Source organism: Cellulosimicrobium sp. NPDC030954 (assembly GCF_055571305.1).
Map to the genome: position 1 here is coordinate 54944 of NZ_JBVIFN010000012.1, position 49078 is coordinate 104021.

The following is a 49078-nucleotide window of genomic DNA, read 5'->3' on the forward strand; positions in this document are numbered from 1 at the left end:
CCGACGTCGAGCGCGGAGCCGCGGAAGTAGGCGTCCCGCGGCGGCTCGTCCGTCGCGACGCTCGCCATGTCGACCTCGACCGTCGCCGCGGTGAGCGCGCCGTCCGCGACGGTGAACGACCCTGTGACCTGGTCCGTCCGGCCGGTCACGGTGACGTCCTCGCCCTGCAGCACCTCGTGGACGCGGTACCCCGCGAACGAGCCGTCCGCGACGGTCCAGCCGCCCGCGAGGCTCGCCGGGTCCAGGGCGCCCGCGTCGCCCGACGGCGCGTCGAGCGTGGGCTCCTCGGCCGCGGCGCGGTTGGACCAGTCCGCGTACAGGCCGGGGCCGACCACGACCGCGGCACCGCCCAGCACCGCGACACCGACCCCGACACCCACGAGCACCTTCGTCCTCCTGCGCACGTCCGTTCCTCCGATCATCCTCCGTCGACCCCGTCACCCAGGAAGACGAGGCGGTCGGCCGATCGGTTCACCCCGACCTGTCCGGACGTCCGTGCCGGCCGCTCGACGGGACGCGCGGCGGCCGGGTGAACCTCGCGGGGCGCCGCGCCGTCGTGGGAGTAGGGGCCGTGCTCGCGACCCCGACCGCCCTCTCGAGGAGTCGACATGCGTCGCACCCTGACCACCACAGCCCCGGCACGGACCGTCCGCGCCGCCCCCACCGTCGTGCTCGTCGCCGGGCTGGTCGGCGTGCTGACCGGCGTGCTCGGCGGATGCTCCGGCGGGGGAGGCGGCCTCTACGGCGGAGGCGGGAGCAGCCGGTCCACGGACTCCGGCACGACGAGCGACGGCGCGACCGGCGACGGCGCGGGCTCCGGGCCGGCCCTGGGCACGGCCGACTCCTCGCTCGGCACCGTCGTCGTCGACGGCCAGGGCATGACGGTCTACTACTTCGACAAGGACACGCCGGGCTCGGGCGAGAGCGCGTGCGAGGGCGAGTGCGCCGCCGCGTGGCCCGCGGTCCACGCGGCGAGCGTCGACCCCGAGGTCGACGGCGTCACGGCCGAGGTCGGGACCATCACCGGGGTCGACGGCGAGCTGCAGATCACGCTCGACGGCCGTCCGCTCTACACGTACGCCGCCGACCAGGGCCCGGGCGACGTGTCGGGTCAGGGCGTCAACGGCGTCTGGTACGTCGTCGCGCCGGACGGCACCGAGATCATGGACGCCGCACCCGCGACGGGGTCGGGCTACTGACCGGGCTACGGACCGCGTGCGGCGACGGCTGCCGCGCCCGGCCCGCGTCCCGCCCGCGTCCGGTCACGCGTGGTCGAGCGGCGGCGAGCTCAGGCAGAACGGGTGGCCCTCGGGGTCCGCGTAGACGCGGAAGAGGTCGTCAGGGTGGCCCTCCTCCTCCGGCGTCCCCGTGAGCGGGCGCGCGCCGCACGCGAGCGCGTGCTCGTGCGCGGTCCCGAGGTCAGGCACGTCGAGGTCGACGTGCACCCGGGCGCCGCCGGGCCACGGCGGGACGTCGGCGTCGGACCGCTGGAACGCGAGGCGCGACGCGCCGCCCGGGACCTGGAGCGAGAGCCAGTCGTCGCCGGCCGGGTCCGCGACCTCGTGGCCGGGGGTGTACTCCCAGCCGGTGAGGCGACGGTAGAACTCCGCGAGCGCGCGGGGGTCGCGTGCGTCGACGGTGACGTTGCGGAGCCGCAGCGGGCGCGGGTCTCCCACGGCTCAGCCGAGCTGCTGCTCGCGCAGCCACGCGACGTCGGTGGGCACGTCCGCGTGCGTCTCGCACACGACCGACGTCCCGGCGGCGCGCACGACCCCGAGCAGGAGCTCCGGGTCGATCGTCCCGGCGGTGAGGCCCGCGTGGCGGTCGGCGCCGGAGCCCGCGGTGTCGCGGCTGTTGTTGAGGTGCACGAGGTCGACGCGGCCCGTGATCGCGCGGACCTGGTCGACCGCCGTCGTGAGGTCGATGCCGCCCGCCCACGCGTGGCACGTGTCGAGGCAGAACCCGACGTTCTCGGCGCCGTCGGCCTGCTGGACGGCCGCCCAGAGGCCTTCTATCCGGTCGAGGCGGCGGGCCATCGAGAAGTCGCCCCCGGCGGTGTTCTCGATGTACACGGTGACGTCCGTCTGGAGCGCGTCGATCGCCTTGCGCCAGTTGTCGAACCCCTTCTCCGGGTCCTCCTTCGCGGTGACGTGCCCGCCGTGGACCACGACGCCCGTCGCGCCGACCGCCGCCGCACCGTCGACGATCTGCTGGAGCAGCTTGCGGCTCGGGATGCGGATGCGGTTGTTGGGGCTCGCGACGTTGATGACGTACGGCGCGTGCACCACGAGCTCGAGGTCCGCCGCCGCGGCGGCGTCCTTCAGGGCCTCCGCGCCGCCCGGGAACGTGAACTCCGGTCCCTTCCAGGACTGGGGGTCACCGAGGAAGATCTGGGCGACGTCCGCGCCGATGCTCGCTGCCTGCGCGACGACGTCCGACTGGTCGAGGTGGGCTCCGATCCGCATGGGGACCAACCTACGCGTCGCCTCCCACGTCGTGCCGCTCCGACGCCCGGGGGCTCACCACCCGGTGGCGCTGCTGCGGCGGACGACGTCGCGGCGCAGGTCGAGCAGCGCGGCGCGGGCGCGGCGACGGCGGTCGGCGGGGTCCACGGTGAGCTCGTCGCCGGGGTTGGCCCGACGCCGCGTCGCGTCGCGGGAGTCGGGGTCCAGGGTGATGCCGTGGTCGCCGGGTCGGAGTCCGTCCGCCGTCGTGGGAGCGGTCGTCGTCGACGGGGCGGAGAAGAGCGGGCGGTTGTCCGGCACGGTGGCCTCCTCGGTCCGCGGTCGCGCAGGGCGGCCGCGAGGTCGGGACGGATGCTGGTGCGCCGGGCTCGTGGCCCGGCGCACCCCCATCGTGCGCCGGCGACGTTTCATCCGGCCGTCCGAGGCGTTTCGGCAGTGTTGCAGCCGTCCTGTTGCTCCGTGATGCGGCCCGCCCCGGCGTCGAGCACGACATGGGTGTCGTTATACGGCGGATAACGACACCCACGTCGTGCTCGACGGCGGGTGGGGTCGTGCTCGTCCGGGGGCTTCGGGGGGTCTCGTCCTGGAGGCGGGTGGTCAGGACGGGCCGCGAGCCCCGCACGTCGCTACGGTCTCGCCCTCGACGACGACCGAGGCCTCCCAGCTCCACGCCGTCGGGAGCGCGGCGACCGTCGCCGCCGGGACGTGGACCCGGTCGAGCCCGGAGCCGTCCGGCGTGGGTGCGACGACCTCCCACTCGCCGCTGCCGTCGGCGCGCTGCTCGACCCGGAACGGCGACTCGAACGTGCCGAGGTCGTCGCCCTGCCAGGTCTCGAGGCGCAGGACGAGCGCGGCGTCGAGAGGCTGGTCGGGCGTGGCGTCCAGGTCGAGGTCGACCGCGAACGACGCGTCGAGGCCGGACTCGTCGCCGGCTCCTTCCGGCGCGGGCGTCGTCCGCGTCACGCCCCATCGCGACTCCGTCCCCGGCGTCGACCAGGCGACGACCTGCACGTCCCCGACCGCCAGCGGGGAGGTGTCCTCCACGGCCGGCGTGCAGGTCGACGTCCACACGTCCCCCGCGGTGGACGTGGAGGGACCCAGGATGAACACCGCGCTCCCGACGGACAGGACCGTCGCCACGGCCGTGACGGTGCGCGACGGCGTCGGGCCCCCGAGCCCGGTGCCAGGGCCGAGGAACGGCACGGGCGGGCGGACCTGCCGCAGCACGACCGTGCTGCACAGCGAGTCGGCGAACGTCCGACGTTGCGCGTGCCACAGCGGGCGGAGGAAGCCGATGTACAGGATCGCGTCGAGGACGTGGGCCAGCTGTCGCAGGACGGTGCGGATCACGCCGGCGGGCCGTCCGGTGGCGTCGTGCACGACGACGATCCCCACCGTCCGCTTGCCGGGCGTCGCCCCGGTCCAGCCCTGGAGGGCGAAGAGCGCGGCCGCGGTGCCGAGAGCCCACCAGGTCCCGCCGGGGACCACGGTGCTCGCGGTCACGCCGAAGCTGATCCCGGGGAGCCAGGCCACCTCGTAGGCGGGCCCGACCGCGAGGAACAGCACCGTCGCGACGATCGCCGTGTCGAGCAGCGACGCGACGACGCGGCGGGACCAGCTCGCGTACTCCTCGCGCGTCGGCTCCGGGCCGAACCCGGGCAGCGCCGGATCGAGGTCTCCGGCTCCGACGTCGTGCGTCGGCCCCCTGCCGGTCGGAGCGTCGATGGCCACCGGCCGATCCTGTCAGAGACCCCGCCCCCCGGGAAGCGGCCCGCCCCTTGCCCGCCCCGGGCCCGCCGGCCCGCCCGGCTCTCCCGCCGAACACGACATCGGTGTCGTTATCGGGGCGATAACGACATCGATGTCGTGTTCGACGGGGAGCAGGGTCGTGCTCGACGGCGGGTGTCCGAGCGGGCCTACGCTGGCGCGCATGGACCTCGCGCGCTCGATCCCGCTGTTCGTGCTCGCCGCGCTGCTGGAGATCGGCGGGGCGTGGCTCGTGTGGCAGGGCCTGCGCGAGCACCGGGGCTGGCTGTGGATCGGGGCGGGCGTCGTCGCGCTCGGGCTCTACGGCGTCGTCGCGACGCTCCAGCCGGACGCGAACTTCGGCCGCATCCTCGCCGCGTACGGCGGGGTGTTCGTCGCCGGCTCGCTCGCGTGGGGCATGGTCGTGGACGGCTTCCGCCCGGACCGGTGGGACGTCGTCGGCGCGCTGCTCTGCCTCGCCGGCGTCGCGGTCATCATGTACGCGCCGCGCCCGGAGTAGCCACAGCCTGGCGGGCGCCGCTCCTTCGCGACCCACCCGACGCCGTCGACCACGACCCTGCTCCCGGTCGAGCACGACGTTGCTGTCGTTATCGGCCCGATAACGACAGCAACGTCGTGCTCGGCGCGGGGTGGGGTGGTCAGCGCAGGGGGTCGAAGGGGCGGATCTCGTCCGGGGTCTCGCCCGTCGTGATGAGGTGGGCGAGCGCGCGGCCGGTGGCCGGGCCGAGGACGATGCCCCACATGCCGTGGCCGCCCGCGACGTAGACGCCGGGGGTGCGTGTCGCGCCGACGAGCGGGAGACCGTCGGGCGTGACGGGGCGCGACCCGACCCACTCGTCGTGGCGGTCGTCGAGGTCGACGCCCTGGAACAGGTGCCGTACGGACGCGAGGATCGCCTCGATGCGGCGCGGCTGGAGCGGCTCGTCCGGGCCGCGGAACTCCATGGTCCCCGCGATGCGGAACCGCCCCTGGTACGGGGTGCACGCGACGCGGCGCGCGGGCAGGTAGATCGGCGTCTCGACGGGCTCGTCCGTCTTCACGGTGAACGAGTAGCCGCGCCCGGCCTGGACGCGCGTGCGCACGCCGAGCGGCGCGGCGAGCGTCGGGAGCCACGCACCCGTCGCGAGCACGACGGCGTCGCCGCGCAGCACGACCCCTTCCTCGCGCTCGGTGGGGGACCCGGCGCGGCGGGGCTCCGCGGCCTCCGGCCCGACGGCGTCGCTCCGCCCGGTCGTCGCGCCCGCCGCCCGGGCGGCTCCGGACCCGCGCGTCGCGCCGACGAGCGCGGGGTGCGCGGCGGCGTCGGGGTGCACCGCGCGTGCGTAGACGCACGCGCCGAGGCGGCCGGGCTCGACGTCGAGGACCTCGAGCCCGGTGAGGATCCGCCCGCCGCGGGCGCGCACGGAGTCGGCCAGGGCGTGGACGAACGGTCCGGGCTCGAGGAACCGCTGGCCCTCGAGGGCGTAGACGGTGGAGACGCTGTCGGTGAGCTGGTGCGCACGCTCCCCGGCCTCGACGCGCCGGACGGGCACGGTCTGGCCGGCGGCGGCGACGTGCTCGAGCTCGCGGAGGAACGGCCGCGCCTCGCGCACGTGCTCGAACGCGACGGTGAACGGCCCGGGCGTGGTCGCGGCCTCGACGCCGTGCCCGAAGCTCCCGCCCGCGGCGAGCTCGTCGAACGCGTCGAGCGCGACGCGGTCGATCGGGGTGAGGGCCGCCATCGCGTGGTCCCAGCGGCGCTGCGTCGCGTGCGCCATGAAACGCGCGAAGAACGACCACAGGCGCGGGTCGAACCGCAGCGGGACGTGCAGGGGCGCGGCGGGGTCGAGGAGGGCGCGCGGGCCGTACGTCCACAGGGACGGGTCGGCGAGCGGCATCGCCATGCCGGGGGTCAGCCACCCGGCGTTGCCCCACGACGACCCGGCGGCGACGCCCTCGCGGTCGACGACGGTGACCTCGACGCCCTGCTCCTGCAGGTGCCAGGCGGTGGCGAGGCCGACCATGCCGGCGCCGACGACGATCGCCGTGCGGGGCGCTCGGCCCGGCGCCGCGGGCCGGGCGTCACGGGTACGGGGACGGGGACGAGAGGTCGTGCTCACGCCGGGCTCCTTCGACCGACGCCCGCCTCGCGGGTGGCGAGGCGGGCGCGTGGCTGGCGTGCGGCGGGATGGTGCCGCACGACTCCAGGGTGGTGGATCCTTCGGCGTGCGGCAAGATGTGCCGAAGGATCGTCGTGACGATAGGAATCGACCGTCGCGACCTTCGTAGAACTGCCAGAGGAGGCTCCCCGTGCCGAAGGATCTTCGACCCGCCGTCCTGGACGACGTCGACCGCCGCATCCTCGACGTCCTCGCGACCGACGCACGCGCGACGAACGCGGCGATCGCGGCCCGCGTCGGCATCGCCGCGTCGACCTGTCACGCGCGCGTCCGCGCGCTCGTGGAGCGCGGCGTGATCCGCGGCTTCCGGGCCGACGTCGACCCGGCCGCGCTGGGCCGCGGGCTCGAGGCGCTCATCGCGATCCGGCTCCAGGCCGGGGCACGCAAGGGCCTCGAGGCGTTCCGCGACTACCTGCTCGCGCTGCCCGACGTCGAGGGCGTCTTCTTCGTCACCGGCGACCGCGACTTCCTCCTGCACGTCGCGGTCGCCGACTCCGACGCCCTGCGCGACCTGGTGTCCCGGACGCTCAGCGTGCGGCCCGAGGTCGCCGGGACGAGCACGACCGTGATCTTCGAGCACGCGCGTCCCTGACGTCCCGTCGCGCCCCGGCACCGGCTCAGCCGGCGGTCGCCTCCTCGCGCACGCGCGACCGCAGCACGTGCTTGGTGAGCTTGCCGGAGGGGTTGCGCGGGAGCTCGGTGACGAGCACGACGTCGCGCGGCACCTTGTAGCGCGCGAGCCGGTCGGCGAGGAACGCGCGCAGCGAGTCGAGGGACGGCTCGGTCCCGGGGGCGGGGACGACGAACGCGACGACGGTCTCGCCCCAGTCGGCGTGCGGGCGGCCGACGACGGCGACGTCCGCGACCTCCGGCGACCCGCGCAGCGCCTCCTCGACCTCCTGCGAGTACACGTTCTCGCCGCCGGTGATGATGACGTCCTTGAGCCGGTCGACGATGAAGAGGTACCCGTCCTCGTCGACGCGCACGACGTCGCCCGTCCGGTACCAGTCGCCGACGAACACGGCCTCGGTCGCCTCGGGGTCGTCGAGGTAGCCGACCATCCGGGTGTCCGACCGCAGCCAGATCTCCCCGGTCCCGCCGGGGCCGACGTCGTCCCCGTCGAGGTCCACGACCCGCACGTCGACGCCGGGCATCCCGGCGTGGCCGATCGAGCCCGCCTTGCGCTCCTGGTCGGCCGGGCCGAGCGCGGTGCCGACCGGCCCCATCTCGCTCATGCCGTAGACCTGGTGCAGCTCGCCCGGGTAGGCGGCCCGGATCGCCCGGACCGTGTCCGCGCCGACGGGCGCGCCGCCGGCGAGCCACAGCCGCGCGCTCGACAGGTCGAACGTCGACAGGTCGATGCCCTGCGCGGCGGCGATCTGGAGCGGCGCGACGTACGCGATGGGCGCGCCGAAGAACGCGGTCGTGCGCTCGGCCTCGACCGTCCGCAGCATCTCGATCGGGTGGTACTCGCGCAGCAGCACGGTCGTCCCGCCGAGGAACACCATCGACAGGAACCAGTTGTTGAGCGGTGACGCGTGCCAGATCGGCATCGCGAGGAGGAACCGGTCGTCCGCGCGCAGCCCGACGGCGGCCGTCGTGTACGCCGCGACCGAGCTCAGCCCGCGGTGGGTGTGCTCGCAGCCCTTGGGGGCCGCCGTCGTGCCGGACGTGTAGAGCACCTGCGCGATGGTGTCCTGGTCGGGCGGGACGCCGTCCCACGCCTCGGCGGCCGCGACCAGCGCGTCGAAGTCGTCGGGCCCCGGCGTCCCCTCGGCGCCTGCCGCCCCGTGCCCGACGGCGTCCGTCTCCGTCCACAGCCAGCGCACCGCGGGCGCGGCGGCGCTCACGACGGGAGCCAGGCTCGCGTCCGCGACGCCCAGGACGGCGCCGCTGTGGGCGACGAGCCGCGCGACCTCGGGCGCCTGGAGCTTGTGGTTGACGGGGACGAGCACGGCGCCCGCGCGCCACAGGCCGAACGCCGCGACGACGAAGCCGGGGGTGTTGAACGTCATGACGGTGACGCGGTCGCCCGGGCGGACCCCGGCGTCGCGGAACACGGCGGCCGCGCGACGCGCGGCGTCGTCCAGCTCGGCGTAGGTGAGCCGGCGCTCGCCCAGCACGAGCGCCTCCTTGGCGGGGACCTTGCGTGCCGTGCTCTCCAGCATGCTGCCCAGGTGCATGTCGTCCTCCTCGACGTCCTGCCCGGCGTCGTCGTCGACGCCGTCTCGGCGGCCCGGACGGGGCCGGTGCCGCGATGAATTGAATCATGGTTCAATTCTTGGTGGGAAGCCGCGACGACGCGGCGCACCCTCGACGACGACGGAGGAACCGTGCCCTACCGCGAGACGCCCGCCACGCGTGCCGCCCGCGAGCGCAAGCGCGAGGCGCTGCTCGCCGCGGCGCGCACGATCGTCGCCGAGCACGGGTTCGCCGGGGCGAGCGTGCAGGCGCTGGCCACGCGCGCGGGGGTGAGCACCGGCGGCGTCTACTCGTACTTCCCGACCAAGGCCGACCTGCTCGTGGCCGTGTTCCGGCAGGCGGCGGACGTCGAGCTGGACGCCGTGCGCTCCGCCGCCGCGGCCCGCCCCGACGACCTCCCGGGCGGGCGGACCGTCGCGCGCCTCGCCCGCGCCGTGGAGACGTTCGCGCGGCGCGCCCTGCGCGGTCCGACGCTCGCGTGGGCGCTGCTGCTCGAGCCCGTCCACCCGGCCGTCGACGCCGCACGCCTGGAGTACCGGCGCGCGTACGCCGAGACGTTCGCGGACGTCGTGCGCGCCGGCGTCGACGCCGGGGAGATCCCCGACCAGGACGTCGCGGTCGTCGCGACCGCCCTCGTCGGCGCGATCGGCGAGTCGCTCACCGGTCCGCTCTCCCCGCTCGCGGGTGGCGGCCCGACCGCCTCCGACCGCACGGTCCCGCTCGCGGGTGGCGGCCCGACCGCCTCCGACGGCACGGTCCCGCCCGCGGTGCGGGACGCCGTCGTCGCGACGATCCTGCGCTTCTGCCTGGGCGCCGTCGGCGCCCGGGCGGCGGCCGCCGCCCCTGCATCGGCCCCCGCCTGACGTCTGCCCGACCAGCCCCGAACCCTCCGGGCGCCGCCCGGCGGCGTCCCGACCCCGAGCCACCCGCAGAGCCGCAGGAGGACACACCATGACCCCGACCGACACCACCCCCGCCACGCGTCCCGCCGTCGACCCGGCCGACGGCGCGCACCCCGCGCCGCACGTCACGCACCGTGTGACCAACCAGCCGCCGGAGCGCGAGGGGGTCAACGAGTACCTCGACCACCCCGTGCTGCGCGAGGCGGTGCACGCGTACGGCGGGGCGTGGGGCGAGGGCCAGCTCGTCGCGGTCGGCGCGCTCGTCGGGACGGGCGACTTCCAGCGCGCGGCCGAGCTCGCGAACGTCCACGAGCCCGTGCTGCGCACGCACGACCGCCGCGGGAACCGCGTCGACGAGGTCGAGTACCACCCCGCGTACCACGAGGTGATCGGGGCGGCCGTCGCGCACGGCGCGCACACGAGCGCGTGGGCGGAGCCCGGGCCGGGGGCGAACGTCGTGCGGGGCGCGGTGTTCTCGCTGTTCGCGCAGGTCGAGCCGGGCCACGCGTGCCCGGTCTCCATGACGCACGCGGCGGTGCCGTCGCTGCGGCACGCGCCGTCGCTCGCCGCGGTGTGGGAGCCGCGGCTGCTCGCGCGCGGGTACGACGGCGCCCTCGCGGCCCCGGGCAGCAAGCCCGGCGCGCTCGTCGGCATGGCGATGACGGAGAAGCAGGGCGGCTCGGACGTGCGCGCGAACGCGACGACGGCCGTGCCCGCCGAGGCGGACGGCGCCTACCTGCTGACCGGGCACAAGTGGTTCTGCTCGGCGCCGATGTCGGACGCGTTCCTCGTGCTCGCCCAGGTCCCGGGCGGGCCGGGCGGGGTCGCGCGCGGCGGCGACGACGCCCCGTCGTGCTTCCTCGTGCCGCGCGTGCTGGAGGACGGGACGCGCAACGTGTTCCGCATCCAGCGCCTCAAGGAGAAGCTGGGCAACCGGTCGAACGCGTCGTCGGAGATCGAGCTCGACGGCACGGTCGGGTTCCTCGTCGGCGAACCCGGGCGCGGGGTGCGCACGATCATCGAGATGGTGTCGCGCACGCGCCTCGACTGCGTCCACGGCTCGGCTGCGGGCATGCGCCAGGCGGTCACCGAGGCGCTGTGGCACGCACGGCACCGCAGCGCGTTCGGCGCGGCGCTCGTCGACCAGCCCGCCATGACCGCGGTGCTCGCGGACCTCGCGCTCGAGTCCGAGGCCGCGACGCTCACGTCGGTGCGCCTCGCCGCCGCGCACGACGGCGAGACCGAGCACGACCGCGCGTTCCGCCGCCTCGCGACGGCCGTGAGCAAGTACTGGGTGTGCAAGCGCGGGCCGCACCACGCGTACGAGGCGATGGAGTGCCTGGGGGGCAACGGCTACACCGAGGCGTTCCCGCTCGCGCGCCGCTACCGCGAGCAGCCGGTCATGGCGATCTGGGAGGGGTCGGGCAACGTCATCGCGCTCGACGTGCTGCGCGCCATGGGTCGCGAGCCGGAGTCGGTCGCGGCGTTCCAGGCCGAGCTGGGCACGACGGCGGGGGCGCACCCTCTCCTCGACGCGCACGTCGCGAGTACGCGCCGGCTGCTCGCGGAGGTCGCGGGGGCCGACGCCGGGGCGCAGCAGGCGCAGGCCCGTCGCGTGGTGGAGTCGCTCGCGCTCGCGCTCCAGGCGTCGCTCGTGGTGCGGCACGCGCCGTCGGGCACGGCCGACGCGTTCGTCGCGGCGCGCCTCGGGGAGGACCGCGGCCACGGCTACGGCGTCCTGCCCGGCGGCACCGACGCGCACGCGATCCTCGCCCGGCACGCGGGCGCGTGAGCCGGGGTCGGCGTCAGCCCTGGAGGTAGTGCAGGACGGCGAGGACACGGCGGCTGTACCCGCCGGCGGCGTCGAGGTCGAGCTTGGTGAAGATCGCGTTGCCGTGCTTCTCCACCGCCGAGAGCGACAGGTGCAGCGCAGCCGCGATCCCGGCGTTCGTCCGGCCCTCGGCCATGAGGCGCAGGACGTCGTGCTCGCGCTCCGTCAGCCGCGAGAGCGGGTCGGCGCGGGGGGTGTCCGCGAAGAGCTGGCGGACGACCTCCGGGTCCACGACGAAGTCGCCGGACTCGACCCGACGCAGCGCGTCCAGGAGCTCCGAGACCCGCATCACGCGGTCCTTGAGCAGGTAGCCGACCCCCGCGCCGTCGCTCGTGACGAGGTCCCGCGTCGGCTCGGCCTCGACGTACTGCGAGAGGACGAGCACGCCGACCCCGGGGAAGCGGCGGCGCACCTCGATCGCGGCCCGGATGCCCTCGTCCGTGTGCGTCGGCGGCATGCGCACGTCGAGCAGCACGACGTCCGGCGCGGGACGACGCCCGAGCAGGGCGAGGAGCTCGTCGGCGTCGCCGACGGCGGCGTCGACCGTGACGCCCTCGTCCACGAGCAGGGCCCGGAGACCCTCGCGCAGGAGGGCGGAGTCCTCGGCGATCATCACGCGCACGGCAGCACCGCCGTCACCGTGGTCGGCCCGCCGGCAGGGCTGGCGACGTCGAGCGAGCCGCCGAGCGCCGCCGCCCGGGCCGCGAGGCCCGCGAGCCCGCGACCGCCGCGGGGCGACGCGCCACCCCGGCCGTCGTCCGTGACCGTGGCCCGCACGACGCCGTCGGCCGAGGTCACCGTCACCGTCGTGCGGGTCGCGCCGGCGTGCTTGGCGACGTTCGCCAGGGCCTCGGCGACCACGTAGTAGACGCACGCCTCCACGGCGGGCCCCGCTCGCCCCTCGAGGCGGTAGTCGAGCTCCGCGGACGGGGTCGCCCGCGCCGCCAGGCGTGCGAGGACCGGGCGCAGTCCCCGGGTGTCCAGCGCCGCGGGGTGCACGCGCCAGGCGACGTCGCGGACGCCCGCGAGCACCCGGGACGCCTCGTCGGCGGCGTCGGCGAGGAGCCGGTCGCGGACCACGGGGTCGGTGGCCCGTCGGCCGCGGTCAAGCAGCATCCCGAGCGCCACGACCTGCTGCTGGACGCCGTCGTGCAGGTCGCGCTCGACCCGACGCCGTTCCGCCTCGACGGCTGCGACGATGTCCGAGCGCGAGGCGGCGAGCGCCTCGACCTGGGCGAGGAGCTGCGTCCGGTCCTCCTCGCCCAGCAACCGGCTCGCCGCCGCCCGCTCGAGCGCCGCGGAGCCGACCAGGCCCATGAAGGCGAGGTAGAGCAGGATCCCGCCCGGGAGGACGGCCGAGAGGACGGTGAGCCCGGTCGTCGGGTCGCTGTCGTCGTCCGCCAGCGCCGGTACCCGCAGGTCCAACGCCCACGACGCCGTCATGAGCACCGCCGCGAACGCCCCGTAGGCGAGCAGGAGGAGGACCCCCGCGCTGAGCAGGCCCACGGCGAGGCGGGCGGCGAGGTAGCGCAGGGGTCGACCGGTGCCGTCCGGAGCGTCGGCGTGCCAGGCGAACCACCGCTCCAGGCGCCGCGCGTGCACGCGCACGGCGGCCCGGACCCGCCCGTCCCGCCAGGCCGCCGTCCGGGCGGACGCGCGGGCGAACGGGGCGGCCACCGCGGCGGCGAGCAGCGTCGCCGCGTCCATCGGGACGAGGCAGACCCCCACCACGACGCCGCACGAGGCACGGACGACGGACGGCGCTCGGCTGGGCACGCGACTCACCCTAGCGACGCGACCTGCGACGCGGACTGCGGAAAACCGCACCCCGAGCCGCGGGGAACCGTCGCAGTCCCTGCGCGACACCGCGTTCCGGCGCGGCTCGTGCCTTCCTAGCGTCGTCGGCATGAGCCTCTCCTCGACGTCTGCCCTCGCAGCCACCGCCTCCGACCCCGGACCGATCACCCGCCTCACGGACTGGGCCGTGAGCCTGATGGAGTCCCTCGGCGCACCGGGAGCCGGTGTGGCGGTGGCCCTGGAGAACCTCTTCCCGCCGATCCCGAGCGAGGTGATCCTGCCGCTCGCCGGGTTCACGGCCGCCCAGGGGCGTCTCGGTCTGCTCGAGGCGATCCTGTGGACGACGGCCGGCTCCGTCGTCGGAGCGCTCCTCCTCTACGGGCTCGGCGCCGCGCTCGGCGCCGAGCGGCTCCGCGCCGTCGCGGCACGCCTGCCGCTCGTCCGGGTCGAGGACGTCGACACCGCCGAGGCGTGGTTCGCCCGGTACGGGACGACAGCGGTCCTCGTCGGGCGCGTCGTCCCGATCGTGCGCAGCCTGATCTCGATCCCGGCCGGCGTCGAGCGCATGCCGCTGGGCAGGTTCCTCGTCCTGACCGCGGTCGGCAGCGGCGTCTGGAACACCACGCTCGTCCTGCTCGGCTACGGTCTCGGAGAGCGGTGGCCCGAGATCGAGGCCGCGATCGGGACGTACCAGAAGGGGGTCCTCGCCGTCGTCGCCGTGCTGGCGGTGGCGTACGTCGTCCACCTGCTGGTCCGCCGTGCGCGTGCCGACGCGGTGCCGCGGCCCGGTGGACCCGCGCCGCAGCGGCACGCGCGTCGGTGAGCACCCGCGTCGACGAGGAGGAGCGCATGGGTTCGTGGGGACGGGGCGTCGGCGTCGTGGAGCTGCCGGACGGGCGCCGGGTGCGGGGCCGCGGGCTCCGGTCCGGGCCGCCCGGGCCGGGCGACGTACCGGAGCTCGGTGTCTACCTCACCGGGACGCCGCCGCCGGCCGCGGCGTGGGAGTCGCGCTGGGTCCGGTGGCCGGACTTCGCGCTGCCGCGGTCCACGCCGGACGCCGTCGAGACGCTCCGCGAGGCCTACGAGCGGGCGGCGGACGCGCGCGTGGAGGTCGCGTGCGGGGGCGGGACCGGCCGGACCGGCACGGCGCTCGCGCTCCTCGCCGTCTGGGGCGGCGTCCGTCCCGACGACGCCGTGGCCTGGGTCCGCGCGCGCTACCGGCCCCGCGCCGTCGAGACGCCGTGGCAGCGACGCTGGGTCCGCCGCGCCGGGGCCCGGGCGGTCCCGTAGACCCAGGGCCGGACCGCTGACACCGCCGGGCGACCCGCGTCTGTGGGTGACCGGCCGTACCGTCCGGGCCATGGACCGAGAGACCTTCTGGGAGATCGTCGACGCCGCGCGTGACCGGGCGGGCGCGGGTGCCGACGACCGCGGCGCGGAGGACGACCCGCTGCCCGACGCCCTGACCGAGATGCTCGTCGAGCGGCTCACCGCGGACGAGATGCTCGCGTTCGTCGACGTGGCGGGTGGTCTGGCGCACGACGCGTACGCGTGGCCGCTGTGGGGTGCCGCGTACCTCGTCGAGGGCGGGTGCAGCGACGACGGCTTCATGGACTTCCGCGACGGGCTCGTCCTCGCGGGCCGGGCGACGTTCGAGCGCGCGCTGTCGGACCCGGACTCCCTCGCCGACCACCCCGTGGTCGCTGCCATGGCCGACGACGGGTCCGCCTGGTTCGGGTACGAGTCGCTGGACTCGCTCGTCGGCGACGCGTGGTCGCGCGCGACGGGCGAGGACGACGACGCGTACTACGCGGCACGCGAGCGGACGGCGACCGGGCACGCGCGCAGCGAGCCCACCGGCGAGCAGTGGGACTTCGACGACGACGCTGAGAACGCGCGTCGTCTCCCGCGGCTCACGGCCCTGTTCGGGGCGTGAGCCTCGCGGGAGGGCGGGACACCGGTCGGCGCACGGTGCTTGGTACGGTCCGCGCATGGCGACCCGACACCTGCACGTCCTGCGCCACGGCGCGGCAGATCCCTCCGGCGAGCTGAGCACGGAGGGCGAGCGTCAGGCCGAGCTGGCCGGCCGCCGTCTGGCCGCGCTCCCGATCGACGCGGTCTGGCACTCGCCGCTGCCCCGCGCGGCGCGGTCGGCGGCGATCGTCGGGGCGCAGCTCCCCGGCGTCCCCGTGCGAGAAGCGGCCGAGCTCGTCGACCACGTGCCGTACCTGCCCGACCCGGTGCCTCCCGCGTGGGCCGGGTTCTTCGACGACGAGGACCGCGCGGAGGCGCCCGAGGGTGCGCGTCTCGCGGCCGCGCTGACGCGCAGGTTCGCCCGCCCCGCGGAGCAGGAGACCCACGAGGTGCTCGTCACGCACGCCTTCCAGGTCGCCTGGCTGGTGCGGCACGCGCTCGACGCGCCGCCGGGGAGCTGGCTCCGGCTCCCCTACGGCAACGCCGCCCTCACGACGATCGAGTACCGCGACGACCGCGGTCCCGCGCTCGTCCTCTACAACGACATGGGTCACCTGCCCCGCGAGCTGCGCTGGACGGGCTACGGGACCGTCGCACGGCCCTGACGGGCGACCTGTCGTCCAGGACGCCCGTCAGGGCCCGCGCGGTCAGAGCCGCCAGGCGAACAGCCCGGCCGGGTCGTAGGCCGACCGCACGGACGCGAGCCGCGCCGCCGTCTCCGGCGACCACGCCCGCGCGAGCGCCTCGTCCGTCCACGGGCCGGGCAGGAAGTTGATGTTGGTCTCCGTCGCGGCCCACGGCTGCGACCACTGCGCGAACGACGCCGCTGCCTCGACCATGTCCGGCACCCGCGGCGGGTTCACGCCGACCAGGCTGAACAGGAACCCGGCCGTCCGCCCGCCCGCGGCGGACCCGCCGTCGACGTCGCGCGCGCCGGCCGCGCCGACGTGCCGCAGCTCCGCCGCCACGAACGGCGAGCCGCTGCCGGGCCCGAGGTCCGCGAGGAACCGGTCGAGGAACGCCGCGTCCACGTCGCGCAGCCCGGCACCGAAGACCCACGACGGGCCCGCGTCCTCCGGGTCGGAGTGGATCGTCGCGACGGCGGTCGTCGGGATCTCGCCGACCGTGTCCGCGAGCACCGGTGCCAGCGCCCGCAGCGGCGCGGCCAGACGTTCGCCCTCCGCGGCGTCGCCGGGGAAGGCGAAACGGAGGGTGAGCACCGTGCGGCCGCGCAGGTGCTCGGGGACGAACGGCAGGTCCGGGAGGGCGAGGACCGCGACGGAGGTCGTGACGTCGTCGGGCGCGGTCGCGGTCCAGTCGACCCAGCCGCGCAGCACGGCCTCGACGTGCGGGGCGTCGAACGTGAGCGCCCCCGCGTACAGGGTGCGCATGGGCGCGAGCTCGACGTCGACGCGCGTCACCACACCGAGGCCGCCCTTGCCGCCGCGCAGCGCCCAGAACAGGTCCGGCTCGGAGTCCGCGCTCGCCTCGACGACCGAGCCGTCGGCCAGCACGACCCGGAACCCGCGCACCCAGTCCGTCGTGAGCCCGTGGCTGCGCGTCAGCGGGCCGAACCCGCCGCCCAGCGTGTAGCCGACCGCCCCCACGCCCGTCGAGGACCCGGTGACCGGGAGCAGGCCGTGCTCCGCGCCCGCCTCGACGACGGCTTTCCAGCGCGTGCCCGCGGCGATGCGCGCGACCCGGGTCGCCGGGTCGACCTCGACCCCGGCGAGGTCGCCCGTGCCGAGGACCAGGCCGTCCGTGATCGGGGCGGCCGCGCCGTGGCCCGTCGCGTGGGCGCGCACGCGCAGCCCGTGGTGGGTCGCGAACCGGACCGCCTCCACGACGTCGGCCTCCGTCGCGGCGAGCACCGCGAGGTCCGGGTCGTGCGTGACGAGCGTGCTGTGCGAGGCGACGGCCTCCGCGGCGGTCGGGCCGCCGTCGGGCAGGTCGCCGCGGGCGAGGACGCGGCCCGTGACGCGGTCGCGCAGCGCGGCGACGTCGGTGGGCGGGAGCGTGGTGGCAGAGGTGGTCATGGTGGTGGTCCCCTTCGTCGCGGTGTGCGCGTGTCGACGCCAGGTGCGCCTCACCCGGACGACGACGCAGGGGCACGGTGTGTGACACGTGCCCCGAGGGGTAGGGAGGGTGCCGCGTCAGGTTCGTGGCGTCCCGGCCAGCGGCAGCCAGTCGAGCGCGTCCTGGATCGTGCGGTCCCAGAACCCCCACTCGTGCGTCCCGGGCGAGAACTCCGACCGCAGCGCCACGCCGGACTCATCGGCCACGCGCTCGAACGCCCTGTTGCCGTCGACGAGGAAGTCCTCCGTCCCGCACGCGAGGAAAAGGTCCGGCAGGTCCGCCGTCCGGCCCTCGGCGGCGGCCCGGCGCAGCAGCGCGAGCAGGTCGTCGTCGGAGCCCGCGATCTCCCGGTCGCCGAACACGCGCTCGATGTCCGGCAGGCGGCGCTCCCGGTACGACTCGTCGGCGAGGTCGAGCACGCCGGACAGGCTCGCCGCCGCCGCGAACCGCTCGGGGTGCCGCAGCGCCCAGCGGAACGCCCCGTACCCGCCCATCGACAGGCCCGCGACGAACGTGTCCTCGCGGCGCGACGACACCCGGAAGAACTGGTCGACCAGGCTCGGCAGCTCCTCCGACAGGAAGGTCCAGTACCGGTGCCCGTGCACCTCGTCGGCGTAGAAGCTGCGCTCCACGCGCGGCATGACGACGGCCAGCCCGCGGTCGGCGACGTACCGCTCGATCGACGTCCGGCGCGTCCAGATCGTCTCGTCGTCGCTCATGCCGTGCAGCAGGTACAGCACCGGCGCGCCCTCGGCGCAGGCGCTCGCGGAACCGGCCATGCCGATCTGGGTCGACGTGGCCTGCGGGAGCACGACGGTCATCGTCGTGCTCACCTCGAGCACGTCGGAGTAGAAGGAGCAGCGGACGAGGGCCACGGGTCGCCTCCTGGCAGGTCGGTGCGCCGCGGGGTGCCCGACGGCGTCCTCAGTCTGCCCGCTGTGAGCCGTCCCGAGGCCCCGCCGTATCCCTCGTGTCGGGATGAGGCGAGCCTCGCGGCTCAGCCGCCGAGCGCGTCCAGCAGGCGCCGCACGGACGTCCCGAGGCCCCACCGCTCGGTGAGGTCGTCGAGCGCGTCGGGGTCCGCGGGGGCGGTCGGGAGCGCGTCGTGGACCTCCCCGACGGGGGCGTCCGGCGCCACGCGCACGACGAGCGGCGCGACCTCCAGGTAGGGGGCCGCCTCGGTGAGCCGACGGCGCTGGGTCGCCGTCAGGCCGGGGTCGCCCGCCTCGCGCGCGGCGAGCACGCCCGCGAGGTCGCCGAACCTCGCGAGCAGCGCGACCGCCGTCTTCTCCCCGATGCCGGGGACGCCGGGCAGGCCGTCGCTCGGGTCGCCGCGGAGCACCGCCATGTCGGCGTAGGCCGCGCCCGTCGGGATGCAGTACCGCTCCGCGAGGCGCGCCTGGTCGACGATGTCGAGGTTCTTCACGCCCTTGGTCGGGTAGAGGACGCGGACGCCCGCGGCGTCGTCGACGAGCTGGAACAGGTCGCGGTCGCCGGTGACGACCTCGACGGCGGCCCGTCCGGACGGGTCCGGTGCCACGCCCTCGGCCGCGCGCCGCGCGACCTCGCGCGCGGTGAGCGTGCCGATGACGTCGTCGGCCTCGTAGCCCGCCGCGCCGACGCGAGCGATCCCCAGCGCCGCGAGCACGTCGACGATGACCGGGACCTGCGCGACCAGCTTCTCCGGGACCTCCTCGACGCCCGTGGTCCCTGGGACCTTCTCCGCGACCCGGTGCGCCTTGTACGACGGGATGGCCTCGACGCGGAACGCCGGCCGCCAGTCCACGTCCCAGCACGCGACGAGGCGCGACGGTCGGCGGTCCGTCACGAGCGTCGCGATCATGTCCAGCAGGCCGCGCACGGCGTTGACCGGCGTGCCGTCCGGGGCCTTGATCGAGTCGGGTACCCCGAAGAACGCGCGGAAGTACAGGCTCGCGGTGTCGAGCAGCATGAGCTCGCCGCCCGCCGTCGCGGGGGTGGTCGAGGGGGCGCCGTCGTCCGTGCTCTGCGTCATGCCGCCATCCTGCCGCACGGCCCCGACACGGGGCCCGCCGTGGCGCCGCGCGCCCCTGCCCTCGCCGTCGGGCGACGCGCGCGGTTCACTGGTGCCGTCGACTGGTACAGGGAGGTGAGCGTCATGTCCACGACGGCACGACGAGGAGCCGGCGCGGCTCTCGCTGTCGCGGTGGTCCTGCTCCTGGGAGCCTGCGCGGCCGGGCCGAACGTCGCCGCGAGCCCCGGCGGGTACGGGTTCTGGTGGGGCCTGTGGCAGGGGATGATCCTGCCGATCACGTTCATCGTGTCCCTCTTCACCGACACGGTGAGCATCTACGAGGTCGACAACAACGGGAACTGGTACGACGTCGGGTTCATGCTCGGCATCGCGCTCTTCTCGGGACCGGTGATCGCCCTGCGCGGGCGTCGGTAGGGGGCCCGGAGCCTCAGTCCTGCGTCGGTGCCGCCATCTTCCCGGCGCGGCCCGAGACGAGGGACGACTGCGACCCACATCCACGGCCGCCGCACGACCGGCTGCGGGCCGAACCGCCCGTCAGCCGCCGGTGGTGGCGGTGAGCGCGGATGAGAGCCGGGCGAGCGCGCCCGGGACGAGCGAGTAGTACGCCCAGCGGCCGCGCTGCTCGCGGGTGAGCAGACCCGCGTCGACCAGGATCTTCAGGTGGTGGCTCACGGTCGGCTGGGAGAGGCCGACCGGCTCCGTGAGGTCGCACACGCACGCCTCGCTGCCGTCCTGCGCGGCGACGATCGCGAGGAGCTGGACCCGGGTGGGGTCCGCGAGGGCCTTGAAGGTGCGGGCGAGCTCGCGCGCGGTCTCGGGGTCGACGGCCTGCGTGACGGGTCCGCAGCAGCCGGCGCCGTCGCCGACCGGCGCGAGGGTCGGTTCGGTCGTCGTCATGCCCACCATCGTCGCACAGATTGACAACCTTCGATACGTCCTCCACGATGCTCATATCGACAACCTTCAATGCGAGGAGTGGTGATGGTCGAGGTGGTGCGGGACGAGCTCCCGGTCGTGGTGATCGGCGCGGGTCCGGTGGGTCTGGCAGCGGCGGCGCACCTGCTGGAGCGGGGGCTCGAGCCCGTGGTGCTCGAGGCGGGCAATGGGCCTGGAACGGCCGTGGCGTCGTGGGGACACGTGCGGCTGTTCTCCCCGTGGCGGTACGACGTCGACCCGGCAGCTCGCCGGCTCCTCGAGCCGACGGGATGGGCCGAGCCGGAGCCTGACGCCCTGCCGACGGGCGCAGAGCTCGTCCAGCGGTACCTGGCGCCGCTGGCCGCGACGCCCGAGATCGCGGCGCGCCTGCGCACCGGGACGCGGGTGCTGGCGGTGGCCCGCGACGGGGCGGACAAGACACGCTCGCTCGGACGGGACCGCCGCGCCTACCGCGTGCGGACGGTCGGCGCCGACGGCGCGGTGCGCGACGTGCTGGGCCGCGCCGTGGTCGACGCGTCGGGCACGTTCTCGACGTCGAACCCGCTGGGGGCCTCGGGCCTGCCCGCCGTGGGCGAGGCGGAGTCGGCGGTGTTCGTGACCGGTCCGCTGCCGGACGTGCTCGGCGCCCAGCGCGACCGGTTCGCCGGTCGCGACACGCTCGTCGTCGGGATGGGTCACTCCGCGGCGAACACGCTCCTGAGCCTCGTCGAGCTCTCCGAGTCCGAGCCGGGCACCACGATCACCTGGGCGATCCGCGGCGGGTCCGCGCGACGCCTGTTCGGTGGCGGCTCCGACGACGAGCTCCCGGCACGCGGGCTGCTGGGCACGCGCCTGCGCGCCGCCGTGGAGGCGGGGCGCCTGACGCTGCTCACGCGCGTCTCGATCGAACGGCTCGTGCCCGGCGCCGGGACCGTCCAGGTGCTGGGGATCGCGCGGGACGGTGCCCTGAACCTCGAGGTGCACCAGATCGTCGACGCGACCGGGTTCCGTCCCGACCTGGACATGCTGCGCGAGGTGCGCCTCGACCTGGACCCGGTCGTGGAGGCGCCCCGGGCGCTGGCCCCGCTCATCGACCCGAACCAGCACTCCTGCGGCACCGTGCCCCCGCACGGGGAGCAGGTGCTCGCCCACCCGGACGACGGGTTCTACCTCGCCGGCATGAAGTCCTACGGGCGCGCGCCGACCTTCCTGCTCGCCACGGGCTACGAGCAGGTCCGTTCGATCGCCGCGGCACTGGCCGGGGACAGGGCCGCGGCGGACGCGGTCGAGCTGAACCTGCCCGCGACCGGGGTCTGCTCGACCGACTTGGCCCTGGAGGCCGACGGCGCGAGCGCGGCCGGGTCGTGCTGCGGCACCGCCCCGGCCGAGCCGCAGCTGGTCACTCTCGGGGTCGGGGCGCCGCCCGGGGTCGGGTTCGCGACCGGCGTCCTGCACGGCCGCTCGGGCGACGCGGACCACGCCTGAGCGCCCGGCCGCGCGTCGGTCCCGGGTGGGACCGCCGCGCGGCCGGTCCCTCAGCCGCGCGGGAGGGCGACCGGGGCGACGTCGAGCTCGTCCAGGAGGGTGAGCACGCGGGCGCGGATCTCGTCGCGGATGGGGCGCACGGCATCGATGCCCTGGCCGGCCGGGTCCTCCAGCGCCCAGTCCTCGTACCGCTTGCCGGGGAAGATCGGGCAGGCGTCGCCGCAGCCCATGGTGATGACGACGTCGGACGCCTGGACCGCCTCGGTCGTGAGGACCTTGGGCTGCTCGGCGCGGAGGTCGATGCCCTCCTCGAGCATGGCCTCGACGGCGACGGGGTTGATCTGGTCCGCCGGGGCCGAGCCGGCGGAGCGGACCTCGACGGCCCCGCCGGACAGGGCGCGCAGGTAGCCGGCGGCCATCTGCGACCGGCCGGCGTTGTGGACGCAGACGAACAGGGCGGACGGCTTCGTGGTGGCGTTCTCGGTCACGGTGGTCTCCAGGGCGGTGGGGTCAGGCGATGGTCAGGGTCAGGTCGGGCAGCAGGTCGGCCAGCAGGCGTCGTACCCGCTGGTCGAGGTCGTCGCGGATCGCGGCGACGCCCGCGGGGGACGCCAGGGCGGGGTCGCCGACGAGCCAGTCCTCGTACCGCGTGCCGGGCAGGACGGGGCACACGTCGCCGCATCCCATCGTGATCACGACGTCGGCCGCGCGGACGGCGTCGTCGGTCAACGGCTTGGGGAACGCGTCGTCCGCGGTGATGCCGAGCGCGGTCAGGCTCTCGCGCACGCCGTCGTGGATGTCGGCCGCAGGCGCGGACCCCGCGGAGCGGACGACGACCCGGTCGCCGGCGTAGTGGCGCAGCAGGGCAGCGGCGAGCTGGGAGCGCCCGGCGTTGGCGACGCAGACGAACAGGACGTGCGGCCGCGCGTCGTCGGCGCGGGTCAGGTCGCTCAGCCGCTGCCGGGCGAACCTTTCCGTGAGGGGCACCAGATGGGCCGAGACCTTCGACGAGCGGGCCAGGTCGGTGTACGACTCGCGGACCACGCGCTGCACGACGTCGAACCGGACGTCGGGGAAGGCGCCGGCCAGGTCGTCGGCCAGGTGGTCGAGGGCGGCGTCGACGTCGTCGAGGCCCGTGAGGGCGGTCGCGGCGCGCGTCGCCCCGAGCGCCGCCGGGGCGAAGGAGTCCAGCAGCGTCGTGACGGCCGCCCGGTACCCGGGTGCGATGCGGTACCAGACCCAGGTGCCGCGCCGCTCGGAGGTGAGCACCCCCACGTCGCGCAGCACCTTGAGGTGGTGCGACACGGTCGGCTGCGAGACGTCCGTGAGCGCGGCGAGGTCGCACACGCACGCCTCGCCGGCCGCGGAGGTCGCGACGAAGGAGAGCATGCGCAGCCGCAGCGGCTCGGCGAGGGCCTTGAGCGTCGTGGCGACTGCGCCGGCGACCTCGGTCCCGATCGCGTGCGCCTCGACCTGCGGCGTGCAGTCGGCGTCCGTGACGGTCATCGGCAGGGGAGCGGTGGTCATGACCTCACCTCGTCCAGCTCGGGTGCTCGGGTCGTGGGGGCGTAGGGGAGCTGGGGGCGACGGCGAACCAGCGGCGCGCGACCCACAGCGAGACGTAGACGAGGCCCACCAGGACGGGGACCTCGATGAGCGGGCCGACGACGCCGGCCAGGGCCTGGCCGGAGGTGGCGCCGAACGTGGCGATGGCGACGGCGATCGCGAGCTCGAAGTTGTTGCCCGCCGCGGTGAACGCCAGCGTCGTGGTGCGGGCATACCCCAGGCCCAGGGCCTTGCCGGTCACGACCCCGATGCCCCACATGGCGGCGAAGTAGACCAGCAGCGGCAGGGCGATGCGTACGACGTCGAGCGGGTGGGAGGTCACGGCCTCGCCCTGCAGGGCGAACAGCAGCACGATCGTGAAGAGCAGCCCGTACAGCGCCCACGGACCGACGGCGGGCAGGAACCGGTCCTCGTACCAGGCCCGGCCCTGGACGCGTTCTCCGGCCAGCCGCGAGGCGAACCCGGCGGCCAGCGGGACGCCGAGGAAGACGAGCACGTTGAGCGCGATCTGCCCGACCGACACGTCCAGGCCCTGGGTGTCCAGTCCCAGCCACCCGGGCAGCACCGTGAGGTAGAAGTAGCCGAGCAGCGAGAACGCGACGACCTGGAACACGGAGTTGATCGCGACCAGCACCGCCGCCGCCTCCCGGTCCCCGCACGCGAGGTCGTTCCAGATCACGACCATGGCGATGCACCGGGCCAGGCCCACGACGATCAGCCCGGTACGGTACTCGGGCAGGTCCGGGAGGAAGACCCACGCCAGCGCGAACATCAGCGCGGGCCCGACCAGCCAGTTCAGCACCAGCGAGGACGCCAGGAGCCGCTTGTCGCCGGTGACCGCAGCGACGCGGTCGTAGCGGACCTTGGCCAGCACCGGGTACATCATCACGAGCAGCCCGAGCGCGATCGGGACGGAGATCCCGCCGACCTCCAGCGCGGCGAGCACGTCGGCCAGAGCAGGGACGAACCGGCCCAGGGTCAGCCCGGCAACCATCGCCAGCCCGATCCACAGCGGCAGCCACCGGTCCAGCGTGGACAACCGGCCGCGCGTGGGTGCCGTGGGATCGCTCGCGCGAGGTTCTTGCATTGACATTTGTCTATATTGACACCAGCCAATATAGGCGCGCAAGTCCCGGGTCGGGTGTCGCGGAACGACGGCAGGGATCACGCGGATCACGTGATGGCGCCGGGTGCGCACGCCGGTTCTGATGGGTTGGTGACGGATGCCGACGGTCGGCACAGGGAGGACAGCATGGGTATCGACGTCCGGCCCGGGTACAACACCGCGGTCCCGGCCCAGATCACCACGCCGGACCGGGTGGCGACGAGCATCGGCGAGCTGCGGTTCGTCGACGGCGTCCCCACGCCCGAGACGGCGTCGCGGGTCTTCGACCACCTCGACCTGGTGCGGGGCGTCGAGGCGTTCCTCGGCTGCATCCCGGCCGCGTCGTTGGAGGCGATCCGGCGGGGGATGGCCGAGGTCGCGGGGGAGGCGTGCCACCAGGGCGCGATCGCCGACCGCCTGCTGGACTCCGACCCGCTGTTCCTCACGGGCAACACCGACACGGTGTACGCGATCGTCATGCTCGACGTCGAGCGCGACGGCCCGACGGTCGTCGAGGTGCCGCCGGGGTGCGGTCCCGGCACGGTCGACGACGCGTGGTTCCGGTTCGTGGTGGACCTCGGCGCTCCCGGCCCGGACCGGGGCGCCGGCGGCACGTACCTGGTCGTCCCGCCGGGCTACGACGGCGAGCGGCCCGAGGGCTGGTTCGTCGCCGAGACGCCGAGCGCGGTGAACCTCGTCATCCTGCGCGGCTTCCTCGTCGACGGGCGGCCCGACGCCGCGGTGCGGCTGTTCGAGACGGGCGTCAGGGTCTACCCCCTGTCGCGGCGGGACGACCCGCCGGCGATGGAGTGGGCGTCGCTGTCGGGCGTCACGGTGAACACGGTCCACGCGAACGACTTCTCGTTCTACGAGGAGGTCGCCCACGTGGTGGCCAAGGAGCCGATCGGGGTCGTCGACCCGGAGACGCGAGGCCTGCTCGCCTCGATCGGCATCACCAAGGACGCGCCGTTCGCCCCGGACGACCGGATGCGCCGCATCCTCACCGACGCGGCCGCGGTGGGGAACGCCACGGCGCGCGCCATGGCGTTCCGGTCCCGCGAGCCCGCGTTCTTCCTCTACGAGGACCGCCGGTGGCTGAGCCCCTTCCCCGGCGGCGACTACCGGTTCCTGCGCGACGGCGGCGCGGGCGGCCGCTATCTCGACGCCCGCACCACGTTCTTCTACCTCGCGACGGTGAACACGCCCGCGATGGCGCTGAAGATGGTCGGCAAGGGGTCGCAGTACGCGCTGGCCACCGTGGACGTGGACGACGCACCCCTCGACGGAGGGAAGACCTACCGCCTCCGGCTCCCGGCCGACGCGCCCGCCGCGGACTTCTGGTCGGTCGTGGTGTACGACCCCCAGACCCGCTCGGAGCTCCAGACGGGCCAGCCGCTGCCGAGCCGGAACTCCAAGCGCGACGACCTCGTCCCCAACGACGACGGCTCGGTGGACATCGTCTTCGGTCCCGAGGAGCCGCGCGAGCTCGCCGCGAACTGGGTCCAGACCGTGCCGGGCAAGGGCTGGTTCGTCCTCCTGCGCCTCTACGGCCCGCTCGAGAGCTGGTTCGACGGCACCTGGCGCCCCGGCGACGTCGAACCGCTCTGAGCGGTCTCGGACGCCGAGGTGTCGGGCCGCGCACTGCTGGCCCGCTCGGGTGGGAGGACCCCGTGCTCGAGCTCGACGTCAACGAGCAGAACCCGTCCGCGCTCGGCTTCTACCGCGCGCAGGGGTTCGTGGTCACCGGGCGGTCCGCGACCGACGACCAGGGTCGCCCGTACCCGCTGCTCGTTCACCGTCCTCAACTTCCCGGTCGACGACGTCCCCGGCACCGTCGCGGCCCTGCGCGAGCGCGGCGTCGCGTTCGAGAAGTACGCGGGGACGCCGGTCGAGACCGACGGCGACTTCGTCTTCCGCGGCGGCGGCCCGCTCATCGTGTGGTTCACCGACCCCGCCGGCAACGTGCTGTCGGTCATCCAGGACGACGACGCCTGAGGCTGCCGGCCCGCGGAACCACGGCCTTCCGGCGCGCGACCTCGCCTCTACCTCGGGGGGACCACGCCTCTCCTTCGCGGGACCAGGGCTCTACCTCGCGGTGCCGAGGCCCTCCTCGCGGGCCCGGACGATCGCGGCGGAGCGGTCGCGGACCGCGAGCTTGGCGAGCACGTTCGCGACGTGGTTGCGCACGGTCTTGGGGCTGAGCACGAGGCGGCGGGAGATGGAGGCGTTGTCGAGCCCCGCGGCGACCAGGTCGAGCACCTCGCGCTCGCGGTCCGTGAGCTGCGGGAACGGCACGCGCGCCGCCGCACGCCCGCCGACGACGTACGCCATCGCCCGGTCGGCGACGGACGGGGAGAGGATCATCGCGCCGTCCGCCACCGCGTGGACGGCGCGCTCGACCTCGGCGGGGCTCGCGGACTTCACGAGGAACCCGCGCGCCCCGGCGCGGACGGCCGCGACGACGGCGTCGTCGTCCTCGTGCATCGTCACGACGAGCACGCGCGCGGCCGGGTGCGCCCGCACGAGGTCGCGCGTCACGTCGACGCCCGAGCCGTCCCCGAGGTCGAGGTCCATGAGCACGACGTCGGCGCTCGCCCCCGTCCCGGGCGGGTCCTCGCCCGGGTCCAGACCGAGGAGCGTGCGCGCCTCGGCGGCGGACGCCGCCTGCCCGACGACGCGCACGCCGTCGAACGAGTCGAGCAGCGCCGCCATCCCGAGGCGGAACACGGGGTGGTCGTCCACGACCGCGACCCGGATCACGACGCGCCCTCGCGCGCGAGCGCCCCGGCCGGGACGAGCGGGAGGGTGGCGCGCACGCGCGTGCCCGGGCGTTCGCCGTCGGGCCGCACGGCGGTGACGTCCAGGTGCCCGCCGAGCTCGTCCGTGCGCTCGCGCAGCGACCGCGAGCCGACGCCGCGGGGCGCGTCGACCGCGATCCCGCGCCCGTCGTCCTCGCACGTGACGAGGAGGCAGCGGTCGCCGAGCCGGACGGTCAGCCGGCACTCGTCGGCCCCGGAGTGCCGCGCGGCGTTGACGATGCTCTCGCTCGCGATCGCGTAGGCGGCCGCGGCGACCCGCGGGTCGAGGCCGTCGCACGGGTCGCACCGCACGTCCACGACGAACCCCGCGAGCGCGTGGCGCCCCGCGAGCTCACCGAGCGCGACCTCCAGCCCGTGCTCGTCGAGCGACGGCGGCAGGAGGCTGCGCGAGAGCGCGCGCACGTCCTCGACGCGCTGGGCCACCTCGGCGCCGAGGGCGTCCAGCACCGCGGCGGCCGCGGCCGGGTCCGTCGCGAGCGTGTTCCGCGCGCCCTGCAGCCCCAGGCGCAGGCCCACGAGCCACGGCCCGACGCCGTCGTGCAGCTCCCGGCGGATGACCCGCCGCTCCGCGAGGCGGGCGCGCGTCGTCGCGTCGCGCGCCTCCTCGAGCTCGCGCGCGCCCTGGGCGAGTGCGAGGCCCGCACCGAGCACGGGCAGGAGCTGGTCCAGAGCGTCGCGCGTCCGGGCGTCGAGCCGCTCGCCGGCCCGCGCGACGACGTGGACCCGGCCGAGCACGCGACCGCCGTGCAGGACGGGCAGCGAGGCCGTCTGCCCGGTCGGGCGCGACGTCGGCCCGGCCCAGGCGGTGGCGGGCGGGTCCTCGGGGGTGCCGGGCGCCGTCGGGCGGTCCGGGGTGCGCTCGATCGTGACGCTCTCCAGGCGCAGCGCCTCCCGCACGCCGACGGCGAGGCTCACGACGAGGTCGTCGGCCGTGGACGCGGACGACAGGTGGCGGCCGACGCTCAGCGCGGCGCGGCCCGGGTCGTTGGCCTCGCCGTAGACGAGCGTGCGGACCCGGCGCCGCAGCCACGTGTGCAGGGGCTGCACGGCGAGCGCCACCCCGACCGCCGCGACGACCTGCGCGGCGGGGCCCTCGACGACCGCCGTCGCGAGCACGACGACGACCGCGTAGACGACGGCGAGGCCCACCGCGAGCATCGCCGCGACGGTCGCGCGCGAGAGCACGAGGTCGATGCCCCACAGCCGGTTGCGCAGCACGCACACGAGGATCGCGGCGGGGAACAGCGCCTGGCACGCGAGGTGCGTCAGGGGGAGCGCGAGGATCACGTCGGCGCTGGCCCACGTGCCGAGCAGCGGGAGGAACGACAGCGCCATGAGCCCGGTCCCCAGGGCGAGCAGCCCCAGGCCGCGGCGTTCCTCGACCGGTCCGTGGCGCCAGCGCCACGCGGTGGCGGCGGCGGTGACCAGACCCATGACGACGACGCCCACGATCGCCGGGCGCGGGTCGTCCGTGGGGGCGAGGAAGAAGAAGGCGATGGACGCGACGCCGCCGGCGACGCCGCACCACGCGCCCGCGCCGAGCCGGCCGCCGCGCACGAACCACGGGACGAGGACGAACAGCCCGACCGTCCCGGGGACCCACGCCCACCCGTACGCGTCGGCGAGCGGCGTCAGCGGCGGGAGGCCGGGGTGGGTCGAGGCGTAGCTGCGCCACGCGCCGCCCAGGGCAGCCACCCCGCCGCCGATCCCCGCGAGCGCGACGAGCCATCCCACGACGTGCGGCCGGCGCACGAGGATCACCGCGGCGACGGTCCCGTAGACGAGGGCGACGGTCGCGTCGACGACGACGAACAGCAGGTCGCCCAGCAGCAGCGGCACCCCGGACGTGAGCTGGAGCGCGAGCGCGGACACGCCGAGCACCCAGGCGAGGACGCCGATCGTCCAGCCCGTGCGGGGCATCCCGGCGCGGCCGGGCCCGGGGTCGGCCACGGGCCCACGGTAGGGCCGGGGGACGCGCGGCGAGAAGGGCCCGGGCGGGAGATCACCCGGCCGCGGACGGCGGCGAGATCGGCGGTCCGAGCCCAGGTCGGCGGTCCGGACCGCCGACCTCGACCGGACGTGCCGATCTCGCCCCGTGCTGCCGAGCTCGCGCGTCGCGCTCAGCGCCGGTCCCCGAGCGCGAAGCCGAACGCGGTGACGAGGAGCCAGATCGGCCCGACGAAGCCCGCCATGTACTGCAGCGGCGACAGGCCCGCGAGGAGCGCGATCCCGCCCAGCACGAACCCGACGACGCCGATCCAGCGCGGCGCGGCCGCGTGCCGCAGCGCGGCGATGCCGAGCGCGACGCCCGCGACCCCGGCGCCGACCCACAGCCACGGGATCGTCGCGACCCAGTCGCTGTAGAACGCGCCCGACTCGGGGACGATGAGCGCGGTGTCGCCGAGGCCGAAGAGGAACTGCGTGTCCAGGCCCGAGCCGAGCAGGCCCGCGACCGAGACGAGCACGAGGCCCCAGCCCGCGACGGTCGGCAGGAGCGACCCGGCCGGCGCCTGCGCGTCGAGGCGGCGCTTGAGGCCGGCCGCGAACACGAGCACGAGGAGCGCGCACGCGATCGTCGCGGTGTGGAAGAGGATCTGGGTCCCGGTGCGACCTGCGAGGTCGGCGACGATCGCGTCGGCGTCACCGGCGGTCTCCTCCCAGTTCACGCCGAGCGCCATCGAGGACTGGATCGAGACGAGGCCCAGGACCCCGGCGACGACGCCGGTCCAGGCCCACGCGCGGGGTGTCGTGCCGCGCGAGCGGCGGGTCGGGTCGCCGGCGAGCGGCGACGGGGCGGTGAGCGAGCTGTCCTGCATGGGACGACCTCCGTTCGGGCCGCCCATCCCGCGGCCGGGGCCCGCCACGTGCCGCGACGGTCCCCGCAGCGTCGGCCGGGCGGCGTCCCGGGCCCCAGGGGCAGGCGTCCCGACGTGCCGGGCGATGCGGACCGGCACTCCGGATGCGGTCCTGCGGTGCCGCTGACATGCTCCGAACCATGTCGACTCCGAAGCCAGCGACGCCTGCGATAGTCGCGCAGAACTCCGCCCTCCTCCAGTCCCTCCCCTTCTCGGACACGCAGGACTTCGACGACGCACGCCGGGGCCTGCTCGGCACGCGCGAACCCAACGCGATCAGGAACGCGGAGGGCACGGTCGTCTGGGACAACGACACGTACGCGTTCCTCCAGGGCGACGCGCCGGACACGGCGAACCCGAGCCTGTGGCGCCAGTCGACGCTGAACGCGATCCAAGGACTCTTCGAGGTGGTACCGGGCATCTACCAGGTGCGGGGGTTCGACCTGTCGAACGTCACGTTCATCGAGGGGGAGACGGGCGTCCTGGTCCTCGACCCGCTCGTCACCGAGGAGACCGCGGCGGCCGCTCTGGAGCTCTACCGCGAGCACCGCGGGGACCGCCCGGTCACCGGGGTGCTGTACACGCACCCGCACGTGGACCACTTCGGCGGGGTCCGCGGCGTCACGACGCAGGAGGACGTCGACGCCGGCCGTGTCCCGATCATCGCGCCGGCGGAGTTCACGGAGCACGCGGCCTCGGAGAACGTGTACGCGGGCACCGCGATGGCGCGACGGTCGGCGTACATGTTCGGTGCCGCGCTCGCGCGCGGGCCGCAGGGCGCGCTCGGCACCGGCCTCGCGCAGACCGTCGCGACCGGGAACATCACGCTCATCGCCCCGACGCTGGACATCACGACGACCGGGCAGGAGGAGGTCGTCGACGGCGTCCGGATGGTCTTCCAGATGGCGCCGGGCACCGAGGCGCCGGCGGAGTTCCTCGTGTGGTTCCCGGACCACAAGGCGCTGTGCGCGGCCGAGGACGCGACGCACACGCTGCACAACCTGCTCACGCTGCGCGGCGCCCTCGTGCGCGACCCGCACGCGTGGGCCGGGTACCTCACCGAGGCGATCGACCTGTTCGGCGACGAGGTCGAGGTCGTCTTCGCGTCCCACCACTGGCCCACGTGGGGCAACGAGCGGGTCGTGCGGTTCCTCTCGGAACAGCGGGACCTGTACGCGTACCTGCACGACCAGGCGCTGCGGCTCATCAACAAGGGCTGGACGGGGACCGAGATCGCCGAGGAGCTCAAGCTCCCGCCGGCGCTGGAGAACGCGTGGCACGCGCGCGGGTACTACGGGTCCGTGAGCCACGACCTGAAGGCGATCTACCAGCGCTACATGGGCTGGTACGACGGGAACCCCGCGCACCTGTGGCAGCACCCGCCGGTCGAGCAGGGCAAGCGGTACGTCGCCCTCGCCGGCGGTGCCGACAACATCGTCGACAACGCCCGCACCGCGTTCGACGACGGGGACTACCGCTGGGCGGCCGAGGTCCTCAGCCATGTCGTGTTCGCCCAGCCCGACCACGCCGCGGCCCGCGAGCTGCTCGCCGACACGTTCGAGCAGCTCGGCTACGGTGCGGAGAACGGGGTGTGGCGCAACATCTACCTCTCGGGCGCGACCGAGCTGCGCGAAGGCTCCTTCGGCACGCCGACCGTCTCCGCGTCGGCCGACGTCATCTCGGCGCTCACCCCGGAGATGCTGTTCGACGCGATCGCGATCCAGGTCGACGGGCCGCGTGCGTGGGACGAGAAGCTGTCGCTCGACGTCGTGCTGACCGACACCGGCGCCCGCTACCGGTTGCGCCTGTCCAACGGCGCGCTCACGTACTCCGCCGCGCCCCAGCAGGGTGACGCCGACGCGACGCTCACGGCCACGAGCCGCGCGCTCCCTGCGCTGGCGACGGGGGCAGCCACCCCGGAGGCGCTCGCTGCGGCGGGCATCGAGGTGTCCGGGGACGCGGGCGTGCTCGCGCGGCTCACCGCCGTTCTCGACCTCGGCGACCCGGACTTCGCCATCGTCACCCCCTGACCTCGCCGTCCGACGCCCGCGCCGCAGCCCGAGGGCTGTGGCGCGGGCGTCGTCGTCCCCGGACCGGGACGGCTGTCCCTTTCGCCGCGACGAAGCGGAGCCGCTGTGTCAATGTCGGGACGAGGCGTACACGGGTGTGCGCCGTGGGTGGGCGTGACCGGAGGGCGGCGGCATGGCGAACGGCTGGGCGACGAGCGGGGCGACACGGGCTACCCGGACACGGTCGGTTCGACGCGCGAGGCGCGTACGGCGCGCCTGGGCCGCTCTGGGGACCGTCCTCCTCGCGCTGCCGCTCGCGCTCGTGCCCGCGCTGCCGGCGGCGGCCGCGGACTGGCAGATCTCGAAGACGGAGATCAGCACCGGCCCGTACCAGCCCGGCCAGAACGTCCAGTGGGCCGTCACCATCTCGTGCTCGGACCCCAACGCCGACCCCTGCGCGCCGGTGACGATGACCGACCCGCTGCCCGAGAACCTCGAGCTCGTGAGCGCGGTGATCCAGAGCGCCGGTGCGGGGACCGTCAACCCGGCCGTCGACGCGAACACCGACACCGACACCGTGACGTTCACCGCGGACAACGTCAACAACGGCCAGCAGGCGCAGGTCCTCATCACGGCACAGGTGCCCGAGAACATCCCGTACAGCGAGAACGGCGCGACGTACACGAACACCGCGACCGTCGTCTCGGACAACGCGCCGATGCAGTCGGCGTCCGACACGATCGCGATCGTGGTCCCCCTCGTCCTCGGCTCGGAGACGACCAAGACGATCGAGCCGCCGGGTGCCATCGCGAGCCCCGGGACACCGGCGACCATGACCATCGGCGGCACCAACACGTCGAACGACGCCGTGGACGCCCTCGTCCTCACCGAGCCGACGACGGGCACGGACCCGAACCCGTTCACCTACCTCGCCTTCACGGGATGGGGCGACGTCTCGTGGCCCGAGGGCGCGACGTCGGCGGACGTGACCTTCACGTGCGCGGACGGGACGACGCCGTCGGACACCAGCACGACGCCGAACACGCTCCCCGACCCTCCGGCCGACTGCGTGGTCGAGGGCTTCACGGTGCAGTTCAACGGCGAGATCGCGATCGATGCCTCGGCGAGCATCCCGTTCGACGTCGAGCAGACCGACGCCGTCACGGAGATCACCGACCCGACCACGGTCAGCAACACCACGTCGTCGAACGTGATCCACGGGGAAGAGCAGACGGACCCGGTGGACGCGAGCGACACGTACGTCATCACGCCGCCGAACAACTCGGTCACGCCGACCAAGAGCTTCGACCCGGCCGTCGTGTCCGCGGGCGACCCGACGACGGTGACGATCGGCGCGACGAACGACGGCGACCCGACCACGTCCCTGACGATCACCGAGCCGTCACCCGGCACGCCCAGCCCGTTCGAGGGCGACGACCCGCTGACCTTCACCGGCTGGGGCACGCCCGACGCCCCGGGCGTGGTCCAGTGGCCGGCGAACGCCGACGCCGCGAGCGTCACCTACACGTGCTCCGACGGCTCGACACCCACGGTTCAGGCCGAGGCGGAGAACACGCTGCCCGACCCGCCCGGGGGCTGCGTCGTCGTGGGGTTCACGGTGACGTTCACGGGCGCCATCGTCACCGGCGCGGAGGCGTCGATCCCGTTCCAGGCGGACACCGACCCGGACCAGGCGGAGGACGACGTCACCCACCCGAACCAGATCACGGCGACGATCCCCAACGACTCGGAGACCGCGGACGCGTCGCTCGTCACGCTGACCGACCGGCTCGCGACCGAGACCACGAAGTCGATCTCGCCGTCCACGATCCCGGCACTGCCCGGGCAGAGCGTCATCGTGCAGCTGCCCACCCAGCTCCTGCCGTTCGGCCCGGACGGCTCGACCACGGACGCCAACGACGTCGTCGTCCAGGACCCGACGGACCCGAACGCCCCCGAGGCGTTCTGGAACGACTTCGAGGCGACCTCGGTACGCTCCACGGACGTGCCGGCCGGCGCGACGCTGACGATCAGCTACTGGGACGGCACCGCGTGGGTCACCGACCCCGACTGCGGCACGTTCACTGGCGCGACCACCGTCAACTGCGACCTGCCGGACGGGGCCCAGGGCGTGCAGTTCGCCTACCACTCGGACGAGGGCTTCCCGCCCGGGACGAGCTTCCAGCCGAACTTCACCGCGGCCTACATCGGCCCGGAGGACGCCGACGACCCGATCGCGAACTGCGGCGCCTCCAGCGCCTCGTCGGGCGCGGTCGCACCGACCCCGCCCGCGGAGGGCTGCGCCACCGTGGACCCGTTCCCGGTGCCGACCGACCCGGGCGACCTGGACTTCATCGCGAAGGACTTCCTGGCGCCGGAGGGGCAGACGGGTGAGCCGTACACGGTGCGGGCTCGGACGCAGGACGAGATCACCGCGCAGATCACCTGGTCGACCAACGGGTTCGAGGGCGTGGACCCGATGGTGATCAGCGACATCGCGGACCCGGTCGCCGCGGACGACGACGCGATCGAGGGGTCGTTCTACGACGCCTTCGACCTGGTCCGGGTGGAGGCCATCGACCCGTCGGCCGACCCGCTCATGATCTACGACGCGGTCACCGGCGTCGACCTGTTCGTCGACGGGGCATGGGTCGACGCCGAGAACGACCCGTGCAGCGTCGCCGCGCCGTGCAACACGTCGTTCCCGGGGTACACACTGACGGACGACGAGCGCGCGAACGCCACCTCGGTGCGGCTCACCTACACGGAGTCCCCGACACGCGAGGAGTTCCCGGCCGACCCGACGCAGCCCGCGGCGGGATCGGGCGTGGCCCGCTCGACGCAGGCGGACGGCCGCCACCTCGACCTCACGTTCCAGCTCCGTGACGACCGTCGTAGCGGCGGCCCCGCGCTCGGCAGCACCAACGGCATGCTCTACAACCGGGAGGGCAACCCGGGCCTGGTGAACGACACCGCGCGCGGCACGGCCACGTTCCAGGGGACGGACCGCACGGACACCGACGACGACGACGTGCTGATCATCGACCAGCCCATCAACGTCGGGATCGTCAAGGACTGGACCGGCGGGCCGCTCTCGGTGCCGCCGGACGGCACGCCCGACGACGCCTACCCGTCGACCCACGCGGTGATCACGGCGACCAACGACTCCGTCGCCCGGGTGGACACGTTGCGGATCACGGAGCCGTCGTCCGCCAACCCGGACGGTGACCTCGACCCCGTCACCGACCCGGGGACGTCACCGTTCGACGCCTTCACCCTCACCGCCGTCGACATCACGCCGCCGAGCGGTGCCGAGACGACGACGGTCGTCCTCACGAGGTGGGACGGGGCCGCGACGAGCACGGACACGTACGACGAGGCGGGCGCCGAGGACCTCTCGGCCGCGGACCTGGCGGACGTGACCGGCATCGACGTCTCGTTCGACGGCAGGGTGGACTCCGAGGCGACCGGCATCCTCGACCTCACGCTCCTCCTGCGCGAGTTCGACCGGTACGACACCTCGGCGCGGATCACCGTCGCCGACTACTCGCCGGTGCCCAACAGCGCCGGCGCGGAGGTCGTCGACCCCGGTGGCACGACGGCGGACGTCCCGCAGGCGTGGGACACCGCTGACATGGAGCTCCAGGACGCCGCGATCTCCCTGGTGCAGACCAAGTCGTTCGACCCGGCCACGATCGTCGAGCCGGGGTCGGACGCCGAGGAGAACCCCACCTCGACGCTGACCATCACCGGCCAGCCGACGGGCCCGTCGCGCGCGGTCGAGATGGTGCTCACCGACGTGGACGGCAGCTTCTGGAACCAGTACGACCTGGTCGGGTTCGACGCGTCGGTCCTGACCGCGCCGATCGACCAGGTGCAGGTCGACGCCTGCGTGGGCGGCACCTACGACGAGGCGAACGACACGTTCGCCGACTGCACGTGGACCGACGGAGAGTCGGCCGACGCCTTCGCCCTCCCGGACGGCGTCACCGACCCGTCGACCGTCACCGGCCTGCGCTTCACGTTCACGCGGGCGGACGGCGCGATCTGGGAGAACCCGGCCAACCCCGTCCAGGCGGTGAACCTCGAGATCCAGGTGCGTGACACGCTGCGCTCTGACCCGGGCACCCCGGTGCCGAGCGACCTCGCGCAGAACGCCCCCGCTCCGGGCGAGACCGCGCCGGGCCTCGCCACCAACGACGTGACGTCGACGGTGACGGGCGCCGACCTCGTCTTCAACCCGGACGACCCGGAGAACCCGGTCCCGGTGACCGCCGACGCCGACGCGCAGGGGGGCATCACCTACCAGCACACCGAGAACGGCGTGCAGATCGTCAAGGACTTCGAGGGCGTGGTCTCGGGCGGCACCGAGCAGCCCAACGCCGTGATCCCCATGAACATCACGGTGACGAACACGGGCAACCGCCCGATCGTCGACCCGGTGATCGTCGACGACCCGATGCCCAGCGACGCCGACGGCCCGCAGCTGCGGCTGGCCGACGTGGACGAGCCGTACAGCTACGCGCTGACGGAGCCGGAGGACCGTGACCCGGCGCTCCCGCCGCCCCCGGGCCGTCCCAACGGACCGCAGATGCCCACGGATCCCGCCGACGTCACGGTCGACCGCGACGGCAACATCTTCGGGCTGACGTTCACGTTCCCCGAGGGGACGGTCCTCGAGGTCGGGCAGGTGTACACCATCACCGTCCAGGTGCAGTTCCGCACGGGTCTGGCCGCCAACACCGTCGTGAACAACACCGCGGGAGTCACGGGCGACCGGCCGTGGGACGAGTGCGTCAGCCGCCTCGACGCCGAGACCGGGCAGTGCCAGGCGGACGCCGACGTCACCCCGATCCCGTCGGCGGTGCTCTCGCAGTCCAAGTTCGTCAAGGCGACGGCCGACGACCAGCTGGACGTCATCGTCGACCCTGCCGCGCCGAACCCGCCCGCCGAGTGCCTCCCGCTCGGTGACGACGGCTTTTACGCCTACCCGTGCACGCCCGTGATCATCCCGGGGCACGACGAGACCTGGCGCATCCGCGTGGACAACGTCGGCAACCTGCCGATCGACACGGTCGTCGTCTACGACCGGCTCCCGCGGCCCGGAGACACCGCCTCCGACCCCCGGTCGACCTCCGAGCGCGGGTCGCAGTGGGCGCCGTTGCTCGACCCCGCGACCCCGCCGCAGCTCGTCAACGCGCCCGCGAACAGCACGACGACGTTCTACTACACGCTCGTCGACGACTACTGCGCGGACGACCTGGCCTCCCCGATCGACGAGCCGACCTGTTCCGACGACCCGACGGCGGGAGGCTGGGCCGAGCTCACGGCTGACATCCCCGCCGAGACGTACGAGCAGATCACCGCGCTCAAGGCCGTCGTCGAGATGGACCCGGACTTCCCGTTCCAGCCGGGCCAGTTCATCGCGATCGACGGTACGACGACGACGCCTCCCGAGGTGCCCGAGGCCGGACCCCGGTCCATCGCCTGGAACTCGGCCGCCGCGAACGGTGTCGGGGTGACGCAGGGCGGTACCCGGTTCAACATGGTCTCCACCGAGGGCACCAAGGTCGGCGTCGCGACGGCGGCGGGCGCGCTCCAGGTGAACAAGACCGTGGCTGGTGACGCGTCCGAGTACGCGCCCGACTCGTTCGCCATGACGGTCGAGTGCACGTCCGCCGTGGGGACGTGGGTCGAGACCGTCCTGGACCCCATCCCCATCACGGTGACCCCGGGGACCCCGACGGTCGTGCCGGACCTCCCGTACGGGGCGGTGTGCACCGTGACCGAGGACGGCAGCGACGGGCAGACGCGCCTCGTCCTGGTCCCCGAGACCGTGACCATCGACAGCGAGGACCCGGCGGCCCCGGCCGTCATCGAGGCTGTGAACTGGTACGACTTCGCGAGCCTCGTCATCGACAAGGAGGTCGTCACCGACGCCGTCGACCAGGACGGGACCCCGGTGCCGTTCGGCCCGTTCGAGGCGACGGTCGACTGCACGTTCCTCGGCGAGCCCGTCTACGCGGCGGGCTACGGCCCCGACGACCCGATGGTGGTCACCATCGAGGACGGCGAGACGGTCGAGTTCGACGAGCTGCCCGTCGGGTCGGTCTGCACCGTCGCCGAGACGGGCACGGGCAACGCGTCGTCCGTGACGATCACCGTGGACCAGGGCCTGCCGGGCCACCCGGTGACGACGGACGGCCCGACGACGGACGTCAGCCTGGTCGGGGACGTCGGCGGCCTGAGCACCAACGACGTCACCCTGACGAACGTGTACGACGTCGGGGCGATCAACCTGCAGAAGATCGTGACCGGCGAGGGCGCACCCGCGTACGGGACCGGCCCGTTCACCATCCACGTGACGTGCACCTACGACGACGACGGCGATGGGCCGGGCGTGCCGCGCACCGTCTACGACGCCGACGTCGTGCTCGGCGCCGCCGGGCCGCTCGAGGCCCAGATCTCGAACCTCCCGACCGGCGCCGTGTGCGACATCGAGGAGACGGACGACGGCGGGGCGACGAACCCCGACGAGGAGGTCGTCGTCGTCCCGGACACCGTGACGGTCGGCAGCGGCGACGTCGCGAACGTGGTCATCACCAACACGTTCGACGTCGGGTCGATCCAGGTGGACAAGGAGCTCGCCGGTCTCGGCGCGCTCTACGGCCCCGGCCCGTTCGAGCTCACGCTCGCGTGCACGTACCAGGACGTCGAGCTGACGATCCCGGGTGGCGCGGTCCGCGAGGTCGACGGCGGCGCGAGCGTCGTCTACGACGGCCTGCCGGTCGGGTCGGAGTGCACCCTGACGGAGACGGACGACTTCGGGGCCTCGTCGACGACGATCGCCGTCGACGGGGGCGAGCCGGTGGACGGGACGTCGGTGGACGTCGTGGTCCCGCCCGCGGTCGACGGCGACCCGACGACCGTGACGCTCACCGTGGAGAACACGTTCGACACGGCTCCGCTCGTCGTCCGCAAGGTGGTCGACGGCGATGCGGCGGCGTTCGCGCCGGCGATGCCGGAGCTGCCCCCGCTCCCCGAGGTCCCAGAGGGACCGATCGACCTGGAGACGCTCCTCGCGCTGCTCGACGAGCTGCAGGAGTACCTGGCGGCCGTGCCGTTCGACGAGTTCCCGTACGCGGTGACGCTGGAGTGCACCACGTCCCAGGGTGAGCCGGTGACGGTCATCCCGGGCGGTCCCGACCGTCGGTTCGGTCCCGGCTTCCCGGCGCTCTACTTCGGGCTGCAGGACGGCGACACGTGCACCGTCACGGAGACCGAGACGGGTGGCGCGACCTCGGTCGCGGTGACCCCGGACCCGGTCGTCGTGGACGCGACGGCGGAGGTCTGGGACCCCGTCGAGGTCACGGTGACCAACACCTACGACGCCGGCGCGATCGAGGTCACCAAGGTCGTCACCGGTGACGGTGGCGAGGCGTTCGGCGCCGGGCCGTTCGAGGTGAGTCTCGCGTGCGCCTTCCAGGGCACCGACGTCGAGGTACCCGGCGGAGCGACCCGGGAGATCTCCGGGGGCGAGGTCGCCGTCTACGACGGCCTGCCCGTCGGCGCGGAGTGCGTCGTCACGGAGACGGCGACCGGCGGCGCCGCCTCGACCACGATCTCCGCGGCGGTCGAGGGCGGCGAGCCCGGGGCCGCCACCATCGGTCCGGACCCCGCCCGGGTGACGGTGACGAACACGTTCGACGTCGGGCAGGTCGTCGTCACCAAGGCCCTCGCCGGGCCGGGCGCGTCGCAGCACCGCGGCGACGAGTTCGTCGTCAACCTGGCCTGCACGTGGGAGGTCGACGGCGTCACGACGGACGTCGTGGTCCCGGGCGGCGCCGAGCGCACGCTCTCGGACGACGACGACTGGACCGCCGTCTACGAGCAGGTCCCCCAGGGGGCCGAGTGCACGCTCGCGGAGACCGACGCGGGCGACGCCGAGGCCGTGACGCTCGCCGTCGCGGGGACCGACGTGACGGTCGACCCCGACGACGCGACGCCGACGTCGGACGCGTTCACCGTCCCGACGGGCGACGCCGCCGAGGTCGACGCGACCGTGACCAACGCGTTCCGCGCCACCGGCGGGGGCAGCCTCCCGCCGACCGGCGCGAGCGTCGGGGCGGCCGCGGTGCTCGCCGTCCTGCTCGCCGGGACGGGCGCGCTCCTGGCGGACGCGCGGCGGCGCGGCACCCGGACCGCGAGCCGCGGCTGACCCCACGGTGGTCCTGTTCCCCGCGCCGGGGCACGGGTCCCCCGGACGGCGCGCCTCCCGGGTCGTGACAGACCCGGCAGGCGCGCGTGCTTGGGGTTGCGGAACCTGACCGGGGGCGGGACCGTTACCGCATGATCCGCTTCCTGCTGAGCTTCGCGATCAACGTGGTCCTCGCCGCCGTGGGCCTCCTCGTCGCCTCGAGCCTGTTCGACGGCGTCACGGTGCACGCCTCGGGCTTCGTCGTCGCGGTGCTGATCTTCGCGGTGGCCCAGGCGATCCTCGCGCCGTTCGTGTTCAACGTGGCGCGCAAGTACGCGTCGGCGATCCTGGGCGGGATCGGCCTCGTGTCGACGTTCCTCGCCCTGTGGGTCGCGACGCTCGTCGGGGACGGCCTGGAGATCTCGGGCGCGTCCACGTGGATCGGCGTGACGGTCGTCGTCTGGCTGATCGGCGCGCTCGGCGGCTGGCTCCTCGGGTGGCTCGTCCTCACGCGCTGGTGGGACCGTCGCCAGGAGCAGAAGCGGATCCGCGAGGCCACGGCCAAGGGCTGACGACGACGGCGCCGCCCGAGGGTGGGCGGCGCCGTCGTCAGTACAGCTAGCGCAGGAGCGCGGCGACGCGCTCGACGCCGTCCGTGCCGCCCTGCGCACCCTCGTGCACCACGAGCCGGGCGAGCTCGCGCAGCGGGACGTTGCGGTCGTTGGACGCGCGCCGGAGGCGGGCGAACGCCTCGTCCGGGTCCACGCCGTACGCGAGCGTCACGATGCCCTTGGCCTGCTCGATCGCGCCCCGTGTCTCGGCGGCGGCGGCGATGTCGTGCCGCGCGCGCTCCTGGGCGGCGTCGGTGACGGTCCGCGTCACGTCCACGAAGTAGCCGACGAGCTCGCAGACCTCGCCCGTCTCGCGGTCGCGCCGGCCCTGGCCGACCACGACGAGGAAGCGCTCGCCGCCGTGGGCGTCCATGATCCGGTGCACGCTCGAGAACGGCTCGCCGGTGAGACGCGCCTCGTCGAGGACCTGCCGGACCCGCTCGCGGTCGTCCTGGTGCTTGTGGGCGAGCACGAGGGCGGTCGTCGGCACGACGTCGCCCGGCTCGAAGCCGTGCAGGCGGTACGTCTCGGGCGACCACCACCACACGCCCGTGCTCAGGTCCAGGCGGTACTGGCCGATCTGCTGGTGCGCTCCCCGCGCGAGGGCCTGCTCGACGGCATGGTCGTCCACGGACATGCTGGCCTCCGGGTCTCCGGTGGGTGAGGAGCCAGGTCCAGACTCGACCTCCCGAGCCTACCGCTCGACGAGACCCGCAGCGATGGCGAGCGCCGGGCGGGGTTCCTACGGTGAAGACGCGGCCGAGGTGCCGCGGGGCGCCGGACGTGAAGCAGCCCGCTCCGGCGCGCCGTGCGGGAACATCCTCGCGCGGTCCTTCGGGCGCGCGTTGCTGTCGTCGGCGCGGCGGTCGATGCCCCGCTGGCGACAGCGGCGCTCCACGACGCTGGGTGCCTCGGCGAGAACGTCGTCGTCGGCCGTGAGGTCCGCGCGAGGCCGGGAGCGGCCTACCGGGCACCCTCGCCCGGAGCCTGCTGCGCCCAGCGCTCGGCGGCCGCCACCGCGTCGTCCAGCCCTCCCATGACCTCGGGGGTCGCGTCGACGACGGCGTCCTCGCCCAGCTCGGCGACGGTGCCCGTGCGTTCGAGGAGCTGGCGCATCGCGGGGGTGACGCCCACGAGGACGAGCCGGTTCCCCTGCCCGGCGAGGCGTCTCGCCGTCCGGTGCAGGAGCTCGATGACGGCGGAGGAGGGGATGTCCGGCAGGGTGCGCAGCACCAGGACGAGGACGGCGCGCTCGGCGCCGCTGCCGTCGGGGAACTGGCCCTCGATCCGGGGGAGCGCCGCGAAGAACGACGTCCCCGAGAAGTCGAGGACGGTGACCTCGCCGGAGCGCAGCCGGGTCGGGAGCTCCGGCGCCGCGCGCCAGCGGCCGTCCGGCGCGCGCGTCAGGAGGACGAGGCGCGACTGCCGTGCCGCCTGGACGCAGTACAGCAGGAGGGACAGGACGGCGCCCACGACGATCGCCTGCTGGAGCGGGATCTGCGTCGTCGCGAGGAACGTGACGACCATCGCGAGCGACGAGAGGGGCGACGTCCGCAGCACGAGGAGGATCTCGCGCCGCTTCCCCCAGACGAGCTCGCCCCCGACGACGAGGATGAGCCCGCCGATCACCGGCATGGGGATCAGCTCGGCCAGGCCGCCGAGGAGGAGCACGACGAGCGCGAGGAAGACCCCGCTGACCACGCCGGCCCAGCGCGTCCGCGCCCCCGCCTCGGCCGCGACGCCGGTCCGGGACATCGAGCCGCCGCTCGGCAGGGCCTGGAAGAGGCCTCCGGCCACGTTCGCCCACCCCTGCGAGCGGAAGTCGGCGTTGGTGTCCGCGCGGGAGCCGTCGGGGTTCGGCATCGAGGGCGCGATGGACGCGGCCTGCGCCAGTCCGACGAGCGCGACGGCGACCGCGCCGCCCACGAGGGCGGGCGCCGCGGACACGTCGGGGAGCGACAGGCTGGGCAGCGCGGACGGGATCGAGGCGATGTCGGCGACCTGACGCACGTCGATCCCGGCCACCACGACGACGACGGTCACCGCGACCATCGCGACGAGGAGCGCGACGGGGACGAGGCGCCGGACCGACCGGGCCAGGGCCCACGCGAGGATCGTCGCGGCCGCGACCAGCGTGGTCGCGAGGTCCCACGACGTGACGTGGACGAGCCAGTCGCCGAGCTGGTAGAGCCGGTTGTGGCCCTGCGGGTCGTAACCGGTCGCGTCCTCGAGGACGCCCGTGATGATCTGCAGGGCGATCCCGGTGGAGAAGCCCACCATGACGGCGTTGGAGACGAAGCTCATGACGGCGCCGAGGCGCAGCGCGCCGAGCACCAGCATGACGAGGCCGACCATGATCGTGAGCGTCGCGACGTTGGCGGGGTCCGTGGGGTCCAGGCCGGCGGCCGCGAGGACGCTCTGCGAGGTGAGCGCGATCGCGCTCGTCAGCGTCGTGATCATGAGGACGGTCCGCGCGGTCAGCGACCCGACGATCGCGGGCGCGACACCGGCGTAGAGCCCGGCGACCGGGTTGAAGCCGGCGATCGAGGCGTAGGCCATGCCCTCCGGGATCGAGAAGAGTCCGGTCACCATGCCGGAGACCACGTCCGAGCGCGTCGGGCGCCCGGCGCGTCGCAGCAGACCGGCCCAGCCGGTCCGCCCGGTCCGCCCGGTCCGCCCGGTCCGCCCGGGGTGACGGCCGTCGTCGGGGCCCGTGCCTCCGGGGCCGGCGGGTGCGCCGGTGCCGGGCACGGTCAGCGCTCCGCGGGGCCGGCCGGGCCGGCCGGTGCGGGCACGGGACCGAGCGCGCCGAACTCGGGCCTGCCCGTGGGGACGGTGACGCGCAGCGGCGGCATCGAGCGGACGACGAGCCACAGCGGGACCACGGCCACGCACAGCACCGGCAGCAGCTGGACGTCGCCGACGGCCACGGCCGCCATGAACAGTGCGAGCCAGCCGTCCCGGGCCACCACCAGGACGGCTCCCAGCACGCCGGCCGAGACGGCGATCGCGGGGGGCACCGCGGGGACGAGCCCGGAGGCCGAGAGCCCCAGGGCCACACCGACGAAGACCGCGGGGAAGATGCGGCCCCCGCGGAAGCCCGCGCCCGCCGCGACGACGAGCGCGGCGAGCTTCACGACGGCCATGAGGAGGATCGCGGACCAGGCGAGGGTGTCGGCCTGGTCGGCGAGCTCCTTCATCTCCTCGAGGCCCTTGAAGAGGGTGAGGGGCCCGCCCAGGACACCCAGCAGGCCCAGCACCAGCCCCCCGAGCCCCAGCGCGAGCACCGGGCTGCGGAAACGGTGGAAGAGGGTGTGCACGGGGGTGAACGCGAGCACCGCGAGGAGCGTGACCAGGGCCGCGACGGTGGCGATCACCGCCATGCTAGCCACGTCGCCCAGGGCCGGGCCGGGGTAGTCGGGGAGGTCGACGGCGAACGTCGGGGCGCCCACCGCCGTCATGGTGACGGCGCCCGCCCCGGCGGCACCCAGGGGGGCGAACAGCCGGTCGAACAGGGGGCCGCTCCGGTCGCCGCGCTCGGCGAAGCTCTCGGTGAGCACGAGCGCCGCGGCGAGGGGAGTCGCGAACATCGCGCCGATGGTGCCGGCCATCGCGAGCGCGACCGCTCCCGTGACGGGGACTCCGAACCGCGGGCGGCACAGGAACCACGCGGCGAGCGCGACGTTGATCGCGATGATCGGGTTCTCGGGACCGAGGCTCACCCCTCCGGCGAGGCCCAGGACGAGCGCGAGCGCGAGACCCGGCAGGGCCCGGAGCGGGAGCGGGGCGGAGACGAGCTCCGTGGTGGCCGGGTCGATGCCGGCGTGCCCCGGCGCCCAGCGGACGGTGGCACCCACGAGCACCCCGGTGAGGGTGAGCACGAGCACCGTCCACCACGTGCGCGTCGTCGTGACCCCCCAGGCCTGCGGCAGCCGGTCCCACACCAGGTGCTGGATCCAGGTCGCGAGCTCCGAGAGCGCGAGGAGCGTGAGCGCGCTGACGACACCGACGACGAGGGCCGGGACCACGGACCGCAGGAGGCGCCTCGTCGTGAGGGCGGTAGCCGGCGCGTCGGACACACGGGAAGAGAACCACGGGCGGGCCAGGGCTGCATCCGGAGTCCCGGAGCCCCGGGAGCCGTGGAAGCCCTGGGCCTCGGCGCCTGCGGCGCGCCGGTCGAGACCGTCGACGCTCGCCGCGCGCAACCCAGGGCCCAGGGTTACGTTCGACGCGTCCCGGGGCGCAGCGCCGCGCCCCCGCCGAACGTACGAACCGGAACGAGAGGTCTGACGTGGCAACGCTCACCGTGTGGAAGTTCGACACCCCCGAGGGCGCGCAGCGCGCCGAGGACGCGCTGCTCGCGCTCCAGAAGCAGGAGCTCATCCAGGTCCAGGACGCGGCGATCGTGTCCTGGGAGGAGGGCAAGAAGAAGCCGAAGACGCGGCAGGGCAACAACACGACGGCGGTCGGGGCGCTCGGCGGCACGTTCTGGGGCCTGCTGTTCGGCCTCCTCTTCTTCGTCCCGCTGCTCGGGGCAGCCATCGGCGCGGCGTCCGGCGCGATCGCGGGCGCGCTGACCGACGTCGGCATCGACGACGACTTCATCGACTCCGTGCGCAGCAAGGTCACGCCGGGCACGTCGGCGCTGTTCGTGCTCACCTCGGGCGCCGTGATCGACCGCGTGCACGAGGCGCTGCAGGCCGACGGCGTCCACGGCGAGCTCATCCAGACGAACCTCTCGGCGGACGAGGAGGCCAAGCTCCGCGCGGCCTTCGACGAGAACGCCTGAGCGGCCCTCCCCGGGTGAGGTGCCCGACGGCGGCGCGGACCGCCGTCGGGCACCTCACCCGCCCGTATGCGACGGCACCGGTGCCGTAGCCCGCGGAGTCCGCGTCGTCCCGCCCCGGGACCGGACCACGAAGGAGGCCGCCCATGGGCGCGGCGATCGGTCAGTCCCTCCCCGTCGCGGTGGGTGTGCTCATCAGCCCGCTGCCGATCGTGGCGGTCGCGCTCATGCTCGTGAGCGGGCGGGCGAAGGCGAACGCCTTCTCGTTCCTCGTCGGGTGGTTCGTCGCGGTCGGGGCGGTCACGCTGCTCGTCGCGACGCTCGCCGGGGCCGCCACGCCGGACGACGACGGCCCGCCGCTGTGGGCCGCGATCCTCAAGATCGTCCTGGGCGTCCTGCTGCTCCTCCTCGCGGTGAAGCAGTGGCGCGGTCGCCCGCGGGCCGGGGTCGAGCCGCCGGCGCCGACGTGGATGGCGGCGATCGACGCGTTCACGCCCGTGAAGGCCGCCGGCCTCGCGGTGCTGCTGGGCGCGGTCAACCCCAAGAACCTGCTGCTCGTGGTCTCCGGCGGGGCGGCGATCGCGTCGGCCGCCCCCGCGGACACGAACGCCCAGGTGGTCGCGTCCGTCGTGTTCGCGCTCGTCGCGAGCCTCGGCGTCGCGACCCCGGTCTTCATCTACCTGTTCATGGGGTCCCGCGCGGCCACGATGCTCGACGAGCTCAAGGCGTGGATGATCCACAACAACGCAGTCATCATGGCCGTCCTCCTGCTCGTCCTGGGCGCCAAGATGCTCGGCGACGGCGTCGCGGCGCTCTGACCGCGTCCCGCCGACGGGAGCCCGGTTCGCCGGAGCCGTCCGGTGCTGTCGATGCACACCCGGGCCGTCAGACCGTCTGGGTCGCTCCGGCAACATGTCTCCAGCAGTACGACGACCGGTGGTCACCGCTCAGCGACCAGTCGCGTTCATCACCAGGCTGGGCAACCCGACTGGGCATCACGCCCGGCACAGGCCTCACCGCGGACCACAAGAATCTTCGCGAACGTGACGGGCCTCGGGATCGCAACGGCCTAGACCAGGTACCGGACGATGGCGGCCAGACCTGGGTCAGTCAGCTCGAACCGCATCCGGTGACGCGGCGTCGGACACGCCTTCCAGCGATTGAGGCGATCTCCGCACCATACGCAGTCTTGCAACGGGTCAAGAGTCAGCCTTGCATTCACCAGGGGGCCCGCGTACGGTGCACGGTAGACAAAACGAGACGAAGGAGTCGAGTTGAGCACAGACCACCCGGCACTTCACGCCGGGAAATCCACGTCGTCGTCGGCAAGACTAGGCGGTCTGCGCCGAGCCGGAAATACGCTCATTGTGACAGTCGCAGCCATCGCGGTGCATCACCCTCGCGCCGCCAGCCCAGGCGGTGGCGGTCACTTATGCGAGTGCGGTCAGTACGAGCGAGCTGTCCGCTAGGCAATCACCGCCCCTCGTGTCGATCAGCGGTGGGACGGCCTTCACGGAGGCGTTCAGTGCTGATGGGGCAAGCGCTCGCGTGCACATCGAGACGTTCATCCCCGCTCCTGGCTATCAAACGCTGCACTATACCTACGGGACCGCCGGCGAGGTGAACATGTCTCATCAGCGACGAACTAACGTCTACTTCAAGTGCTGGTAGGACTTTCCATTCTCTGGTTCGAACATCGGGAACCTGGACCTTACTTGCAAGACGCGTTAGTCGCGGCTAGATAGGAGTACACATGCGACGCACTACAACAGGGCTTCTTGGCGCAGTGGCAACGCTGGTAGGGCTTACCGCCGCGGGCCCTGCGCTCGCGGACGGTGAGGGCGTGAGCCTCGAGGTAATGATTCCCCAATTTTCGACACCGCAAGACGCTGCTGATATCGTTCCGAGCTCAGTGCCGCTTGAAGACCTCGGCGACATCGATGAGACCTCGTCGCGATTCCTGGGGCGTGATGCCGCGGCGGACTACTGGATCGCGCGGTCGGGGACATCGCGCCTTTGCTTTATCTCGCACATCCGAACGGAGGGGATGAGTGCGTCGTCCTGCGCTGATATCACGACGTTCTACAGGCACGGCATCGGACTCAGCGCTGGAAGCGGCATCCGCGATCCAGAAACCTCGGCCGAAGCGTACCTCTTTCCCGCCGACATAGTTCTCCCGACGGCCGCGCACGAGAACCGCGAGAGCATCATGCGCGCGGAGGTGTCGTCATCGACATCGAATCTCGTCTCAGTCAATCCGGAATCGCCGGGTTTGGCGCAGTTCGACGTCTCACGCGCTGACGGCTCTGTGTTCCAGTTCGCCCCTGCACGGGAGGTCTCCGAGTGAAGGCAAAGGGACTCCGCTTCACGCCGGGCAGGGGATCCCGCGCTGGGTTCGTAGCGACGATCCTCGCTGTGACATGCCTCATCGCAGTTCCGACCGCTCAGGCCGCGACATACACATACGCCAGTGCTCGGCCTACCAGCGAGGGAGTGAATGTTTATTCCGGCGTTCGCTCAAGCATTACAGGAGGCAGCGCTTTTGTGAACCTCGGCCTGGTGGTTGTAAGGCTTGAGAACTACTATCCAGCGCCTGGATATATGCTTATTCATTCCGCGACGTCGACGCCGGGGGGAAGTATCAGTTTCCAGCATCAGCGCCAATATAGTGCTTCCAGCCTTTGTCGCTGGTCGGTTGGCGGCTACGGGGGCGATCCGGCTGAGCTAACGTGCCGAGTCACCTACTAGCGAGCAACACGTCTATCGTGCTTCATCAACGATCTACCCGAGGTGTTCTATGAGGTTATTTGCCTGGGGTGTAGCGGGTGGTGCTCTTGGGGTTCTTGCGGTGGCAATAATTGGCGTTATGAGCGCTCAAGCCGTCGCCCTAGAGGGCGGAGCGGTGCTCTCGCTAAACAACGAGGTAGTGGGCGTCACCGATCCGCGTCTACCAATACTCCAATTTGCGGCGATAGCCAGTTCCGGCGCACTCATCTCGTACATGCTTACGTTGGGGGTCGCGGCCTGGCCGCGTGGGAGACGGCATTCGCTCTTGATCGGGTTCTGCATCACAGTCGGTGGTCTGAGTGTGTTGGGTCTCTACCTCGCTGCAGCCAGGGATAAAGCCGCCGGTGGAATTTCGGTGGGCTTCGCGCGTGGCGGGCAAGGTTGGATCGAGGAAGGTGCCACCAACTCGGCCGTGCATCTCTTGTTGATCCTCTCTCTCGGCACCCTCGTGGTTTCGGTGTATCAAACGTTGTTTGACCGAAGGGTCAACCATGAGCATGACGGCCCAACTCCGATAGGCCAAGGGCTGGCTGATGGGTAGCGTCACCGCAAGGAGGGTTCCTAGGGCCTGTTTCGGAAGTGGTCAGCGGTGGCTGATCCAGTCCAGGAGGTGGCTCGTGATGGTGGTGTGGTCTGCCTCGGTGGTCGTGGTGTGCTCGCTGGTGGCGGCGTCGCGGTGCTCGATCTCGTAGCCGCCGAGTGCTCCGGGGCGGGTGTGGACCGAGATCGACCAGTCGATGTCCTCGTCGTCGGGGT

General features: G+C 73.9%; 41 protein-coding genes (1 of these 41 only partly in view). 19 read left to right on the forward strand and 22 right to left on the reverse strand.

Annotated elements, in window-relative coordinates; genetic code table 11:
• Positions 1–404 carry the 5' portion of a YceI family protein gene (locus ACZ402_RS18165; RefSeq protein ID WP_375825467.1) on the reverse strand. The gene continues 283 nt to the left of window position 1, outside the view, so 404 of the gene's 687 nt are visible here — the first part of the coding sequence; its start codon is at positions 402–404; the stop codon falls past the left edge of the window.
• 204 nt (positions 405–608) lie between these two features.
• Here ACZ402_RS18165 and ACZ402_RS18170 point away from each other — a divergent pair, with 204 nt between their 5' ends.
• Positions 609–1199 (forward strand): COG4315 family predicted lipoprotein, encoded by a 591-nt coding sequence (locus ACZ402_RS18170; RefSeq protein ID WP_375825466.1) that lies wholly within the window; start codon positions 609–611, stop codon positions 1197–1199.
• A gap of 63 nt (positions 1200–1262) precedes the next feature.
• On the opposite strand, the gene ACZ402_RS18175 is transcribed toward ACZ402_RS18170, so the two are convergent.
• From ACZ402_RS18175 to ACZ402_RS18190, 4 genes are all read right to left on the reverse strand, one after another.
• Positions 1263–1676, reverse strand: a complete 414-nt coding sequence (locus ACZ402_RS18175) for a VOC family protein (protein WP_375825465.1) — start codon at positions 1674–1676, stop codon at positions 1263–1265.
• A gap of 3 nt (positions 1677–1679) precedes the next feature.
• Complete coding sequence (locus ACZ402_RS18180; RefSeq protein ID WP_375825464.1) at positions 1680–2465, reverse strand: deoxyribonuclease IV; 786 nt, start codon at positions 2463–2465, stop codon at positions 1680–1682.
• 54 nt (positions 2466–2519) lie between these two features.
• Positions 2520–2765 (reverse strand): hypothetical protein, encoded by a 246-nt coding sequence (locus ACZ402_RS18185; RefSeq protein ID WP_375825463.1) that lies wholly within the window; start codon positions 2763–2765, stop codon positions 2520–2522.
• 297 nt (positions 2766–3062) lie between these two features.
• Complete coding sequence (locus tag ACZ402_RS18190) at positions 3063–4196, reverse strand: RDD family protein (RefSeq protein ID WP_375825462.1); 1134 nt, start codon at positions 4194–4196, stop codon at positions 3063–3065.
• Between the two features lie 199 nt (positions 4197–4395).
• Here ACZ402_RS18190 and ACZ402_RS18195 point away from each other — a divergent pair, with 199 nt between their 5' ends.
• Complete coding sequence (locus tag ACZ402_RS18195) at positions 4396–4731, forward strand: YnfA family protein (RefSeq protein ID WP_087470594.1); 336 nt, start codon at positions 4396–4398, stop codon at positions 4729–4731.
• Between the two features lie 139 nt (positions 4732–4870).
• On the opposite strand, the gene ACZ402_RS18200 is transcribed toward ACZ402_RS18195, so the two are convergent.
• Complete coding sequence (locus ACZ402_RS18200; RefSeq protein ID WP_375825461.1) at positions 4871–6331, reverse strand: NAD(P)/FAD-dependent oxidoreductase; 1461 nt, start codon at positions 6329–6331, stop codon at positions 4871–4873.
• A 190-nt stretch (positions 6332–6521) separates the two neighbouring features.
• Here ACZ402_RS18200 and ACZ402_RS18205 point away from each other — a divergent pair, with 190 nt between their 5' ends.
• Positions 6522–6983: an Lrp/AsnC family transcriptional regulator gene (locus ACZ402_RS18205; protein WP_375825460.1), complete on the forward strand. Its 462-nt coding sequence runs from the start codon at positions 6522–6524 to the stop codon at positions 6981–6983.
• Between the two features lie 25 nt (positions 6984–7008).
• Here ACZ402_RS18205 and ACZ402_RS18210 read toward each other — a convergent pair whose 3' ends face one another.
• Positions 7009–8574 (reverse strand): class I adenylate-forming enzyme family protein, encoded by a 1566-nt coding sequence (locus ACZ402_RS18210; protein WP_375825459.1) that lies wholly within the window; start codon positions 8572–8574, stop codon positions 7009–7011.
• Positions 8575–8724: 150 nt separating this feature from the next.
• Between ACZ402_RS18210 and ACZ402_RS18215 the strand changes: the two genes are divergently transcribed.
• Together ACZ402_RS18215 and ACZ402_RS18220 are read left to right on the forward strand one after the other, a co-directional pair.
• Complete coding sequence (locus ACZ402_RS18215; RefSeq protein WP_375825458.1) at positions 8725–9456, forward strand: TetR/AcrR family transcriptional regulator; 732 nt, start codon at positions 8725–8727, stop codon at positions 9454–9456.
• 88 nt (positions 9457–9544) lie between these two features.
• On the forward strand, positions 9545–11287 hold the full coding sequence (locus ACZ402_RS18220) for an acyl-CoA dehydrogenase family protein (protein ID WP_375825457.1): 1743 nt from the start codon (positions 9545–9547) through the stop codon (positions 11285–11287).
• Positions 11288–11300: 13 nt separating this feature from the next.
• Here the strand turns inward: ACZ402_RS18220 and ACZ402_RS18225 are convergent, their stop codons facing one another.
• Entirely contained in the window at positions 11301–11939 is a 639-nt protein-coding gene (locus ACZ402_RS18225; protein ID WP_375825525.1) for a response regulator, read from the reverse strand.
• On the reverse strand, positions 11939–13102 hold the full coding sequence (locus tag ACZ402_RS18230; RefSeq protein WP_375825456.1) for a sensor histidine kinase: 1164 nt from the start codon (positions 13100–13102) through the stop codon (positions 11939–11941). The genes ACZ402_RS18225 and ACZ402_RS18230 overlap by 1 nt, the downstream gene beginning before the upstream one ends.
• A gap of 130 nt (positions 13103–13232) precedes the next feature.
• Here ACZ402_RS18230 and ACZ402_RS18235 point away from each other — a divergent pair, with 130 nt between their 5' ends.
• From ACZ402_RS18235 to ACZ402_RS18250, 4 genes are all read left to right on the forward strand, one after another.
• Positions 13233–13946: a DedA family protein gene (locus ACZ402_RS18235; protein WP_375825455.1), complete on the forward strand. Its 714-nt coding sequence runs from the start codon at positions 13233–13235 to the stop codon at positions 13944–13946.
• Positions 13943–14413 (forward strand): protein-tyrosine phosphatase family protein, encoded by a 471-nt coding sequence (locus ACZ402_RS18240; RefSeq protein ID WP_375825454.1) that lies wholly within the window; start codon positions 13943–13945, stop codon positions 14411–14413. Before ACZ402_RS18235 ends, ACZ402_RS18240 begins: the two co-directional genes overlap by 4 nt.
• A 70-nt stretch (positions 14414–14483) precedes the next feature.
• Positions 14484–15059, forward strand: a complete 576-nt coding sequence (locus ACZ402_RS18245; RefSeq protein ID WP_375825453.1) for a DUF4240 domain-containing protein — start codon at positions 14484–14486, stop codon at positions 15057–15059.
• A 55-nt stretch (positions 15060–15114) separates the two neighbouring features.
• A complete protein-coding gene (locus ACZ402_RS18250; protein WP_375825452.1) occupies positions 15115–15702 on the forward strand; it encodes a histidine phosphatase family protein in 588 nt (195 codons plus the stop codon).
• A 42-nt stretch (positions 15703–15744) separates the two neighbouring features.
• Here ACZ402_RS18250 and ACZ402_RS18255 read toward each other — a convergent pair whose 3' ends face one another.
• The 3 genes from ACZ402_RS18255 to ACZ402_RS18265 all read right to left on the reverse strand — a co-directional run bounded on the left by ACZ402_RS18255 (position 15745) and on the right by ACZ402_RS18265 (position 19187).
• Positions 15745–17133 carry an FAD-binding oxidoreductase gene (locus tag ACZ402_RS18255; RefSeq protein WP_375825451.1) on the reverse strand — a complete coding sequence of 463 codons (1389 nt, stop codon included), beginning with the start codon at positions 17131–17133 and terminating at the stop codon, positions 15745–15747.
• Between the two features lie 117 nt (positions 17134–17250).
• Positions 17251–18048 (reverse strand): alpha/beta hydrolase, encoded by a 798-nt coding sequence (locus ACZ402_RS18260; protein ID WP_375825450.1) that lies wholly within the window; start codon positions 18046–18048, stop codon positions 17251–17253.
• Positions 18049–18170: 122 nt separating this feature from the next.
• The gene (locus ACZ402_RS18265; protein ID WP_375825449.1) at positions 18171–19187 is read right to left on the reverse strand and encodes a 5'-3' exonuclease; all 1017 of its coding nucleotides are present in this window, start codon (positions 19185–19187) and stop codon (positions 18171–18173) included.
• Between the two features lie 123 nt (positions 19188–19310).
• On the opposite strand from ACZ402_RS18265, the gene ACZ402_RS18270 reads away from it, so the two are divergent.
• Positions 19311–19601: a hypothetical protein gene (locus tag ACZ402_RS18270; protein WP_375825448.1), complete on the forward strand. Its 291-nt coding sequence runs from the start codon at positions 19311–19313 to the stop codon at positions 19599–19601.
• Positions 19602–19721: 120 nt separating this feature from the next.
• On the opposite strand, the gene ACZ402_RS18275 is transcribed toward ACZ402_RS18270, so the two are convergent.
• Complete coding sequence (locus ACZ402_RS18275) at positions 19722–20084, reverse strand: ArsR/SmtB family transcription factor (protein WP_375825447.1); 363 nt, start codon at positions 20082–20084, stop codon at positions 19722–19724.
• An 84-nt stretch (positions 20085–20168) separates the two neighbouring features.
• On the opposite strand from ACZ402_RS18275, the gene ACZ402_RS18280 reads away from it, so the two are divergent.
• The gene (locus ACZ402_RS18280) at positions 20169–21587 is read left to right on the forward strand and encodes an FAD-dependent oxidoreductase (RefSeq protein WP_375825446.1); all 1419 of its coding nucleotides are present in this window, start codon (positions 20169–20171) and stop codon (positions 21585–21587) included.
• A 50-nt stretch (positions 21588–21637) separates the two neighbouring features.
• Here ACZ402_RS18280 and ACZ402_RS18285 read toward each other — a convergent pair whose 3' ends face one another.
• From ACZ402_RS18285 to arsB, 3 genes are read right to left on the reverse strand one after another with little or no spacing between them, the layout of a single operon-like run.
• A complete protein-coding gene (locus ACZ402_RS18285; protein ID WP_375825445.1) occupies positions 21638–22075 on the reverse strand; it encodes an arsenate reductase ArsC in 438 nt (145 codons plus the stop codon).
• Between the two features lie 22 nt (positions 22076–22097).
• Positions 22098–23114, reverse strand: coding sequence for a metalloregulator ArsR/SmtB family transcription factor (locus ACZ402_RS18290; RefSeq protein WP_375825444.1), 1017 nt, complete (start codon positions 23112–23114; stop codon positions 22098–22100).
• A gap of 4 nt (positions 23115–23118) precedes the next feature.
• Complete coding sequence (gene arsB / locus ACZ402_RS18295) at positions 23119–24240, reverse strand: ACR3 family arsenite efflux transporter (protein WP_375825443.1); 1122 nt, start codon at positions 24238–24240, stop codon at positions 23119–23121.
• Between the two features lie 165 nt (positions 24241–24405).
• Between arsB and ACZ402_RS18300 the strand changes: the two genes are divergently transcribed.
• Together ACZ402_RS18300 and ACZ402_RS18305 are read left to right on the forward strand one after the other, a co-directional pair.
• Positions 24406–25866, forward strand: a complete 1461-nt coding sequence (locus tag ACZ402_RS18300; RefSeq protein ID WP_375825441.1) for a DUF1254 domain-containing protein — start codon at positions 24406–24408, stop codon at positions 25864–25866.
• Between the two features lie 18 nt (positions 25867–25884).
• Positions 25885–26253 (forward strand): VOC family protein, encoded by a 369-nt coding sequence (locus ACZ402_RS18305; RefSeq protein WP_375825440.1) that lies wholly within the window; start codon positions 25885–25887, stop codon positions 26251–26253.
• Positions 26254–26343: 90 nt separating this feature from the next.
• Here ACZ402_RS18305 and ACZ402_RS18310 read toward each other — a convergent pair whose 3' ends face one another.
• From ACZ402_RS18310 to ACZ402_RS18320, 3 genes are all read right to left on the reverse strand, one after another.
• The gene (locus ACZ402_RS18310; protein ID WP_375825439.1) at positions 26344–27018 is read right to left on the reverse strand and encodes a response regulator transcription factor; all 675 of its coding nucleotides are present in this window, start codon (positions 27016–27018) and stop codon (positions 26344–26346) included.
• Positions 27015–29027, reverse strand: a complete 2013-nt coding sequence (locus tag ACZ402_RS18315) for a sensor histidine kinase (RefSeq protein WP_375825438.1) — start codon at positions 29025–29027, stop codon at positions 27015–27017. The genes ACZ402_RS18310 and ACZ402_RS18315 overlap by 4 nt, the downstream gene beginning before the upstream one ends.
• Before the next feature lie 170 nt (positions 29028–29197).
• Positions 29198–29893 (reverse strand): hypothetical protein, encoded by a 696-nt coding sequence (locus tag ACZ402_RS18320; protein ID WP_375825437.1) that lies wholly within the window; start codon positions 29891–29893, stop codon positions 29198–29200.
• Between the two features lie 179 nt (positions 29894–30072).
• Here ACZ402_RS18320 and ACZ402_RS18325 point away from each other — a divergent pair, with 179 nt between their 5' ends.
• The 3 genes from ACZ402_RS18325 to ACZ402_RS18335 all read left to right on the forward strand — a co-directional run bounded on the left by ACZ402_RS18325 (position 30073) and on the right by ACZ402_RS18335 (position 40710).
• Positions 30073–31962 (forward strand): alkyl/aryl-sulfatase, encoded by a 1890-nt coding sequence (locus ACZ402_RS18325; protein ID WP_375825436.1) that lies wholly within the window; start codon positions 30073–30075, stop codon positions 31960–31962.
• Between the two features lie 301 nt (positions 31963–32263).
• Positions 32264–40159: a DUF5979 domain-containing protein gene (locus ACZ402_RS18330; RefSeq protein WP_375825435.1), complete on the forward strand. Its 7896-nt coding sequence runs from the start codon at positions 32264–32266 to the stop codon at positions 40157–40159.
• 131 nt (positions 40160–40290) lie between these two features.
• Positions 40291–40710 (forward strand): phage holin family protein, encoded by a 420-nt coding sequence (locus ACZ402_RS18335; RefSeq protein ID WP_375825434.1) that lies wholly within the window; start codon positions 40291–40293, stop codon positions 40708–40710.
• Between the two features lie 46 nt (positions 40711–40756).
• Here the strand turns inward: ACZ402_RS18335 and ACZ402_RS18340 are convergent, their stop codons facing one another.
• The 3 genes from ACZ402_RS18340 to ACZ402_RS18350 all read right to left on the reverse strand — a co-directional run bounded on the left by ACZ402_RS18340 (position 40757) and on the right by ACZ402_RS18350 (position 44828).
• Complete coding sequence (locus ACZ402_RS18340) at positions 40757–41380, reverse strand: PAS and ANTAR domain-containing protein (RefSeq protein WP_375825433.1); 624 nt, start codon at positions 41378–41380, stop codon at positions 40757–40759.
• A 332-nt stretch (positions 41381–41712) separates the two neighbouring features.
• Positions 41713–43500 carry a SulP family inorganic anion transporter gene (locus tag ACZ402_RS18345; RefSeq protein ID WP_465272301.1) on the reverse strand — a complete coding sequence of 596 codons (1788 nt, stop codon included), beginning with the start codon at positions 43498–43500 and terminating at the stop codon, positions 41713–41715.
• Between the two features lie 2 nt (positions 43501–43502).
• Positions 43503–44828, reverse strand: coding sequence for an ion channel protein (locus tag ACZ402_RS18350; protein WP_375825432.1), 1326 nt, complete (start codon positions 44826–44828; stop codon positions 43503–43505).
• A 212-nt stretch (positions 44829–45040) separates the two neighbouring features.
• On the opposite strand from ACZ402_RS18350, the gene ACZ402_RS18355 reads away from it, so the two are divergent.
• The 3 genes from ACZ402_RS18355 (at position 45041) to ACZ402_RS18365 (ending at position 47882) form a co-directional block, all read left to right on the forward strand.
• Positions 45041–45538 carry a DUF1269 domain-containing protein gene (locus tag ACZ402_RS18355; RefSeq protein ID WP_375825431.1) on the forward strand — a complete coding sequence of 166 codons (498 nt, stop codon included), beginning with the start codon at positions 45041–45043 and terminating at the stop codon, positions 45536–45538.
• Positions 45539–45681: 143 nt separating this feature from the next.
• On the forward strand, positions 45682–46353 hold the full coding sequence (locus tag ACZ402_RS18360) for a GAP family protein (protein WP_375825430.1): 672 nt from the start codon (positions 45682–45684) through the stop codon (positions 46351–46353).
• A 1025-nt stretch (positions 46354–47378) separates the two neighbouring features.
• On the forward strand, positions 47379–47882 hold the full coding sequence (locus ACZ402_RS18365) for a hypothetical protein (RefSeq protein ID WP_375825429.1): 504 nt from the start codon (positions 47379–47381) through the stop codon (positions 47880–47882).
• Positions 47883–49078: the final 1196 nt, after the last annotated feature.

Excerpts from the sequence above, each read along its gene's own strand:
- ACZ402_RS18170 (WP_375825466.1), top strand. The coding sequence starts at position 609 with ATGCGTCGCACCCTGACCACCACAGCCCCGGCACGGACCGTCCGCGCC.
- ACZ402_RS18180 (WP_375825464.1), bottom strand. The coding sequence starts at position 2,465 with ATGCGGATCGGAGCCCACCTCGACCAGTCGGACGTCGTCGCGCAGGCA.
- ACZ402_RS18195 (WP_087470594.1), top strand. The coding sequence starts at position 4,396 with ATGGACCTCGCGCGCTCGATCCCGCTGTTCGTGCTCGCCGCGCTGCTG.
- ACZ402_RS18210 (WP_375825459.1), bottom strand. The coding sequence starts at position 8,574 with ATGCACCTGGGCAGCATGCTGGAGAGCACGGCACGCAAGGTCCCCGCC.
- ACZ402_RS18220 (WP_375825457.1), top strand. The coding sequence starts at position 9,545 with ATGACCCCGACCGACACCACCCCCGCCACGCGTCCCGCCGTCGACCCG.
- ACZ402_RS18225 (WP_375825525.1), bottom strand. The coding sequence starts at position 11,939 with ATGATCGCCGAGGACTCCGCCCTCCTGCGCGAGGGTCTCCGGGCCCTG.
- ACZ402_RS18235 (WP_375825455.1), top strand. The coding sequence starts at position 13,233 with ATGAGCCTCTCCTCGACGTCTGCCCTCGCAGCCACCGCCTCCGACCCC.
- ACZ402_RS18245 (WP_375825453.1), top strand. The coding sequence starts at position 14,484 with ATGGACCGAGAGACCTTCTGGGAGATCGTCGACGCCGCGCGTGACCGG.
- ACZ402_RS18250 (WP_375825452.1), top strand. The coding sequence starts at position 15,115 with ATGGCGACCCGACACCTGCACGTCCTGCGCCACGGCGCGGCAGATCCC.
- ACZ402_RS18255 (WP_375825451.1), bottom strand. The coding sequence starts at position 17,133 with ATGACCACCTCTGCCACCACGCTCCCGCCCACCGACGTCGCCGCGCTG.
- ACZ402_RS18265 (WP_375825449.1), bottom strand. The coding sequence starts at position 19,187 with ATGACGCAGAGCACGGACGACGGCGCCCCCTCGACCACCCCCGCGACG.
- ACZ402_RS18270 (WP_375825448.1), top strand. The coding sequence starts at position 19,311 with ATGTCCACGACGGCACGACGAGGAGCCGGCGCGGCTCTCGCTGTCGCG.
- ACZ402_RS18275 (WP_375825447.1), bottom strand. The coding sequence starts at position 20,084 with ATGACGACGACCGAACCGACCCTCGCGCCGGTCGGCGACGGCGCCGGC.
- ACZ402_RS18280 (WP_375825446.1), top strand. The coding sequence starts at position 20,169 with ATGGTCGAGGTGGTGCGGGACGAGCTCCCGGTCGTGGTGATCGGCGCG.
- ACZ402_RS18290 (WP_375825444.1), bottom strand. The coding sequence starts at position 23,114 with ATGACCACCGCTCCCCTGCCGATGACCGTCACGGACGCCGACTGCACG.
- arsB (WP_375825443.1), bottom strand. The coding sequence starts at position 24,240 with ATGCAAGAACCTCGCGCGAGCGATCCCACGGCACCCACGCGCGGCCGG.
- ACZ402_RS18300 (WP_375825441.1), top strand. The coding sequence starts at position 24,406 with ATGGGTATCGACGTCCGGCCCGGGTACAACACCGCGGTCCCGGCCCAG.
- ACZ402_RS18320 (WP_375825437.1), bottom strand. The coding sequence starts at position 29,893 with ATGCAGGACAGCTCGCTCACCGCCCCGTCGCCGCTCGCCGGCGACCCG.
- ACZ402_RS18325 (WP_375825436.1), top strand. The coding sequence starts at position 30,073 with ATGTCGACTCCGAAGCCAGCGACGCCTGCGATAGTCGCGCAGAACTCC.
- ACZ402_RS18335 (WP_375825434.1), top strand. The coding sequence starts at position 40,291 with ATGATCCGCTTCCTGCTGAGCTTCGCGATCAACGTGGTCCTCGCCGCC.
- ACZ402_RS18360 (WP_375825430.1), top strand. The coding sequence starts at position 45,682 with ATGGGCGCGGCGATCGGTCAGTCCCTCCCCGTCGCGGTGGGTGTGCTC.